The sequence below is a fragment of the Chitinophaga rhizosphaerae genome (genome assembly GCF_003958645.1).
In the GTDB taxonomy this organism is placed as follows: Bacteria; Bacteroidota; Bacteroidia; order Chitinophagales; family Chitinophagaceae; genus Chitinophaga; species Chitinophaga rhizosphaerae.
In genome coordinates, this window is the sequence record NZ_RXLO01000014.1 from 1 (window position 1) to 57,386 (window position 57,386).

58 protein-coding genes (1 of these 58 running past the window's edge) are annotated in these 57,386 nt (G+C 53.8%); 34 read left to right on the forward strand and 24 right to left on the reverse strand.

Annotation, left to right across the window (positions count from 1 at the left end; genetic code table 11):
* Positions 1-178: 178 nt before the first annotated feature.
* Complete coding sequence (locus EJ361_RS23025) at positions 179-2,872, reverse strand: putative LPS assembly protein LptD (RefSeq protein WP_126248802.1); 2,694 nt, start codon at positions 2,870-2,872, stop codon at positions 179-181.
* Between the two features lie 323 nt (positions 2,873-3,195).
* On the opposite strand from EJ361_RS23025, the gene EJ361_RS23030 reads away from it, so the two are divergent.
* The 13 genes from EJ361_RS23030 to EJ361_RS23090 all read left to right on the forward strand — a co-directional run bounded on the left by EJ361_RS23030 (position 3,196) and on the right by EJ361_RS23090 (position 17,472).
* On the forward strand, positions 3,196-4,383 hold the full coding sequence (locus EJ361_RS23030; protein ID WP_164714389.1) for an N-acetylmuramoyl-L-alanine amidase family protein: 1,188 nt from the start codon (positions 3,196-3,198) through the stop codon (positions 4,381-4,383).
* A 106-nt stretch (positions 4,384-4,489) separates the two neighbouring features.
* Positions 4,490-5,485 carry an MlaD family protein gene (locus tag EJ361_RS23035; protein ID WP_126248806.1) on the forward strand — a complete coding sequence of 332 codons (996 nt, stop codon included), beginning with the start codon at positions 4,490-4,492 and terminating at the stop codon, positions 5,483-5,485.
* On the forward strand, positions 5,482-7,128 hold the full coding sequence (locus tag EJ361_RS23040; RefSeq protein WP_126248808.1) for an OstA-like protein: 1,647 nt from the start codon (positions 5,482-5,484) through the stop codon (positions 7,126-7,128). The genes EJ361_RS23035 and EJ361_RS23040 overlap by 4 nt, the downstream gene beginning before the upstream one ends.
* 21 nt (positions 7,129-7,149) lie before the next feature.
* Positions 7,150-8,337: a Na+/H+ antiporter NhaA gene (nhaA, locus tag EJ361_RS23045; protein ID WP_126248810.1), complete on the forward strand. Its 1,188-nt coding sequence runs from the start codon at positions 7,150-7,152 to the stop codon at positions 8,335-8,337.
* Between the two features lie 87 nt (positions 8,338-8,424).
* Positions 8,425-8,895, forward strand: a complete 471-nt coding sequence (locus tag EJ361_RS23050) for a hypothetical protein (RefSeq protein WP_126248812.1) — start codon at positions 8,425-8,427, stop codon at positions 8,893-8,895.
* 37 nt (positions 8,896-8,932) lie between these two features.
* Positions 8,933-9,469: a hypothetical protein gene (locus tag EJ361_RS23055; RefSeq protein ID WP_126248814.1), complete on the forward strand. Its 537-nt coding sequence runs from the start codon at positions 8,933-8,935 to the stop codon at positions 9,467-9,469.
* A gap of 75 nt (positions 9,470-9,544) precedes the next feature.
* On the forward strand, positions 9,545-11,056 hold the full coding sequence (locus EJ361_RS23060; protein ID WP_126248816.1) for an NAD(P)H-hydrate dehydratase: 1,512 nt from the start codon (positions 9,545-9,547) through the stop codon (positions 11,054-11,056).
* Positions 11,057-11,179: 123 nt separating this feature from the next.
* Entirely contained in the window at positions 11,180-13,405 is a 2,226-nt protein-coding gene (locus EJ361_RS23065; protein WP_126248818.1) for a sodium-translocating pyrophosphatase, read from the forward strand.
* Positions 13,406-13,604: 199 nt separating this feature from the next.
* A complete protein-coding gene (locus tag EJ361_RS23070) occupies positions 13,605-14,591 on the forward strand; it encodes a hypothetical protein (protein ID WP_126248820.1) in 987 nt (328 codons plus the stop codon).
* 74 nt (positions 14,592-14,665) lie between these two features.
* On the forward strand, positions 14,666-15,880 hold the full coding sequence (locus EJ361_RS23075) for a glycosyltransferase (RefSeq protein WP_126248822.1): 1,215 nt from the start codon (positions 14,666-14,668) through the stop codon (positions 15,878-15,880).
* Positions 15,864-16,073 (forward strand): hypothetical protein, encoded by a 210-nt coding sequence (locus EJ361_RS23080; protein WP_126248824.1) that lies wholly within the window; start codon positions 15,864-15,866, stop codon positions 16,071-16,073. The genes EJ361_RS23075 and EJ361_RS23080 overlap by 17 nt, the downstream gene beginning before the upstream one ends.
* A gap of 72 nt (positions 16,074-16,145) precedes the next feature.
* Positions 16,146-16,556, forward strand: coding sequence for an Rrf2 family transcriptional regulator (locus EJ361_RS23085; protein ID WP_126248826.1), 411 nt, complete (start codon positions 16,146-16,148; stop codon positions 16,554-16,556).
* A 55-nt stretch (positions 16,557-16,611) separates the two neighbouring features.
* Complete coding sequence (locus tag EJ361_RS23090) at positions 16,612-17,472, forward strand: NmrA family NAD(P)-binding protein (protein ID WP_126248828.1); 861 nt, start codon at positions 16,612-16,614, stop codon at positions 17,470-17,472.
* A gap of 68 nt (positions 17,473-17,540) precedes the next feature.
* Here the strand turns inward: EJ361_RS23090 and EJ361_RS23095 are convergent, their stop codons facing one another.
* Positions 17,541-18,533 carry a helix-turn-helix domain-containing protein gene (locus EJ361_RS23095; protein ID WP_126248830.1) on the reverse strand — a complete coding sequence of 331 codons (993 nt, stop codon included), beginning with the start codon at positions 18,531-18,533 and terminating at the stop codon, positions 17,541-17,543.
* Between the two features lie 95 nt (positions 18,534-18,628).
* Here EJ361_RS23095 and EJ361_RS23100 point away from each other — a divergent pair, with 95 nt between their 5' ends.
* The 15 genes from EJ361_RS23100 (at position 18,629) to EJ361_RS23170 (ending at position 32,278) form a co-directional block, all read left to right on the forward strand.
* Positions 18,629-18,838 (forward strand): hypothetical protein, encoded by a 210-nt coding sequence (locus EJ361_RS23100; RefSeq protein WP_126248832.1) that lies wholly within the window; start codon positions 18,629-18,631, stop codon positions 18,836-18,838.
* Between the two features lie 309 nt (positions 18,839-19,147).
* A complete protein-coding gene (locus EJ361_RS23105; protein WP_126248834.1) occupies positions 19,148-21,520 on the forward strand; it encodes a TonB-dependent receptor in 2,373 nt (790 codons plus the stop codon).
* Positions 21,521-21,529: 9 nt separating this feature from the next.
* Positions 21,530-22,411 carry a DUF4249 domain-containing protein gene (locus EJ361_RS23110; RefSeq protein WP_126248836.1) on the forward strand — a complete coding sequence of 294 codons (882 nt, stop codon included), beginning with the start codon at positions 21,530-21,532 and terminating at the stop codon, positions 22,409-22,411.
* Positions 22,412-22,451: 40 nt separating this feature from the next.
* Positions 22,452-23,066, forward strand: coding sequence for a hypothetical protein (locus EJ361_RS23115; RefSeq protein WP_126248838.1), 615 nt, complete (start codon positions 22,452-22,454; stop codon positions 23,064-23,066).
* Positions 23,067-23,189: 123 nt separating this feature from the next.
* The gene (locus tag EJ361_RS23120; RefSeq protein WP_126248840.1) at positions 23,190-24,092 is read left to right on the forward strand and encodes a sterol desaturase family protein; all 903 of its coding nucleotides are present in this window, start codon (positions 23,190-23,192) and stop codon (positions 24,090-24,092) included.
* 37 nt (positions 24,093-24,129) lie between these two features.
* Positions 24,130-24,567, forward strand: a complete 438-nt coding sequence (locus tag EJ361_RS23125; protein WP_240646715.1) for a BlaI/MecI/CopY family transcriptional regulator — start codon at positions 24,130-24,132, stop codon at positions 24,565-24,567.
* A gap of 7 nt (positions 24,568-24,574) precedes the next feature.
* Positions 24,575-26,938 carry a M56 family metallopeptidase gene (locus EJ361_RS23130; protein ID WP_126248842.1) on the forward strand — a complete coding sequence of 788 codons (2,364 nt, stop codon included), beginning with the start codon at positions 24,575-24,577 and terminating at the stop codon, positions 26,936-26,938.
* A 132-nt stretch (positions 26,939-27,070) separates the two neighbouring features.
* Positions 27,071-27,562: a YajQ family cyclic di-GMP-binding protein gene (locus EJ361_RS23135; protein WP_126248844.1), complete on the forward strand. Its 492-nt coding sequence runs from the start codon at positions 27,071-27,073 to the stop codon at positions 27,560-27,562.
* A 64-nt stretch (positions 27,563-27,626) separates the two neighbouring features.
* Complete coding sequence (locus EJ361_RS23140) at positions 27,627-27,881, forward strand: type B 50S ribosomal protein L31 (protein ID WP_126248846.1); 255 nt, start codon at positions 27,627-27,629, stop codon at positions 27,879-27,881.
* Positions 27,882-27,949: 68 nt separating this feature from the next.
* Entirely contained in the window at positions 27,950-29,116 is a 1,167-nt protein-coding gene (locus tag EJ361_RS23145) for a putative sugar nucleotidyl transferase (protein ID WP_126248848.1), read from the forward strand.
* A gap of 42 nt (positions 29,117-29,158) precedes the next feature.
* Positions 29,159-29,917, forward strand: coding sequence for a triose-phosphate isomerase (gene tpiA, locus EJ361_RS23150; protein WP_126248850.1), 759 nt, complete (start codon positions 29,159-29,161; stop codon positions 29,915-29,917).
* A gap of 185 nt (positions 29,918-30,102) precedes the next feature.
* The gene (locus EJ361_RS23155; RefSeq protein ID WP_126248852.1) at positions 30,103-30,684 is read left to right on the forward strand and encodes a 2'-5' RNA ligase family protein; all 582 of its coding nucleotides are present in this window, start codon (positions 30,103-30,105) and stop codon (positions 30,682-30,684) included.
* Positions 30,685-31,276: 592 nt separating this feature from the next.
* Positions 31,277-31,573: a hypothetical protein gene (locus EJ361_RS23160; RefSeq protein WP_126248854.1), complete on the forward strand. Its 297-nt coding sequence runs from the start codon at positions 31,277-31,279 to the stop codon at positions 31,571-31,573.
* Between the two features lie 48 nt (positions 31,574-31,621).
* A complete protein-coding gene (locus EJ361_RS23165) occupies positions 31,622-31,891 on the forward strand; it encodes an acylphosphatase (RefSeq protein ID WP_126248856.1) in 270 nt (89 codons plus the stop codon).
* Between the two features lie 156 nt (positions 31,892-32,047).
* Entirely contained in the window at positions 32,048-32,278 is a 231-nt protein-coding gene (locus tag EJ361_RS23170) for a helix-turn-helix domain-containing protein (RefSeq protein WP_126248858.1), read from the forward strand.
* A 51-nt stretch (positions 32,279-32,329) separates the two neighbouring features.
* Here the strand turns inward: EJ361_RS23170 and EJ361_RS23175 are convergent, their stop codons facing one another.
* From EJ361_RS23175 to EJ361_RS23220, 10 genes are all read right to left on the reverse strand, one after another.
* Positions 32,330-33,478, reverse strand: coding sequence for a C1 family peptidase (locus EJ361_RS23175; protein ID WP_126248860.1), 1,149 nt, complete (start codon positions 33,476-33,478; stop codon positions 32,330-32,332).
* A gap of 40 nt (positions 33,479-33,518) precedes the next feature.
* Positions 33,519-34,241, reverse strand: coding sequence for a head GIN domain-containing protein (locus EJ361_RS23180; RefSeq protein ID WP_164714390.1), 723 nt, complete (start codon positions 34,239-34,241; stop codon positions 33,519-33,521).
* A gap of 35 nt (positions 34,242-34,276) precedes the next feature.
* The gene (locus EJ361_RS23185) at positions 34,277-35,344 is read right to left on the reverse strand and encodes a DUF4097 family beta strand repeat-containing protein (protein WP_126248864.1); all 1,068 of its coding nucleotides are present in this window, start codon (positions 35,342-35,344) and stop codon (positions 34,277-34,279) included.
* The gene (locus EJ361_RS23190; protein ID WP_126248866.1) at positions 35,334-35,876 is read right to left on the reverse strand and encodes a hypothetical protein; all 543 of its coding nucleotides are present in this window, start codon (positions 35,874-35,876) and stop codon (positions 35,334-35,336) included. Before EJ361_RS23190 ends, EJ361_RS23185 begins: the two co-directional genes overlap by 11 nt.
* Positions 35,873-36,409, reverse strand: coding sequence for an RNA polymerase sigma factor (locus EJ361_RS23195; RefSeq protein WP_164714391.1), 537 nt, complete (start codon positions 36,407-36,409; stop codon positions 35,873-35,875). Before EJ361_RS23195 ends, EJ361_RS23190 begins: the two co-directional genes overlap by 4 nt.
* 187 nt (positions 36,410-36,596) lie before the next feature.
* A complete protein-coding gene (locus EJ361_RS23200) occupies positions 36,597-39,062 on the reverse strand; it encodes a TonB-dependent receptor domain-containing protein (RefSeq protein WP_126248870.1) in 2,466 nt (821 codons plus the stop codon).
* A gap of 315 nt (positions 39,063-39,377) precedes the next feature.
* Positions 39,378-40,385 carry a DUF2167 domain-containing protein gene (locus EJ361_RS23205; RefSeq protein WP_126248872.1) on the reverse strand — a complete coding sequence of 336 codons (1,008 nt, stop codon included), beginning with the start codon at positions 40,383-40,385 and terminating at the stop codon, positions 39,378-39,380.
* Between the two features lie 32 nt (positions 40,386-40,417).
* Positions 40,418-40,858 carry a hemerythrin domain-containing protein gene (locus EJ361_RS23210; protein WP_126248874.1) on the reverse strand — a complete coding sequence of 147 codons (441 nt, stop codon included), beginning with the start codon at positions 40,856-40,858 and terminating at the stop codon, positions 40,418-40,420.
* Positions 40,858-42,144, reverse strand: a complete 1,287-nt coding sequence (locus EJ361_RS23215; RefSeq protein ID WP_126248876.1) for a prolipoprotein diacylglyceryl transferase — start codon at positions 42,142-42,144, stop codon at positions 40,858-40,860. Before EJ361_RS23215 ends, EJ361_RS23210 begins: the two co-directional genes overlap by 1 nt.
* A gap of 143 nt (positions 42,145-42,287) precedes the next feature.
* Positions 42,288-42,701 (reverse strand): BrxA/BrxB family bacilliredoxin, encoded by a 414-nt coding sequence (locus EJ361_RS23220; protein ID WP_126248878.1) that lies wholly within the window; start codon positions 42,699-42,701, stop codon positions 42,288-42,290.
* A gap of 222 nt (positions 42,702-42,923) precedes the next feature.
* Between EJ361_RS23220 and EJ361_RS23225 the strand changes: the two genes are divergently transcribed.
* Both EJ361_RS23225 and EJ361_RS23230 read left to right on the forward strand, forming a co-directional pair.
* Positions 42,924-43,364, forward strand: a complete 441-nt coding sequence (locus EJ361_RS23225; protein ID WP_126248881.1) for an Hsp20/alpha crystallin family protein — start codon at positions 42,924-42,926, stop codon at positions 43,362-43,364.
* A 188-nt stretch (positions 43,365-43,552) separates the two neighbouring features.
* Complete coding sequence (locus EJ361_RS23230; protein ID WP_126248883.1) at positions 43,553-44,386, forward strand: hypothetical protein; 834 nt, start codon at positions 43,553-43,555, stop codon at positions 44,384-44,386.
* On the opposite strand, the gene EJ361_RS23235 is transcribed toward EJ361_RS23230, so the two are convergent.
* From EJ361_RS23235 to EJ361_RS23245, 3 genes are all read right to left on the reverse strand, one after another.
* Complete coding sequence (locus tag EJ361_RS23235) at positions 44,387-44,875, reverse strand: nuclear transport factor 2 family protein (RefSeq protein WP_126248885.1); 489 nt, start codon at positions 44,873-44,875, stop codon at positions 44,387-44,389.
* A 461-nt stretch (positions 44,876-45,336) separates the two neighbouring features.
* Positions 45,337-46,737, reverse strand: coding sequence for a type III PLP-dependent enzyme domain-containing protein (locus tag EJ361_RS23240; protein ID WP_126248887.1), 1,401 nt, complete (start codon positions 46,735-46,737; stop codon positions 45,337-45,339).
* Between the two features lie 298 nt (positions 46,738-47,035).
* The gene (locus tag EJ361_RS23245) at positions 47,036-47,701 is read right to left on the reverse strand and encodes a WbqC family protein (RefSeq protein ID WP_126248889.1); all 666 of its coding nucleotides are present in this window, start codon (positions 47,699-47,701) and stop codon (positions 47,036-47,038) included.
* 294 nt (positions 47,702-47,995) lie between these two features.
* Between EJ361_RS23245 and EJ361_RS23250 the strand changes: the two genes are divergently transcribed.
* Positions 47,996-48,451: an LEA type 2 family protein gene (locus tag EJ361_RS23250; protein ID WP_126248891.1), complete on the forward strand. Its 456-nt coding sequence runs from the start codon at positions 47,996-47,998 to the stop codon at positions 48,449-48,451.
* 926 nt (positions 48,452-49,377) lie between these two features.
* Here EJ361_RS23250 and EJ361_RS23255 read toward each other — a convergent pair.
* Both EJ361_RS23255 and pyrE read right to left on the reverse strand, forming a co-directional pair.
* A complete protein-coding gene (locus tag EJ361_RS23255; protein ID WP_126248893.1) occupies positions 49,378-49,752 on the reverse strand; it encodes a heavy-metal-associated domain-containing protein in 375 nt (124 codons plus the stop codon).
* 54 nt (positions 49,753-49,806) lie between these two features.
* Positions 49,807-50,442 (reverse strand): orotate phosphoribosyltransferase, encoded by a 636-nt coding sequence (gene pyrE, locus EJ361_RS23260; RefSeq protein ID WP_126248895.1) that lies wholly within the window; start codon positions 50,440-50,442, stop codon positions 49,807-49,809.
* A gap of 47 nt (positions 50,443-50,489) precedes the next feature.
* On the opposite strand from pyrE, the gene EJ361_RS23265 reads away from it, so the two are divergent.
* Both EJ361_RS23265 and EJ361_RS23270 read left to right on the forward strand, forming a co-directional pair.
* A complete protein-coding gene (locus EJ361_RS23265) occupies positions 50,490-51,116 on the forward strand; it encodes an NUDIX hydrolase (RefSeq protein ID WP_205687093.1) in 627 nt (208 codons plus the stop codon).
* Between the two features lie 5 nt (positions 51,117-51,121).
* Positions 51,122-51,841 (forward strand): class I SAM-dependent methyltransferase, encoded by a 720-nt coding sequence (locus EJ361_RS23270; RefSeq protein ID WP_126248897.1) that lies wholly within the window; start codon positions 51,122-51,124, stop codon positions 51,839-51,841.
* Between the two features lies 1 nt (position 51,842).
* On the opposite strand, the gene EJ361_RS23275 is transcribed toward EJ361_RS23270, so the two are convergent.
* The 4 genes from EJ361_RS23275 to EJ361_RS23290 are packed head-to-tail and all read right to left on the reverse strand — an operon-like array spanning position 51,843 to position 54,240.
* Positions 51,843-52,283: a hotdog fold thioesterase gene (locus tag EJ361_RS23275; RefSeq protein ID WP_126248899.1), complete on the reverse strand. Its 441-nt coding sequence runs from the start codon at positions 52,281-52,283 to the stop codon at positions 51,843-51,845.
* 13 nt (positions 52,284-52,296) lie between these two features.
* Entirely contained in the window at positions 52,297-52,779 is a 483-nt protein-coding gene (gene coaD, locus EJ361_RS23280; protein ID WP_126248901.1) for a pantetheine-phosphate adenylyltransferase, read from the reverse strand.
* 10 nt (positions 52,780-52,789) lie between these two features.
* Positions 52,790-53,353 (reverse strand): RsmD family RNA methyltransferase, encoded by a 564-nt coding sequence (locus tag EJ361_RS23285; RefSeq protein ID WP_126248903.1) that lies wholly within the window; start codon positions 53,351-53,353, stop codon positions 52,790-52,792.
* Entirely contained in the window at positions 53,344-54,240 is an 897-nt protein-coding gene (locus EJ361_RS23290) for a DUF3822 family protein (protein ID WP_126248905.1), read from the reverse strand. The genes EJ361_RS23285 and EJ361_RS23290 overlap by 10 nt, the downstream gene beginning before the upstream one ends.
* A gap of 145 nt (positions 54,241-54,385) precedes the next feature.
* On the opposite strand from EJ361_RS23290, the gene EJ361_RS23295 reads away from it, so the two are divergent.
* A complete protein-coding gene (locus EJ361_RS23295; RefSeq protein ID WP_126248907.1) occupies positions 54,386-55,720 on the forward strand; it encodes an MATE family efflux transporter in 1,335 nt (444 codons plus the stop codon).
* A gap of 5 nt (positions 55,721-55,725) precedes the next feature.
* Here the strand turns inward: EJ361_RS23295 and EJ361_RS23300 are convergent, their stop codons facing one another.
* The 3 genes from EJ361_RS23300 to trxB form a co-directional block, all read right to left on the reverse strand.
* The gene (locus EJ361_RS23300; RefSeq protein ID WP_126248909.1) at positions 55,726-56,481 is read right to left on the reverse strand and encodes a tetratricopeptide repeat protein; all 756 of its coding nucleotides are present in this window, start codon (positions 56,479-56,481) and stop codon (positions 55,726-55,728) included.
* Between the two features lie 108 nt (positions 56,482-56,589).
* Complete coding sequence (locus tag EJ361_RS23305; RefSeq protein WP_126248911.1) at positions 56,590-56,940, reverse strand: dihydroneopterin aldolase; 351 nt, start codon at positions 56,938-56,940, stop codon at positions 56,590-56,592.
* 55 nt (positions 56,941-56,995) lie between these two features.
* Positions 56,996-57,386, reverse strand: partial view of a thioredoxin-disulfide reductase gene (trxB, locus tag EJ361_RS23310; protein ID WP_126248913.1) — the 3' portion only. Its footprint extends 557 nt past the window's final position; 391 of the gene's 948 nt are visible here — the last part of the coding sequence; the start codon falls outside the window, past its right edge; the stop codon is at positions 56,996-56,998.

Below are 57,386 nucleotides of genomic sequence, written 5' to 3' on the forward strand. Positions count from 1 at the left end.
CGTCAAGCGGCTTACTGTATGGCTACCATGGCGCATCATCTACCTAATTTAGACAGATTTTTTCGCATTACTAAAGCCCTCGCACTAAAGTGCGTAGTTTTCAACTAACGGCTGGGACCAATAAAAAGGCTGACCGCTTGGCCAGCCTTTTTACTTTCAGGGAAACACCGCTCCCCCGCTACAATTCCTGGAACTGTCGCGTTCGGTTGATGCGGAGATCCCGGAGAATACCCGCTTTCGGATTGATGGTGATGCTGAACTGCCGGTAACTGCCGAACGGCACCAGGTTGATGCTCATCTGCCAGCAATGCAGATCGCGCGAGATCATCAGGGTCGTATAAGCCACCTGTTTGTTCACGAAGTCGAAACCACTGTTGAGGGCAATCTTCCACTTGGGCGTAAGGCTGAAATCGCCGTTAAAGCTCAGGTACTGCGTGATCGCCGTGGAATCGCGATACCGGTCGGCCGACCGGATGCGGCTATAGTTAAAGCTGTAAGACAGGTCTAGCCGCCAGGGAATGTCGAAATCCACATAATCTCCCGGGTTGGCCCGCATCAATTCCATCTGCCGGCGCTGTTCTTCCAGTTGCGCTTCGGGCAATCCCCCTTCTTCCTCCATTTCATCCTTCTGCTTTTGCTTTTCTTTCGCTTTGGGGTCCTGGCTCTGGAACGATGTGCTGAACGCGATGTTGGCGTTCGTCAACCGGCCCACACTGAATTTGTCACCTTTCCAGGCATATTTATTAATCCGTCTACCAACCTCGTCAACCTGGTAAGGGCTCACCGTTGCGCTCGCCGAAACATTCAGCTTGTCAAACAGGTTTGTACGCGCGTTCAGCGCGAAGTCAGACAACTTGAAGCTGTCTGCCACGAGGTTATAGCTCGAATTGATCCCGAAACCGTCGAGCAGCTTTACTTTCCGGAAACCGGAAGTGTCCTTGTCCGACCGCACCTTCATTTCCAGGTTGTTATCGATCCCGAACGTAAGACCGGCGAAGGTTTCTCTCGGCGATCCGCCGAAAGCCGAGCCGGCGTAGTGGGAATACCAGTCTTTATTGCCTTCGCGGTCCATCTGGACTTTTTCCCATTCGTTGCGGGCCAGGCTGGGCGAATAATTGACCCCGAAGTTGGGGCGCATTACGTGGCGGATGGCCTGTACGCGCGAATTCTTGCTCTTGAAACCGTACATACCGTACAGCGCCGTGCTCAGCGACGCGCCGGTAGACATGGCACTGGTGCGGAAAAACCCGTCTTCGTAGGTGGTATCGAGCATACTCACTTTATTGGGATTGTACGTCAGCGTCTGGCGGCGAACGTACCATTTCTCCGTATAGTTCACGTTGGGCGTCATGATGATGTTCCGGGTAACGGGGATAGACAGCGTGATGGGGATCTGGTGCTGCATGCCGGCCTGCAGGTTATCGAACATCGCGGGCTTGCCGAAAGTGGAATCCGCGAACCGGACGCTGTTCCGCAGCAATGTATTATAACTGACGCCGATCTTCTCGTACCATTTCGGACTGCCGACCATTTCTTTCCGCTGGAACGGGTAAATGGTGTTGACGTTGAACGAACCGTCGGGCAGGCTGATATCATATTGCCGGGTTTCGTTATTCTGGGAGTGCCTGGCCGCCAGCGTTAAGTTATAAGGCTTGCCCACCCAACTTTTCGAATAGTTGATAGAAGAGCCGATGTTATTGTTGAGCCGCCTCCGGGCGTCGTACACGTTGTTCCTGTTGAAGCTGGCCGTCCTGAAATCCACGCTGGCGCCAAAGTTCGTTCCCGGGCGCGCCTTGCCGTCCTGACTATGGCTCCATGTCACGCTAAAGTCTTTCGACCGGGTAAAGTTCTCCTTGATCTCGGGGTCGCCGATGCGGGTGAGCGAGTAGGCGAAGTTGAACCCGCCATTATATTTGTATCGTTTGCGGTAGGTAGGACTGATGATCGTTCCCCAGCTGCCGTAAGAATAGAGGTTGGCGCGGACCGTAAGGTCGAGGTACTCCCCCAGCCCGAAATAATACCCGCCGTTTTCCAGGCCGAGCCCTTTTTGCTGGTTCACCACGTACTGAGGCGGCAACAGGCCGGTCCGCTGGCCGGAGCTGATGGGGAAAATCGCGAAGGGAATGAACAGCGGCGTCGGGATACCTTCGATCTCGAGGTTCGCCGGGCCGGATACGATCAGTTTATTGGGAATTACCTTGATTTTCTTGGCGCGGAACGCGAAGTGCGGCGTATCCAGGTTACAGGTGGTATAACCGTTGCGGTAACCGAAAATGGTATTATCGGGCTGCTTCTTCACTTTCTGGCTGGCCACGAAACCTTCGCCGTATTGCGCGCGGGTTTGATAGATCATGGCCTTGCCGGTATTGAAGTTGTACTGCACGGAATCCATCTCGGAACTGGTGGCCCCGTCGTTCAGCACGGCTTTATCCTTCGGTTTGCCCGCCGTATCGATCCCCATCCTGGAGGTGAGGATGCCGGTGGCCTGGTTGAAGTCCATCGTGCTCCCCGTCAGTTGGGTATTCTCATATTTCACATCGGCCTTATTATATAGGCGGAACTCCTTTTTCTTCACATACATGACGATGGAGTCTTCCGCTTTATAATTCACAGGTGCGGTGAGGCTGTCTTTGGAAAGCTTGATGCCCACGGTGTCTGTCTTTACCCGGGATGAGTCCAGGTTGACGGAGTCGGCGACCGCTGGCGGTACGGAATCGCGCGCGGGCACGGGTCGCGGGCGCGAGGTATCGCGGGCCAGGGAATCCCTGTTCGGGAAAGTCACCGCATGGGGCCGGGGAACGGTGTCTGTGAAAATTTTGTTAAAGTGGATCGGCTGAAACGCAGCAGCGAAGCCTGTTTCGTCTTTCAGCAAGGACCAGCCAGCGAATAAAAGTACCGTCAGCGGCAGGAACCGCCGCCTTAAAAAGTTTTTTAAATTATTTTTGCAGAAAGGGTCCATGTGTTAAGCGGGCACAAACCTACATGATTTTGCACAATTTATTAAATAGATCGTAAATAGAAAATGTAGGCAAGTGCAGCGGCAGGGAATGGACCCGTGACGAACGAATCAGACACAACCCATTAAAATACAGTATTGACATGCGCTGGAAAAGAGTTTTATTTTCAGGATTAGGCATAGGAATGCTCTATACCTTATTCATTCAAGCAAAAATTGCACCGGATTCCCGGAGTCCCGTGCAGGAAAAGCCGATCCGCACCATCGTGGTGGACGCCGGCCACGGCGGCTCGGACCATGGCGCCACCGGGTCCTACTCCAGTGAAAAGGACGTGACGCTGGCCGTTTCCCTCAAACTGGGTAGAATACTCGAAGAGATGTTCCCGGACGTAAAGATCGTGTATACGCGGAAGGTGGACCGGTTCGACGATGTGAACCGCAAGGCCGCCATCGCCAACGAAGCCAAGGGCGACCTTTTCATTTCGATCCATTGTAACGCCGCGCCAGACATCAAGCGGGTAACGGGTTACAGGACCCAGACTTACCGCGACAAAAAGAAGCGCAAGCGTACCCGCAAGGTACCTATCTATAAATCGTACCCCAATCCCGCCAAAGGAACGGAAACGTATATCTGGGCCACGAGCAAGAACAACGCGAAGTCGGAATCGCTCCGCAACAACTCCGTGATCGTGTTCGACGCCAATTCAGAGGAAACGCAGCAGTTGATGGATACCAAGGACCCGGAGACTATCATCATGCTCAATACCCTCCGCAACGCGTTTTTCGATCAGAGCCTCCGGCTGTCGAACCTCGTGGAAGACGAGTTCACCAACGCCGGGCGGATTTCCCGCGGGGCGCGCCAGCGGAACGAAAAAGGGATCCTGGTACTGCATGCCACCGCCATGCCCAGCGTGCTGGTGGAGCTGGGCTTTATCAGCAATCCAGAAGAAGAGAACTATCTGAATTCCGCCGACGGCCAGCATGAAATGGCCCACTGCATCGCCAGGGCGGTAAAGAAATACAAGGAAGAACTGGAAAGGACGCATAAAGCCAGCGGCGCCGCCCGCCCGGCCGAAACACCCGCGCCTGCCCAACAGCACCAGGAACCGCTCCCGCCTGCAAAGGTGAACCCGGCCCAGGAGCCCCCCGCAACATCTGCAGGGGCCTCCGCCGCTGCGGGCACCGATTTCCGGGTGCAACTGCTCACCACCGCAAAAGTTTACACATCCCGGTCCAGTCTCTTCAAAAACCTGAAAGGCAATATAGACCGCGAAACGCTCCGCCAGAAGGGGAAAACCATCAATAAATACATCTGGGGCAACTTCCGCACCGAAGCGGAAGCCAATGCCGCCCTCTACAAAGCCCGCCAAAACGGGTTCAAAGACGCCTTCGTGCTCACGTACAGGAACGGCGAACGAATCGACTGACCCCCTGTTTCCATACCCGGCTGGCCCGCCTTTTGCATTAATTCTGTTACCTACGACTGACGCACCATTGTTTTAACTATTTTTGCAAACGAACTAATTCTACCCGATGCTGAAAGTTAATAATGAAACGAAAGTAGGTATTCTGACCGTGATCGCCATCGTGCTGCTAGTGCTGGGGTTCAATATCCTGAAAGGCAGAAGCCTCTTCTCCACTAAAAAAACCATCTACGCCGTATATACGCAGGTGAATGGCCTGCAGCCCTCCAATGCCGTTATGGTCAACGGCCTGGGGATCGGCACCGTCCAAAGCCTCGAAGTGATGGACAAACGCGCCGGCCGCATCCTGGTTACCCTGCAGATCAGTAAAAACATCGAAATCCCCAAGAATTCCGTGGCCCGCATCAGCGCAGACCTGCTCGGCACCCGGAAAGTCGAGATCGATTTCGGGAATACCGACGATTTCCTCAAAAACAAAGACACCATTTACGCAGCTGTAGACGGCTCCATCACCGACGCACTCAAAGAACAGCTCAGCCCCCTCGTCAAGAAACTGGAAAGCACCCTCGGCGCCGTAGACACCCTGCTGCTCACCGTCAACTCCGTGTTCGACACCACCACCAAACAGAATATCCGCCAGGCCGTAGCCGGCCTGAACGGCACCCTCGCCAACCTTAACAATGCCACCCGCAACATCAACGGCATGCTGGCAGACGGTGGCAAAATCGCCGGCACGTTCGATAACTTCAACGCCGTGTCCGCCAACCTGAAAAACAATAACGACAAGATATCCAACATACTCACCAACTTCGATAAAGCCTCCGGCGCCTTCGCCAACGGCCAGATCGATTCCACCCTTCACAACCTCCAGAGCACCATCAGCAGGCTGAACGAAGTGGCCGGGAAAATCAGCAGCACCGACGGATCGCTGGGGCTGCTCATGAACGACCGGAAAGTCTATAACAACCTGCAGCACTCCCTCGGCAGCCTCAACAAACTGCTCGAAGACCTGCGGTACAACCCCTGGAGATACGTGCACCTGAGCGTTTTCGGCAGAAAGAACAAGGTAGTGACCATTCCCTCCGACACCGCAACCGTACAATGATTACCGCTACAATGTTCAAATATTCCATATACGGCCTCGTTCTGATCGGCGGAATAGGCGCTGCCGGCGCCTTGTCTGCCGGTAGCAAGACGCTGCCCGCACGGTCCCGCCACCTTTTCCAGGAAGATACCACCAAGATCATCCGCCTCCATAACGCGGAACGGATGATCATCATCCAGACGGATTCCGCCGCCGAACAACGCTTCGTAGGGAAAGTAGAGTTCCAGCAGGGCACCAGCCGGCTGTATTGCGACAGCGCCATGCTCGATAAGAACAAGAACATCGTTTTCGCCTGGGGAAATGTACACATCAACCAGGCAGACAGCGTCCACACCTATTCCGACGTGCTCACCTATTTCGGGAACGACCGCAAAGCCATCCTCTCCGGCAACGCGAAACTGACCGACAACAAGATCGTGCTCACCTCACCCACCCTTCATTACGACCTCGCCACCAAAATCGGGACGTACGACAAGGGCGGCAAACTCGTGAACGAAACCACCGAGCTCACCAGCCGCGAGGGTATCTATTACGGCAGTACGAAAGATGTGTACTTCAAGAAGGAAGTAGTGGTGATCGACCCGGAATTCACGCTGGGAACGGATACCCTCATGTATAATACCGAAACGAAGATCGCGACCATCATGGCGCCGACCACCATCAACGACGGCAAAATGACCATGTACGTGACCGACGGTTATTACAATACCGACCGCGGGTACGGCCAGTTCGGCCAGCGCCCCGTGATCGAAGACAGCACCAACACCTTCACCGCCAACGAGATACAGACCGACAAACAAACCGGCATCTCCATCGCAACGGGCAACATGATCTGGCGCGACACGGCCCAGAAAATAGCCGTGCTGGCCAATTACGGCATCATCAACCAGCAACAGAAATCTGTACTGGCCACCCAAAAGCCCGTTACGCTCATCGAAGGGAAAACGGACACCCTGTTCGTAGCCGGCGATACCCTGTTCTCCGGCGTGCTGCCGCGGCTGATAGACAGCAGCATCGTACTGCAGGATAAAAAGGCGGATGGGAAAGACAGCCTCGCGGCGAAGCAGGACACTACGGAAAAGCGTTTCATCATCGCCTACCACCACGTCCGCATCTTCTCCGACTCGTTGCAGGGCGTGGCCGACAGCCTGTATTATTCCAGCGCCGACTCCATTTTCCGCCTTTACCGCGACCCCGTGTTGTGGGCCAACAGCAACCAGCTCATCGGCGATACCATCTTCCTGTTCACCAAAAACCGGAAGGCAGACCGCCTTCTGCTCGATCAGAACGCCATGATCATCAACGAAGTAGGCCCCGATATGTTCAACCAGATCAAGGGGAATACCATCCTGGGGTATTTCGGGGAAGAGAAACTGGATTCGATGTACGTGAACGGCAACTCGGAAAACGTATACTACGTGCAGGACGACGATAGCGCATTCATATCCGTGAATAAACTCCAGACCGCCAACACCCGTGTGTATTTCGAGAAAGGCGAACTGGAAAGGATCGTGTTCGTGAAACAGCCGGAAGGTACGATGTACCCCCTCTCAAAAATCCCCGCGGAAGAGAAAAAACTCAAAGGATTCCGCTGGGAAATCGGCCGCAGGCCCAAAACCAAATACGAACTGCTCGGGCAGTAAATCTTCAACTAAATAATTAACATGCAGCTTTTCTCATTCAAAGAACGCTTACTATCTCCTATATGGCAATTTCTGCACGACAGTCGCGCCGTCGGCATCGTGCTCATCATCTGCACCGTAGTTTCCATGATCGTAGCGAACTCCGGATGGGGCCCTGCATATATCGATTTCTTCACCCACCATTTCCAGCCACAGGGCGGGCATCATATGGAATGGAACGGGCTGCACCTCCCCAATTCCTGGCTGCTCTGGATCAACGACGGGTTCATGGTGCTGTTCTTCTTTCTGGTGGGAATGGAGATCAAAAGGGAACTGACGACGGGCGAGCTCGCTTCCATCCGCAAATCGATGTTGCCGGTACTGGCCGCCGTGGGCGGGATGTTGGTGCCCGCGCTCATTTATGTCCTTTTCAACCATAACACCGATTACCATCACGGATGGGGCGTCCCCATGGCCACGGACATCGCGTTTTCGCTCGGGGTGCTTTCCCTGCTGGGGAGCCGCGTGCCACTGCCGCTGAAGATCTTCCTCACCGCCCTCGCCATCATCGACGACCTCGGCGCCATCCTGACCATCGCTATTTTCTATACGGCGGAACTGCATGCGAATTATCTGCTCGGCGGTGCAGGCATCGTCGTAATGCTGGTGATATTCAACCTGCTGAAAGTGAAGCCGGCCATATTTTACTTCATCCCCGGCATCGTGCTGTGGTATTGCGTCTTCAATTCCGGCATCCATGCTACCATTGCGGGCGTGGTGCTGGCGTTCTGCATCCCCTTAACTAAAATCCCGAAGCTGGAACACGCGCTCCACGACCCCGTGAATTTCCTTATCATGCCCCTGTTTGCGCTCGCCAATACGGCGATCGTTTTTCCCGCCGATCTGCTGGGCGCATTTTCGCACCCGGTGAGCTACGGCATTATGGCGGGGCTCGTGCTGGGCAAGCCGCTCGGCATTTTCGGGATGAGCTTCCTGGCCGTGAAGCTCCGCATCGCCAGCCTGCCCGGTCAAACCAACTGGAAGCAGCTCTGGGGCGTGGGGATGATCGCCGGGATCGGTTTCACGATGAGTATTTTCATCGCCTCGCTGGCATTCCAGGAAATCGATATCCAGGTGGTTTCTATCATGTCGGTGATCTTCGCATCGCTGCTCGCATCCCTGGCCGGGTTTATTTTTTTACGCACTTTGTGCAAGGAACAAAATAAATAGCGGCAGCAGCCGTTTATTGGCTACCTGTGTCACCCGTTTCCCGCATCTGTCCCCCCTTTGGCATTGTTATTGCAAATGATTGAACGCATGAACAAACGATTCATCTATGCCATTATATTGCTATGCCTGGCCGGCAACGCCAGCGCACAGCAGTCGCTGAAAGGTCAGAAAGAAGCCGGCGTACGGCTGGGGCTTCCGCTGGGCGTTACCGGACGGTATTTCTTCACAGACCGGTCGGCCGCCGAAGGGATCGTAGGATTGTATAACCGCACTTTCACCGTAACGGCATTATATCAGTATCATTTCGACCTGTCTGCCCTCACCATTCCCGGATTCGGGTGGTATGCAGGCGGCGGCGCGCATCTCGGCACCAGGGACATAGACGGCTCCTACCGCTTCCTGGGCGGTGTGGACGGTGTTGCGGGGCTGAATTACAATTTCAGCAATATTCCCCTCAACCTCGGCCTCGACTGGAAACCCGCCGTTCATTTCGGCAATTCGTCTGACCTGGCGGATTTCGGCGTGTCGGCACGATATATTTTCGGCAGCAAAAAGTAAATCATCCAAATACCACCGTTTAATCTAAAATGTACATATGAAAAGGATTCTGTTGCTCTTCGGAGTACTTTCACTGATGATGACGACTTTCGAGGCTAATGCACAGCGCAGAAGCAGCGGAGGTGGCAACCCGGCCGATTACAACACCGCGCTGGGCGTGCGCCTCAACCCCTGGCTCGTAGGCTTCACCGTGAAACACTTCATTCAAGGGCCGCATGCCATCGAAGGCCTTGTTACCCACTATTTCAACGGCAACGACGAGCCCACCAACGTTACTTTCACCGGTCTCTACGAGTACCACTGGAGCGTGTTCGGTAAATCCGAATGGAACATGTACGCCGGCGGCGGTGCCCACGTGGGCCTCTGGCGCGACTGGGATTGGGACAATGGCCGCAGGTACGACAAGAAAACCAAAGCTGTGGCTGGTCTCGACGGTATCATCGGTGTGGAGTACACATTCAAAAAGATCCCGCTGAACCTCAGTGCCGACCTGAAACCGTATTTCAACTTTAACGGTTACAACGACTTTATCGGCGAGCAAATCGGCGGCGTGTCTGCCCGTTACGCTTTCTAAAGCGCATATTCTCAAATCTGTTTGCGGCTGTTCCCGGCAAGGGAGCAGCCGCTTTTTTTTGTTATATTGGGGGATATGAAAATCTTGTCCGCCCGGCAAATCCGTGAAGCAGACGCTTACACGATCGCGCATGAACCTGTTGACAGCCTCCGGCTCATGGAGCGTGCGGCAGCCGCATGCGCGCAGTGGCTGATGGATACGTATCGCGGGACCGACCGCCCCTTCTACATTTTCTGCGGACCGGGGAACAATGGCGGAGACGGGCTGGTCATTGCCCGGTTACTGGCTGGCGAGGGTTTCAACGTGCAGGTCTGGCTCGTGGCGCAAGGGGACCCTTCGCCCGACAATCTCGCCAACCAGGCCCGCGTCCCTTTCCTGCAAATGATTCACGAGCCCGGGGAGTTCCCGCGGATGGAAGCGCCCGGCGTGATCGTTGACGCGCTTTTCGGGACGGGATTGAACCGCCCCCTGGATGGCTGGACCGCTACGATCATCCACCGGATCAACGACCAGCGCGGGCGGCAGGACATTGTTTCCATCGACATGCCTTCCGGGCTGATGGCGGACAAAAGCACGAAAGGACATCCGTGTATCCATGCACGTTACACACTCACCTTCGAATACTGGAAATTGGCGCTGCTGCTGCCGGAGAACGGAGCGTTCGCCGGAGAAACGGTGTTGATCCCCATCGGCCTGCATCCTGCATATACGGCGGCGGTGCAGACGGAATACCATCTTACCGATTTGGAAATGATCCGGACGGTCTACCGGCCCCGGGACCCCTTCGCGCACAAAGGCACTTACGGTCATGCGTTGCTGGTGGCGGGAAGTTACGGGAAGATGGGCGCGGCGGTGCTTTCGGCGAGTGCGGTGATGCGCGCCGGCGCAGGTTTGCTGACAGTGCACGTACCGGATTGCGGGTACGAAATCATGCAGACGGCTTTCCCCGAAGCGATGTGCGAAACCGAAGCGCAGGCAACGTTTCCCGCGCATTTCGACGAAGCTTTCCGCCTGCGGCGCGCCCCGGCGTACGACGTGATCGGGATCGGGCCGGGCATTGGCACAGAACCCGCTACCGCCAAATCCCTGGAACGCTTGCTGGGCCTATGGCAGGGGCCGATGGTGCTGGATGCCGATGCGCTCAATATCCTGTCCAAATGGCCGTCTCTCCTGCAACAGTTGCCCAAACATTGCATCCTGACACCGCATCCAAAAGAGTTCGAGCGGCTTTTCGGGGCCACGGGCAACCAGTTCGACCGGCTGGAGCTGCTGCGGGCGAAGGCGGCGGAGCTGGAACAATACATCCTGCTGAAAGGGCGGTTCACGGCCATGGCGTGCCCTGACGGGGCGGTGTTCTTCAATCCCACGGGCAACCCCGGCATGGCGACCGCCGGCAGCGGCGATGTGCTCACCGGGATATTAACGGGGCTCCTGGCGCAAGGGTACGCCCCCAAAGCTGCGCTCATCCTCGGCGTATGGCTCCATGGCAGGGCAGGCGATCTGGCCGCCGCCGTATCCCCCGAAGCCATGATCGCTTCCGATATCATCAGCCACCTCGCCAACGCATATGCGGAAATACAACAGTAGCCTCCATATTACAATTAAACTAAATATAAGAGACTACTAGTAAAATAAATTCTAATACTTTATCTTCGTCAACCTTGAAAATCATAATCTAAAGCCTTGAAATTTTAAACGGATTAAAAGAGTATGAGTATAGCTTACATTATTCCACTGTTCGGACTGATTGCACTATTATTTACCGCGGTACAGAGCGCCTGGGTGTCCAAACAGGATGCAGGGAACGAGCGGATGCAGGACATTGCCAGGCATATTGCTGAAGGCGCTATGGCCTTCCTCAAGGCAGAGTACAAGATCCTCACCTATTTTGTGATCATCGCAGCCCTCTTGCTCGGCTACATGGGCTTCTCTCACGAGAATTCCGACTGGACCATCGCGCTGGCCTTTATCATCGGCGCGATATTTTCCGCCACGGCGGGTTTCATCGGCATGCGCATTGCCACCAAAGCCAACGTCCGCACCGCACAGGCGGCGCGTACCTCGCTCTCCAAAGCCCTGAAGGTTTCCTTCACCGGCGGCTCCGTAATGGGCATGGGCGTGGCGGGCCTGGCCGTGCTTGGGCTCGGTGGCCTGTTCATCCTCCTCAAAGCCTATTTCGGCGCGGCTCCCAACACCGCCGAAATGGTTAAGACCATTGAAGTGCTCACCGGCTTCTCGCTCGGTGCGGAAAGCATCGCGCTGTTCGCACGCGTGGGAGGCGGTATTTATACCAAAGCGGCCGACGTGGGGGCCGACCTCGTGGGTAAAGTGGAAGCCGGCATCCCGGAAGACGATCCCCGCAACCCCGCCACCATCGCCGATAACGTGGGCGATAACGTGGGAGACGTGGCCGGTATGGGCGCCGACCTTTTCGGGTCCTACGTTGCCACCGTACTGGCCACCATGGTACTGGGCAGCGAAGCCCGTGCCACGGACAATTTCGGCGGCCTCTCCCCGATCCTGCTGCCCATGGTGATCGCCGCCAGCGGCATCATCTTCAGCATTCTCGCTACTTTCTTCGTGCGCATCAGCGACAGCGCGGGTCTCAGCACCAGCGCCGTGCAGAAAGCACTGAACATGGGCAACTGGGGCTCCATCGTGCTCACCGCGATCGCCTGCGTAGGGCTCGTGTACTGGATCCTCCCCGCTGAAGCCTTCTACCTGCAGCGCGACTTCATCGGTGGCGACGCACTCCGCGAAGGCGCCATCGCCATTACGCAAAATGGTGTTATCGGCGCCATCTTCGTAGGCCTTGCCGTAGGTACCCTCATGAGCATTATCACGGAATATTATACCGCCATGGGCAAACGCCCGGTGATGTCTATCATCCGCCAGTCTTCCACCGGCCACGCAACGAACGTGATCGGCGGCCTGGCCGTGGGGATGGAATCCACCCTGCTCCCGATCATCGTACTGGCAGCCGGTATCTACGGCTCTTACGCCTGCGCAGGCCTTTATGGCGTTGCCATCGCGGCAGCGGGCATGATGGCCACCACGGCCATGCAGCTGGCGATCGACGCATTCGGCCCCATTGCCGACAATGCCGGTGGTATCGCCGAAATGAGCGAACTTCCCAAAGACGTACGTGAAAAAACCGACATCCTCGACGCAGTGGGTAACACCACCGCCGCTACCGGTAAAGGTTTCGCGATCGCTTCCGCAGCATTGACCGCCCTGGCGCTCTTTGCCGCATTCGTAGGCGTAGCGGGCATTTCCGGCATCGATATTTACAAAGCCGACGTGCTGGCAGGCCTGTTCATCGGCGCCATGATCCCCTTCATCTTCTCTTCCCTCGCCATCCGCGCAGTAGGCCAGGCAGCCATGGCGATGGTGGAAGAAGTGCGCCGCCAGTTCCGCGATATTCCCGGTATCATGGAAGGCACCGGCAAACCGGAATACGACAAATGCGTGGCCATTTCCACCGATGCATCTATCCGTAAAATGATGGTGCCCGGCGCCATCGCGCTGATATCTCCCCTCATCATGGGCTTCATCTTCGGGCCTGAAGTACTGGGCGGCTTCCTCGCAGGCGCTACCGTGAGCGGCGTGCTCATGGGCATGTTCCAGAACAATGCCGGCGGTGCGTGGGACAATGCCAAGAAATCTTTCGAGAAAGGCGTTGATATCAACGGCACGATTTATTACAAGAAATCCGAGCCACACAAGGCTTCCGTTACCGGCGATACCGTTGGCGATCCTTTCAAAGACACCTCCGGCCCCTCGATGAACATCCTCATCAAACTCATGTCCATCGTATCGCTCGTTATCGCGCCCACCCTCGCTGAAATCCACATCCACAAACAGGAGCCGCCGGTTGCCAAACAACAGCCCGCGCCCGAAACTCCCGCCAAGGAAGTGGCAGCCGTGAAGTTCTAAATTCACCACTTTGCATATGGAAGCCGGTCCCGCCCTGGGACCGGCTTTTTAATTCCCGCAATCTTTATTGTTGTTTCCACCCGAAAAACCACCTTCCGAAAAGCCGTTTCCAGCCTCACGTAAAATATTGAAAAGCAAGAATTTTGAACCTCGATTAGCCAGAACCGTCATCCTTTTGTTAAACCTAAACTCCCCGCTCATGCAAACCACAAAGCAAATCCGGCTGACAGACATTGAACCGCATATGTCTGCCCTCCAGGGCTGGCTCCGCGGTAACATCGTAGGCATGTACGCCGGCCGGAAAATGAAAAACGGCAAACAGACCGATCAGTGTGCCGTTGTACTACACGTGGAATACAAAAAATCACCCGGCAGGCTGGCGATGGAAGGCGACACGCCCATTCCCCCGTTTTTCGAACTGCCCATTCCGCAACCCGGCGGCGGGCATGTAATAGTCGACATTCCAACCGATGTGCAGGAAATCGGCCCCATCGAAGTCAAATATCCTGTCCGCGAACGGAAGGTCGGCGACCCCGGTGATTTTGAGCGCCCCTGCCCCGGCGGCTACCAGATCCAGGCTGGCGGGTTCCCGGTCTACGGCACGCTCGGCGCCAACATCAAGTACAACAACAAGTACCGGATGATCTCCTGCAACCACGTCATTTCCTGCAACGGGATGTATACGGATGTGTACCAGCCTGATATGACCGAACAATACTATTACCTCACCCAGGTCACAGACTATATCAAACTCACGACTTATCCCACCAAAGACGAGCAGAATCCGTATTACAACACCACAGACTTTGCCTGGTGCAACATTGCTGCCACGTCTGGCTCCCCTGCGATCCAGGACATTGGCGTACCCATTGGTTTCGCCGCGCCGGCCGTGGGTATGGAAGTGAGATACTTCGGGGCGGTTACGAACGAGGTTACCAAAACAACCATCAAATCGACCACTTACCAGGGGATCGTTAACGTGTTCGGCAACCGGTACGCATGGTTCAAGAACAAGATACTGCTCACGGATCACTACGCCGTTCCCGGAGATTCCGGCGCGGTGCTCGTGAACAACAATATGGAAATCGTGGGCATGCTACAGTCTATGACCCTATTGCGCTCATCGGCATGCATCATACCCGAGTGTAACGACACTTTCGCAGAACAGGAAAATCAAACAGTGTAGAAACTCAGACAGCATACAGATGAATGCGGCGGCGGGGTTCTCCCTGCCGCCAGATTTTACCCACAGCACACCGTATGAAACTCTTATTGATAGGACAATTCGCTCAACAGACCGGCATGGCGCGCATCACGCAATTACTTGCGGCCGGCCTCGCCGCCCGGCACGAAATTCATGTGTTCGGGACGGATACTTTCCAGAAAGAACCGTTCACAGGCACTTTCCATTTACATTACAATCCGCAACCAGCCGATGTTTTCGGGGAAGGAACCCTTCCCGGGCTCATCGATTCCATTCAGCCGGACGTCATGCTCCTGTATTGCGAAATCTGGTTCGCAGAAAGGTATATGTCCGCCATCAGGAAGGCGGCGCATCATTGTCCGGTAGCAGGATACATCCCGGTGGACGGGCAACTCAATCACCCGGAGTTCGCCAAAGGACTGGCGCGGCTCAGTTCCGTAGTAACTTTCACGGTTTTCGGGAAACGGGTGCTGAAAGATTGCGCCACGCAATTGGGGATAGCGCGCCAGCCGCCTTTCCGCCGCATGGCCGTGATCCCCCATCCGTTAGATGGCGGCCGGTTCCACCCCTTACACGGCACCACGGCCGGCCGGCGCATCGCTGCACGGGAAGCGCTGTTTCCGGGAAGAGACGAACTGCGCCGGGGCTTCTGGGTGCTCAACGCCAACAAAAACCAGCACCGCAAACGGATCGATCTCACCTTGCGCGGTTTCGCGGAATTTGCGCGCAACAAGCCGGAAAATGTACGGCTATGCCTGCACATGGCCACCAAATGCCAGCAAACCGACGTGGAACGGGAAGCCCGTGTGCTGGGGATTTTTGACCGGCTCGTGCTGACAGATCCCGGCAACAGGCACCCCCATTGGCCAGCCGAAAAGCTCAATCTCCTCTACAACGCCTGCGATGTAGGACTCAATACCGCCATGGGCGAAGGCTGGGGCCTGGTGAGCATGGAACACGCCGCCACAGGGGCACCGCAGATATTACCTGACCATACGGCCTGCTCGGAAATCTGGAAAGGCGCCGCCGCCCTTGTACCCGCCAAACCCCAGGTGTACGGGAACGGATGGCTCACCGGAGGGCTGGTGGAGCCCGCCGCTATCGCGGAGCAACTGGAACGGTTGTACGAAGACAACGGGCATTATCATTCCCTCCTGCAGGCGGGCCTGCGCAATGCCACACAGGTAGCCTGGTCGCCCGGGGGCGTGGTGCGGATGTGGGAACAACATTTCGAACAAATCCTCTTCAACGATCATGCAAAAATTCACTGATCCACCCGGCCATCCTTTTCTGCCCGCTCCCTTCGGCTGCAACTGCCTCACCAACTCCCCGGGAAAGGGTGTTTTCGACCATCCCCTCCGGCCAGACCTTATCCTCCGCACCTGCCGGGAAACCGAAGCTGCGGCCGGCCAGCGGCTTTATGCGTTCCTCCCGCCCCCGGCGCCGGAACTGACGGTCCGGTAACTGCGCCGAAAATATTTTTGGCGGATTTGAAAAATCCCCTACATTTGTACTGTAATTATAAATATTACAGAATTGGTCCGCAGTAAATTCGCTACACATGTTCACATCCTTTCGCTCATGGGGAAATTCCCGGAAGAGTGGCTGACCTCCGATTTCATCGCGGGGTCGCTGAACAGCAATGCCGCGCTCGTCCGCAAGGAACTCAGCGAACTGCGCAATGCGGGGCTGGTGGAAAGCAAGGAAGGCAAAAACGGCGGTTGCCGGCTTGCAAGGCCGTTGAAAGACATCCGGCTGTCTGACATATTCGCCGTCGTGAAGGATCGTCATATTTTCGGATTTTCGCCGAACGATCCCAACCCACACTGCCCGGTGGGCCGCAATATCAATAAAGCCCTGGACACCATGTTCACCCGGCTCGACGAATCGGTGACCGGTGAACTTTCCAAAACCACCCTCGCCGATTTCATCGCGAAACTCTTGTAATTTTTTTTTGATCATAACTGTAACTTTTTTCATTACATTTTAAACCGTAAACTATATGACACACACTATTCTCGTACTCGGCGCAACAGGATTCGCAGGCAGGCAAGTTGTAAAAAACCTCTCCGCCAGGCCCGGCGTCCAGGTGAAAGCCGCCACCCGGTTCCCCGAAAAATACAAGGCTCCGGCGGCCAACGTATCCCCGGTGCATCTTGTCCAGGAAGACTTTTCCACCTTCGCCCCCGCCCTTTCCGGTGTAGACCTTGTATTTCTTTCCGCCGTTCCGCTGGATATGGGATCAGCGTCCAAACTGCGCCCTTTCATCGACGAAGCGAAAAAAGCGCAGGTGAAGAAGATCGTATTCCTTTCCGCCATGGGCGTTGAACATGCGGAGGCTTCTCCTATGCGCCAGATCGAACTCCACCTGATCGCTTCCGGCATCCCTTACAACATCGTACGGCCTAACTTCTTCATGGAAGTATTTTCCGAAAGCCATTTCAGCAACACCATCCGCCACCTGGATAAAATCCTCATCCCCGCGGCCGACGGCAAGTATTCCGTCATCGCCGCATCCGACATCGCCGCCGTTGCCGCCGAGCTCCTGCTCAACGAAGCGCATAACGGCAGGGAACTGACGCTCACCGGCCCCAAAGCCATCGATAATCATGAAGCCGCCGCCATCATTTCCAGCGTCAGCGGTAAAAACGTGACGTATGAAAATATCCCGGAATCGGTACTGGTTGCGGAGATGCTGGCCGCTGGCGCCAGTGAAAGCGACGCCCGGTTCATGTCGTTCCTCATGGGCGCATTAAGAGACGGGCATTTCGCCCCGGTAAGCACCGCCGTGAAAGACATCACCGGCAGGGAACCGCTTTCTTTCGAAGCCTTCGCGGAAGCGAATAAAACCCACTTTTCCTGAACGGGCATATCAACCGAAAAAGGCCGCACTGCAATCAGCGCGGCCTTTTTAATTTCTTTTTCGTTAGGTTATCTGGCTTGAAAATCCCTGGGGCTGCAACCGTACTTTTTCCGGAATGCATGACTGAAATGCTGCAGCGACGAATACCCCAGATCGTCGGCGATCTCCGTAAAACTCCGGTTCCCGGAGCGGATGAGGCGCTGTGCCTCTTCTAAACGGTGCTCGCTGAGGTAACCGAACACGGTATTGTTGAAAACCTTGCGGAACCCGCTTTTCAGCTTGAACTCGTTGAGGCCCGCCTGCCTGGAAAGATCGGCCAGCGACAAGGGTTGCTGCGCATTGGCCAGGAGCAGATCGCGCGCGTAGCGGATCTTTTCCTCGTCTGACCGCCCGAAAACCGGTTTCTGCTGGCGGCTGCCGTCGTACAGTTCGATCTGCTCGCACTGGAGCGCCAGCAACTCGATGGCTTTGGACTGGAGGAAGAGCTTTTTGAGCCCGCCGGTGAAGTGGCAGTTCTTTACTTCATCGATCACCTGCAGCATCCGATGGGTCATCCGGTAGGCGTGTTCGGGAAAAACCGGCCGGTCGAGCTCCACGCTTTCTCCGTACCGCTCCAGTACAGGGCCGTTGTGATAGGCCAGTTCGATGAAGCGTTCCTTGAGGAAAGTGAGCGCAAAGACATTGATTTCCGGTTGTTTCTCGACGCTTACCTGCTCTTCGGGCTCGGGGCTGTAGACGAGGTTATGCTCGTGCTGGCGGGTACGGAAGGTTTTCCGCACGCTTCTTATCTTCGCCGTCACTTCGCCCTTGAGCATGAAATGCATGCCTACGCGCTTGAGGGTGTCGTGACTTTCCACTTCCAGCTTTTCGCGGATGGACGCCCTTCCAAACCCCATCAATACCCCGTCGAAACAGATCTCGCTGAATTCGGCGTTCCCGGCTTTGAGGTCGAGCTTGTGATGGCGCTCCGTCAGATCGCGGCCCTGGAAATATTCCGGGCACATCACGGTGTCATCGTGAAACAAGACTTCTTTGCGTTCGTTTTTGACGGTAAATGGCATAGAAAATCCGTTTTATATAAATTTTAATCCGTTAAATGCAAGCCTGCCAACTTGAGAGATGCGAATTTTGAGGCAAATTAATTCAAAATCGGACCATGATCGGCATATTCAAAACAAATATCAATACCCAAAAGGAAAAAAAACGGGTGATCCGCGCCTTGTCCGGCGAGTTTTCTGCCACCATGTGCACCCTCGACCTGGAGGACTGCGACAAGGTGCTGCGGGTAGATTGCCCGCAAATGCAGGAGCACCAGGTGATCTCCTTCGTGCGCGACCTGGGGTACCAGTGCGCCGTTTTGGAATAATGAATCGTACGCGATGATGAAATTCCGCCCTTTCCGCCGGAAAAAACATGATTTCCATCAGATTCCGCCCTCCATAAACGGCCGTTCCCCCCGTTTCATTTATTTCCCCCTGAGAAACTTTCCTATACACTACTTATTTCCGCCGCCGGCTACTGGATCCAGTAAGGCCTGCGGCGGTTTTCTCTTGTTATGCAGAATAAATTTCCCATCCATAGGGGTATGTTCTATTTTGCACGTCATATGATCGGAAAACAACGGGAATCACCATCCGGAACTGTCTTCCGCCATCACTATAAACTGAAAACCAATATGAAAGCAACAGCCCGACTGCTGAGCACCCTCCTTCTTATCTTGTTTGCGACCACTGCAGCGTTGGCGCAACAGCAACGGTATACCATCAGCGGTTACGTTAAGGACGAAAAGTCCGGCGAATCCCTCATCGGCATTTCCATCGGAAAACCCGGCACTTCCGTAGGGACCGTTACCAACGAGTACGGTTTTTATTCCCTCACCCTGCCGGCGGGAACCCACGAAATCCAGTTCTCCTATATCGGCTATCAACCCCAGAAATTCACCCTCGACCTTACCGCCAACAAGCGGATGGACATCCGTTTGGGCCAGGCAGACCGCCAGCTGAACGAAGTGGTGATTTCCGGCAAGCAACAGGAGAAGAATATCAATACCCTCAATACCAGCCTCAACAGGCTCGATATCGCGGAAATCAAAAAACTGCCCACTTTCATGGGTGAAGTAGACGTGATCCGTACCATCCAGACGCTGCCCGGGGTAAATACCGTGGGCGAAGGTGCTGCCAGCTTCAATGTTCGCGGCGGCAACGGCGACGAAAACCTTATCATGCTCGACGAAGCCCCCGTTTACAACTCCACCCACATGCTCGGCTTCTTCTCCGTTTTCAACCCGGACGCGGTAAAGAACATCAACCTCATCAAAGGCGGGTTCCCCGCGGAATACGGCGGCAGAACGGCTTCCGTGCTCGATATCAGGATGAAGGACGGCAACAACCAGAAATTCGGCATGACGGGCGGCATCGGGAATATCTTCAGTCGCCTGGCGCTGGAAGGGCCCATCCAGAAAGACAAATCCTCTTTCATCATCGCCGGCCGCAGATCATATATGGACGTGCTAATGAAGCCCTTCCTCAAAGGCGACATGAAAGACACCAAGCTCTATTTCTACGACCTCACGGCCAAGGTGAACTTCCAGCTGGATAAGAACAACAGTCTTTTCGTGAGCGGGTATTTCGGCCGCGACGTGTTCGGCTTCGGAAAGGAAGCCAATATGAACTGGGGCAACAACACCGCATCGCTGCGCTGGAACCACATCTTCAACAACCGCCTGTTCATGAACCTCACCACGTACTATACGAAATACGACTATAGCCTGCGGTTCACCAGCGACGAGAAGTCCACCACCGACCAGGAATTCAGCTGGAAATCGAACATCATCAACTACGGCGTGAAACCGGCCTTCACCTATTACCTGAATTCCAGCAACACGCTGCATTTCGGGGTACAGGGCACCTATTACACCTTCAAGCCCGGCAGTACGCTTTCCCGCCAGGACGCGGATGAGCACCGGATCGTCCTCAAAGACAAGAACGCCCTGGAAGGCGCGCTCTATCTCGATCACGAATGGAAAGCCGGTAATAAATTCGGTGTTCAGTATGGCGTTCGGCTCTCCGGATTCCAGTACATGGGCAAAGGCACGGCGTATTATTATGCAGACACGGTAGCGGGTACACGTAAACGATTCATCGGTTCGAAGGATTATGAAAGCGGCAAGAAGATCGCGGATTACTATTTCCTCGAGCCCCGCCTTTCCGCACGCTACGCCGTTAACTCCACTTCGGCCATCAAAGCGGCTTTCAGCCGTTCCGCACAATACATGCACCAACTGAGCAATACAGCATCCCCTACCCCGGTAGACATCTGGACGCCCGTTTCCAACAACGTGAAACCACAGCTGACAGACCAGGTAACGGCAGGGTACTTCTATAATGCGCCCGGTGATAAATTCGAACTGTCGGCCGAGGTGTTCTACAAATCCATGAAAGACCAGCTGGACTTCATCGATAACGCCGACCTGAACCTCAACGAGTTCATCGAAGCCGACCTCCTCAACGCGAAAGGCCGTGCTTACGGGCTGGAGCTGTATGTAAAAAAAGATATCGGCAACACCACAGGCTGGATCAGCTATACCCTGAGCCGTTCCGAGCGCAAAACGCCGGGCCTGAGCATGAACGAATGGTTCATTAACCGGTACGACCGTACCCACAACCTGAACATCGTGGCCAGCCACGAATTCACGAAGCGCGCGAGCATGAGCGCCAACTGGATGTTCGCATCCGGTACGCCGGCTACCTTTGCGGACAGCCGCCTCGAATTCCAGGACTGGGACATTCCTTACAATACCACCGAGAAGCGCAACAACTACCGCCTCAAACCCTTCCACCGTCTCGATCTTTCGTTCACGTACAAGGGCCGCCAGCTGAAACGCTGGAAAGGCGAATGGGTGTTCAGCCTTTACAACGTGTATGCCCGGAGAAACGCCTATACCGTGTACTTCCGGCAGAACCCGGACGATCCTTCCAAGAAGGAAGCCGTTCGCCTGAGCATCATCGGGTCCATCATCCCCGGTATCACTTATAACTTCAAATTCTAATCTCCAAGCATGTATCATATGAAAAGGAACCTCACCGCCATCGCCCTTCTGTTCGCCGCCGCCGGATTCACCGCCTGCGAAGACACGATCGACCTCGACGTACCGAACGGAAAGACCTTCACCGTTGTGGACGGCTGGATCACAAACGTGCCGGGGAAACAACAGATCCGTCTGACCACCACCGTCCCCTACACCAGCCAGGGCTCCGCCCCTGCTGTGACCGACGCGAAAATCACGGTAACGGACATCACCGCTAACAAGACCTACAATTTCACATATGCCGACGGCGTGTATAGCTACGACCCCGGTGCCGGTCAGACGATCGGCGAAGTGGGCCATGTGTACAAGATGCGGCTGGAACTGAAGGAAGGCGTCTTCGAAGCGATGGACACCCTGAAACGCGTGCCCGTCATCGATTCCATCGCCGCCGACTTCAAAACGAAAGAAGAAGCGATTTCCGGGAAGGAAGGCTTTTTTGCCCGGTTCTATGCCAAAGATCTCGCAGGTGCAACCGACTGGTACTGGGTGCGTAGCTACCGCAATTCGCTCCAAAGCCGCGTGGAAGACATTTTCACCATCGATGGTTCTTACGCCGAAGATGTGGCGGACGGGCTGAACTTCATCCAGCCAATAGCGGAGGGGATCACCGACTACGACAAGCCCTTCCAGGAAGGCGAGAAAGTGATCGTCCGCATCGCTTCCGTCACCAAACGGAGCCACGCTTTCCTCGACCAGGTGCAGCAGCAGATCGACAACGGCGGGCTGTTCGCCAAAATCCTGGAAAACGTGCCTACCAACGTGCTGAATACCGACAAAGATGCCAAGGGCCGTGTGCTGGGATGGTTCGGGACTTCGGCCGTATCGTTCAAGGAAAAGACCATGCAGAAATAACGATTATCAACCTACAGTTCACCCCGTAAAAACAACAAACATGAAAAGATCAGGTAAGCGCCTGCTGCTTGCCCTGGCCGTGCTTTGCACTACGCCGGCACTCGCGCAGGAAAAAATCGAAAGTCTTTCCCGTGGCGGAAAGGTAAGAGTGGGCGGCTTCGGCGCCCCTACCATCAAATTCACGACGTTCGACGATCAGATGGGTGTGCTCCTCGGCGGTTACGCCGGCGTGATGCTCAATAGCAGGCTGATGTTGGGAGCAGGCGCCTATGGACTGGTCAACAACATCGAAGCGCCCCGCCAGGATCCCGCCGGGCCGGCATTATACTGGAACATGTGGTACACGGGTTTTGTGCCGGAATATACCATCAGGGGCAACAAACTCGTTCACCTCGCCGTGGGCGCCCTCGTGGGTGGCGGCGGCGTCATGAAGAACGAAAGGTATAAAAGCTGGGACGAATTCGAATCCATCGGCTACAGCAGCTTCTTCGTGGGCGAGCCCCACGTGAACCTGGAGCTAAATATCACTTCCTACCTGCGGCTCGGCATCGGCGGATCGTACCGGTTCGTCCGCGGCTCCGGAACGGAAGGCATAACCGACGAGAAGCTGAGCGGCCCCTCCGCCCACTTCACCATCAAGGCCGGCCGTTTCTAAGGCCCGGTCACTGGCGGATCATCTTTTACGGCGGGAACGGCCGGCACGGGAATTTTTATTAACTTTTGGCAAAAGGTATAAACCGCGCACATTTCCCTTACCGTTAAAGATGATCCGTTTTTTATGGAGTTGATACATTTCGCCATACCTGGTTTTATCCTGCTCATCACCGCGGAAGTCGTTTTTTCGGCGGTCGAAAAGCGGGACCTCTACGAAACGAAGGACGCCGCCAGCAGCATCGCCATGGGCCTGGGGAACGTCATCATCGGGCTATTCACCAAAGCCGTCATCTACCTCGTTTACAGTTTTGCCTACGAATTCCGGCTTTTTACCCTCGACGCCACGGTCTGGTGGGTTTGGATCGCCTGTTTCTTCGCGGACGATCTCACTTATTACTGGTTTCACCGCTGCAGCCACGAGATCCGGTATTTCTGGGCTTCGCATGTGGTCCATCACTCCAGCCGCCGCTACAACCTGGCCACTGCGCTCCGCCAAACGTGGACGGGCAACCTGAGCGGGGCATTCCTCTTCTGGATATGGATGCCCCTGGCCGGTTTCCACCCCGCCATGATCATGGCCATGCAATCCATCAGCCTGCTGTACCAGTTCTGGATCCATACCGAAGCCATCCGGAGGCTCCCCCGGCCGCTGGAGTTCTTTTTGAATACCCCGTCGCACCACCGCGTGCACCATTCTTCCGAGATCAAATACCTCGACCGTAACCATGGCGGTGTCCTGATCATTTGGGACCGGCTTTTCGGCACCTTCCAGCCCGAGGAAGAAAGGCCGGTATATGGGTTGACGGTCAATATCAATACCTATAATCCCCTCCGCATCGCCACGCACGAATGGGCGGCCATTGGGCGCGACCTCCGCCGGGCCCGCACCTGGAAGGAAGCGTGGATGTATGTTTTCGGGGCGCCGGGATGGGATGTTACCGGAAACGGGAAAACGGCGAAAGCCCTCCGCCGGTCACTCCACACCTCCTCCCATCCTACCCAAAACATGCCGCTCATCCAAAAATAATCATGGATATTTTGCATTTACGAAAACTATCGTACATTTGATTACGAAGAAATTCGTACAAAGGAGAGATATCATGGAAAACAAGGCAAATAACAAGAATGTACGTCCAACCGAAAGCGAGCTGGAAATCCTTACGATCCTCTGGGAGCGCGGGGCCAGCACGGTGAGGGAAGTGCACGAGATCCTGGAGAAGCAGAAGGAAGCGGGTTACACCACTACCCTGAAGCTGATGCAGATCATGCACGACAAGGGCTTGCTGCAGCGGGATGCAAGCGCGAAGACGCACATTTATGAAGCTGCCATTCCCAAGGAAGAAACACAGGCGCAGTTGCTGAAAAAGATGATCGACACGGTTTTTTCCGGTTCTGCGTCACAATTGGTTATGCAGGCTCTCGGCGGCCATCGCTCCTCGCAGGAGGAACTCGACCGCATTCGTGAATACCTGAACGAAATCGATCAAAAACAGTCGAAATAATTGTTTTATGCACTCGTTACTTCCTTTTACCGACCTTATCCAGGCCTTCGGCTGGACGATCCTGCACTCGTTCTGGCAGGGTTGCTGCGTCTTTCTCAGCCTGCGCATCGTGCTGTGGCTCTGGCCACAGGCCGGCCCGTCCATCAAATACCATCTCTCCTTTTTGTCTTTGACAGGTATCGCAGGATGGTTCGGCGCCACGTTTGCCACGCAGTTGGGATCGATCCGGGAAGCTTCCGAAACGATGGCAGCGGTGAACGGCGGGATGAGTGCCCTGCCGGCCCACGTTCCCATGGCTTTCGCCAGCGCACCGGCGCCCGCTGAAGGCCTGAAAGCCGCGCTCCCGGGAATGGAAGCGTACTTTCCCCTGCTGGTCGGCATTTACGTGGTGGGAGTAACGGTGATGACCATACGCCTCTGCATCGACCTGGCACAGCTGAAAACGCTGCGCCGGCAAGGGTTGACGCAACTCGGCGCCGTTTGGGAAGAACATCTCGCTGCCCTCGCCCGCAAGATGGGCATCGGGAAAAAGGTAGGGCTCTTCATTTCCAGGCATCTGCAGGTGCCGGTGATGATCGGGTTCATGAAACCGGTGATCCTCCTCCCCACGGCCATGGTCAACAATCTGAGCCCCGAGCAGCTGGAAGCCATCCTCCTGCATGAGCTCGCCCACATCAAACGCAACGATTATCTCCTGAATATCTTCCAATCCATTGTAGAAACGATCCTTTTCTTCAACCCGTTCGTATGGTGGATTTCCCGCAACATCCGCCTGGAACGCGAACATTGCTGCGACGACCTCGTGCTCGCCAGCACCGTTCAGCCCATGCACTACGCCAAAGCCCTGGTGGCACTGGAAGAATTCCGCCTTACCGTGAACCCGATGGCAATGGCTGCCGCGCATGACCGGCAACATTTATTTCATCGCATCAAACGCATCATGGAAATGAAAACAAAACATCTCAACTATAGCCAGCGATTCCTGGCGCTCCTGATCATCGTCACCGGCCTCGTCTCCATCGCCTGGCTGACGCCCGACAGCAAGCGCAGCAAAAAGGAAAAAAAGGCGGAAACCACCGCCCCCGCTGCACCCGCTGCCAAACCCGCGATCATGGCAGCACCCTCGCCTTCGCCCGCCCCGGCCGCCGTTAGCGACATTTGCGCCGGGGATACGATCGTGCCCGACTTCATCACGGAACCCGAACTGCCCGTTCCTCCCGTTCCCCCCGTCCCTCCTTCCGCCCCCATTCCTCCAGTTCCTGCATCCGCACCATTTTATACCGCAGCACCTCTTCCCCCGGTGCCGCCCATGCCGCCCGCACCTCCCACGCCGCCTTTGTACGCAACCAAAGGGATCGTGTACGACACGCGTGCCGGTGAAGTGACTTTCTATTCGCCCGGCGACACTACCGTGCCCGGCGGCCGTATCAAGATCATTGATAAAGCCGGGAAAGTAAAAACCTATAATTCGATAGACGATATGTCTGCCGAAGAACGGAAACAGTTCGAGGAAAGCTACATCCAGCTGCAAGACCAGCACAGGAACTTCAAATTCAATGAGGATTTCCAATTCGACAAGCATTTCGATTTCAAGTTCGATTCCAGCTTCCGCTTCAACGATGCCGATCTCAGGCGCATGCAGGCCAGCGCACTGAAGTCCCTTCAGGACCTCGATCTGTCCAAACTCCAGGGCAACCTCGACGCGTTGTCGGATATGAAATGGGAAAACTTCGACGAGAACGTGCGCAAGAAACTGAAAAAGGAAGACTGGGAAAAGGTCATCAGGGACACGCAAAAGAATTTGAAGAAGATCGACTGGAAAAAGCAGCAGCAGGAAATCAACAAGGCCGTTGAGCAGCTGAAAAAAGAAGAACTGAAATACCGCAAGGAAGCGCAAAAATACCGGAACGACCAAACCCGTTTCAAAGCCGGACAGGTGCAATATCAACGCGATATGGCCCGCCACCAGGCGGAAGCCCGGGCAGCGTCCGACCGTGCGCTCGCGGAACATCATAAGATCGTCAGAGACCAGCGTTTTGCCGCCGAAGCAGCCGTTCGCGTACAGCAACGCGCCGTCCGCGAACGCGAACGCGCCCTGTTCAGAGCTGAAGAAGCCCGTGAACTGACCGAGAAAAACAGGGCCACCACCCGCTGGTACAACGATCTGCTGAAAGCCATGGAGTCCGACAAACTCATCGACCGGGAATCCGGGTACAACATCGAGAAGAAGGGGGAAGACCTCTTCATCAATGGTAAAAAGCAGTCAGACGATATAAAAAACAAATACAAACAATATCTCAAAAACGACAACGTTACTATAAAAGGGGATAAAACGAACCTCCAGATCCATGCGCGAGACAACGAAAACTAAGCGCAGGCAGGCTCTTTACCCACTCATGTAACCATTCTCCGCCATTCTAATGCAAATTCCCGCTGCCGGTTCCGGTGGCGGTTTTTTCTTATATTTGCCCCTCGTTTATTCATTATTCAAAAACCCGCAGATATGCCGTCTTTCGATATCGTGAGCAAAGTTGACCTCCAGACCCTGGACAACGCCATCAATACCGTTAAAAAGGAAATCAACAACCGGTACGATTTTAAAGGTTCGCCGGTGGAAATCGACCTGGACAAGAAGGAAATGACCTTGAAGCTGGAAGTGGAAACCGATATGAAGCTTTCCCAGGTGGTAGACGTGCTGATCAGCCGGAGCATGCGCCAGGGCCTGGCCGCCGAGATTTACGACCTCAGCAGGGAACATTACGTGAGCGGTAAGGTGGTGAAGAAGGAAGTGCCTGTCCGCAACGGCATCAAACAGGACGACGCCAAGAAAATCGTGAAACTGATCAAGGATTCCGGGTTGAAGGTACAAGCCGCCATCATGGACGACATCGTTCGCGTAACCGGCAAGAAAATCGATGATTTACAGGACGTTATCCAGAAAATGCGCGAATCCAACCTGGGCATCCCCCTCCAGTACGTGAATATGAAAAGCTAAATTTTTCTTTGCTTATTCAAATTATTGCGCTACCTTTGCGCTCTGTATTTATTAACTTATTGATATGAAACAGGGAATTCATCCGGAAAATTATAGATTCGTAGTGTTTAAAGACATGTCCAACGGGGACAGCTTTCTGAGCAAATCCACTACTCCCACCCGCGAAACCATCACCTGGGAAGACGGGAACGAGTATCCGCTGATCAAGCTGGAAATCTCCAACACTTCTCACCCGTTCTATACCGGTAAGAACGTGCTGGTGGATACTGCAGGCCGTATCGACAAATTCAACAAACGTTACAAGAAAGACGCCAAATAAGGCTATTTCAGCATATTTTTACTGGTCCCGCCGAATGCTTTCGGCGGGATTTTTTATTTTAGCCCTATATGGACCGTCATTACATCCTGTTTGATACGCCCGAGCGTGACGAACTATACCCCTTCACTCACACCCGGCCCGTGGCGGAAATCCGCACGGGTATCCTCACCATTCGCGAAAAGTGGGAAAAATGGCTTGAGACCGGGCCGCTCAGCAGTTTTACCGCTGATTACCTCCAGGCGAAATTCCCCTTGCAGAAAGCCCCGCCGGGCACGGTTACCGTTCTTTTGAACGGGCACCTCCTCCCTTCCGCCGGCCTTGTCGGCACTATTTCGGCCATGGAGCCCGGGCAGGAATTGTACAAAAACGGCAGGTTGCTGGCCAAGGTCATCAGTGGCGACGATTTTTTCGCGCCTGCAACGCTGGTGCGGCTGGAATTCGAGGGAGACATCCGGCGGGTAGACCGGCCCTGGGACATCGTGCAGCATAACGACGCCGCCCTGCGCGAAGATTTCGCACTGCTGACGAAGGGCCGGAAATCGGCCCCCATTTCCCCGACCAACCAGGTGGTGAACGCGGAGCAGATTTTCCTGGAACCCGGCGCCAGGGTGGAATGCAGCGTCCTGAACGCGTCTACCGGGCCTATTTATATTGGCAAAAACGCCGAGATCATGGAAGGGAACCTCGTGCGGGGGCCTTTCGCCATGGGCGATGGCGCGGTGCTGAAGATGGGGAGCCGTATTTACGGCGCTACTACGCTGGGGCCGCGGTGCGTGGCCGGCGGGGAGATCAAGAATACCGTGTTTTTCGCCCATTCGAACAAGGGGCACGACGGCTACCTGGGCGATGCGGTGATCGGCGAATGGTGCAACCTGGGCGCCAATACCAGCTGCTCCAACATGAAGAACAATGCCCGCGAAGTGCGGATTTGGATGGAAGCGAAGCAGGAATACTGGTCTGCCGGCACGAAATGCGGTGTGTTGATGGGCGATTTCAGCAGATGCGGCATTAATACCATGTTCAATACCGGGACCGTCGTAGGCGTGAGCTGCAACGTGTTCGGCGGGAATTTTCCGCCTAAATACCTGCCTTCCTTCAGCTGGGGCGGCGCGGGGTTGACGGACAGGTACCGGCTGGAAGAGGCGCTCCGCGACGCGGATGCCTGGATGCGGTTGAAAGGCGCCGGGCTGCAGGAGGCCGACCGGGAAATTCTGACCCGAATATTTCGGGGATAAATGCGTATTTTTCGCGCCACTTATCAAAAGCATCGTAAAATCATGAGAAAGAAGATCGTAGCAGGCAACTGGAAGATGAACCTGACCCTCGCGGAAGGCGAGCAACTGGTGAACGACATCCTGGCGGCCGGCATCAACTTACCCGAAGACCAGGCCGTGGTGATTGCCCCGCCTTTTCCGTATGTACAGAAGGTGAAACAGCTCACCCGTAACTATCCCGGCATTTTCGTGGCCGCGCAGAATTGCGCCAGCGAAAAATCGGGCGCATATACCGGCGAGGTGTCTGCAGCCATGCTGGCTTCCGTAGGTATCGACTACGTGATCCTGGGCCACTCCGAGCGCCGGGAATATTTCAGTGAAACGAACGCGCAGCTGGCGAAAAAGATCGACCAGGTGCTGGCTAACGGCCTGAAGCCCATCTTCTGCTGCGGCGAGCCGCTGGAAGTGCGCCAGGCTGAAACACAGAACGCCTATGTGGCGAAGCAGTTGGAAGAAAGCCTCTATCACCTGGATGCGGAAGCGTTGAAGAACGTCGTGATCGCGTATGAGCCGATCTGGGCCATTGGCACGGGTTTGACGGCCAGCGCGCAGCAGGCGCAAGACATGCACGCGTTCATCCGCGCGCAGATCGCCGCGAAATACGGGCGGGAAGCGGCCTTGGGGCTGTCGATCCTGTACGGCGGCAGCGCCAAGCCTTCGAATGCGGCGGAGCTGTTTGCTTGTCCAGACGTGGATGGCGGCCTGATCGGCGGCGCATCGCTGGTGGCGGCAGACTTTACTGCGATCATCAAGAGCCTGTAATTCATCATAAGATATGGTGGCTGAGGGGTTGCGCCTTTCAGCCATTTTTTTTAGTATTTTTTGCTAACTTTATTAGTATTTGCCATTTTTCTTCCTATATTTGTATTGTGAAAGGAGGAGCTGTTATCACGCTGCTGTACATGATAACGGTTATTTCGAATTGATGATTGCAAAATCATAATGACATGGAACAGGAAGTATTACATGATTACATGCTGGTGGTGCATCCGGACGCTCAAACGGTCCAGGACGTGAGCATGTACAAGCATTTGATCGCGGAGGAATTGGGATCGGCTCCCGGTTCATTTACGCAGGCGCACATTGCGCTTTTCAGGTCGGAATTTCCGGAGCGTTACGAGCAGGTGTTCGTGACGATGCTGGAGGGGCTGGTGGCGAATCAATCGGCCTTTACGGTGTATACCTCCCGGATCGACCATGCCCGTCAATCGAACGGCCGGCATATGTTTTATGTGAACGTGGCGAACCCGAAACCGCTGGAGGATCTGCACAAAAAAGTGCTGACGGCATTCGAGCTGGAGCCGGCGTCTTACCGTCCGCATATCGCGCTGGCGCGGTCGTTGCAACCGCATCAGTTCACGCAGTTGTCGCCCTATCTTTCGGGTAAGGTGTTTGTCCGCAGTTTCCATTGCCACAGTTTCAGTTTGATGAAACGTGCGGCGGGTAGCGACCGGTACGAGCTGGTCCGTGAGTTCACGTTCGGCAAGGAGGTCCCTTCGAGCAATCCGTTGTTTCACCGCGCTGCCTGATGCCGTTCACAGGCGTTGCAATGGATATGACTGTACAGTTGCCGGCGATGCAATACATTTTCAAACGACTGTCGAACGACGGTAAATAGCTGAAAGACAACCGGTAATAACCGGATACAACTGAAATAACCAAGAAACAAAAAAGGCTCGCTGTACAGGCGGGTTCTTTAAAAATATTGCTGTAGAAGGTGTTACTGCGGAAAATATTGCTGTTAAAGATATTTTTTAGAGTCAGTATCATTTAGTTACGGGTCGGGCGTTTATCACCCGGCCCCTTCTACCCTACACATCTACTTACGACCCATCCGATTCAGGAAACGAACCCTTGCATTCGCATGCTATTGGCATGCACCGGTAATATATGGAAAGTAGGATCATCGGCTGAAATGTCCGGTGCCGGTCCATCGTCGTCAAAGCGATGGGCAGGTTGCCGGAAATATCCGCCGGGGTTCGCGGATCCCGTGTGCCTGGGCCGCCCGGCAACCCGGGCGCCCGTGCATCCGTAAACGAAACAGTATCAATCAGGAAATTTCCGGCAGTTGGGTTAAAACCACACATCTGGATCATTTGTCCCATGTAAATTTAATATCTCATGGAATGGGTACCGATCAAACCGACTTACGAACCATCAGGCCATCTGCCATCATCCGCAGAGCAAACCGTCTTTTCCTGGCTCAGCCGGGCCGGCTTTCAGTTGGAGATGCTCCGCAGAAGCGTAGATCCGCCCGTCACCGAATACTTTTACTTTCATCCATCCAAATACATACAGATCCACATGGTAGAAGATCCTGAAACCGGCCTGGCCCGTTTCTTTATCTTCTACCCCGGCGGACGGACGCTGGTCGCCTCCGGCATCCCGGAGCTGAAAGCCACCATCGCCGCCGGGTAAACCACCCCGCAAACGATATTGTTATTTTATAAAATCGATCCCGTAGTTATGTTGCACAAAGAAATCGTAGTCAAAGGAATGGTACAGGGCGTCTACTTCAGGGCCACCACCCGATCCGTTGCCGTAGGCATGGGCCTCACCGGCGCAGTCAAAAACCTGCCCGACGGCCATGTCTGGATCGTTGCGGAAGGGCCTAAAGACGCGATGGACGAATTTATCAGCTGGTGCCGCATCGGCCCTTCCGGCGCCAAAGTCACCGGCCTCGACATTATCGACGGACCTTTGCAGCACTTTAAAGATTTCAGTATCCTGCATTGATTTTTTCGTATTGCTTCCTCATTCACATTCTCTACAACTCTTCACCCGTAAGAGTTACAGCAACCTGTCGAAATGTTTTTTGCCCACGTTGGGCCACTGCCCAGCGGAAAAAAGAAATAATTCGATGATCTTGAACCTTTTGGAAGCAAACTAAAAATGTCAACCCAGGCCCCGGATATATTGCGCCTTTTCGGCACCAACCTCCGCCGAATCAGAAAGGAAAGAGGCTTTAGCCAACGCGAGCTCTCTGCACGTTGCAACGTCGACAATGCAGATATTTCCCGTATGGAAAACGGCGAGATCAACGTCACCCTTCGCACGCTGTCGCAATTGGCAGATGCGCTCGAAGTAGCGGTCCTCGAACTGCTGGCCGACCGCAAAACATAAAAAAAGCAGGACGCTCCGTCCTGCTTTTTTTATGATACATGATCCCCCCGATCAGAGTATATGTAATTTCTTCATCAGCTCCTTATCCAGCGCAGCTTTCGGCACAATCACATTGATCGTGTTCACCGCAAAGTAAGGCTCGGAAACATACAGGTAACCATCGAATTTGGACCCCGTTCCCCAGGAGTTCTTCACAATGAAAAAGCGCTTATCGCCTTTCCCCTTCCCGATCCCCGTGATGTGCATCAGGTGATCGTCTTGCGTAACCAGTTTCTCGAACAGCTCCTGGCGGTATTCCGGCGTAACGTCTACTTCCGGAATGGCCGGATTGGGCTGCTTGCGGTCCATCAGGCTATCGTACTTCGGGCTCAGGGCGTAACCGCCGTTATGCGCGAATCCGCGATTGCTCACGTCCGCATCCCACATCACCGTATATCCTTTCTGCACCGCATTCCAGGTTGCGCCGATCAGTTCGTTGAGGGCCACGTTGTAGAAACTGCCGTTCGCATGATTATCAGGCAGTTCCAACACGAAAGAAGTGTAGTAGGGATGATGCGTGAACGAGGTGAGGCTTACGTAATCGGACGGATTGAATTTCACGACTTTCGCCGCGTATTCCTGCGGCGTATATGTTTTACCGTTATACTCGAATTTCGCGGGCGGCGCCTGGCCCATGTAGTGGTCCATCAGCGCGGTGAAGCCCTGCTCCCACTTCGTATCTACCGGCCGGCGGGCCAGCAGGGTGTCCAGGAACTTTTTCAGGGTATCGGCCATCTTGCTGTGGTTCAGCTCGTTCTGACCGGGCAGTTTGCCGCTGTACACAGATTCCGGCATCAGACCGTAGTTCCCGGCGGCGATGAGCACATCGTGCCCCAGCCCACCTTCCCCGAACTGCGCCGCGCCCTGGCGCTTCACATAGTTGCGGGCCTTCATCAGGTACACGTTCCGTACCACGAACATTTCAGACAGGTCGGGCCTGGCGTCGGCGCCGGCTTTCATGCACTGGCTTTCGATGAGCGACACGGTGCTGAAACACCAGCAGGTACCCGTCATGCCCTGGCTCTTTACGGCCGTAGCGGCGTTGTTCCTGATCACGGTCAGCTCCTGTGCGGGCGGATTGGCGATACTCCGGGGCGTTTCCTGTGCGGCGGCGGCCAATCCTGCAACCAGCGCAACACCCGTCAAAATTTGTAGTCTCATAAGCAGCATGGGTATTTCTCGCTAAAATACGAAAGCCGGATCAGTTTTCATGAGAAACGCGCCCGCTGCCTGAAACCGACTGCTCTACGATCGCATTGCCCTTGTACCGCACGCTCCCGCTGCCGGAAATGGCGATCTCCAATTTTTTGCTCACGTTCACATAAGCTTTGCCCGAACCGGAAATGGCTATTTCCGCTTCCTGGGCCGCCATTCCGGGGGCATCCACGTCTGCCGAACCTGAAATCGCTACTTCTGTTTTGTCTGCCTTGCCGGCGAGCCTTACCTTACCGTTGCCGCTCATGGCTACTTCCAGCTTGTCGTAATCGAGGTCCAGGTCGGCTTCGCCGATGCCGCTCAGCGCCACTTCCAGCTTGTCGCCTTTCAGTTTGCCGTCGGATTTGAAGATTACCTTACCGCTACCGGCCAGTTCGGCGATCTCGGGATTGGTGATCCATACGTTCACCGGCTTGCTGGGCCGTACGTCGGTGTGCTGCTTGTAGCGGATCTGGAGCTCGTTCGATCTGAATACCAGCTCGATCAGCGGCAGGATATTCTCGTCTGCCTCGATTTCGATGGAAGCCTTGCTGCCCTGGCGTATCAGCACATTGAACTGGCCGGAAACGCCCAGCTCGGTGTACGATTGGGAAACGGTACGGGATTCTTTTTTCATGTTGCCATTACCGGTAACTTTGGAACGTTGCGCCGTTGCGGTAAGGGCAAAGGCCAGAAGGGCCGCTCCGAAGAGCGCGACAAATTTTTTCATTTGGGTCATTATTTTGTGTTGATGGACAAATTGGATTAATCCTCTCCAACTTTGACGTCGCAATGTTTACCGTTCACGGAAATGAGCGGAGATGCTTCGCCGGCGTTGGATGTTATGGCGGAATAGGAGAGGTTTCCTTTGTTGCGGTTTTCGCTGACGTGCCTGAACACAAAGCCGTCGGCACTGAAATCCCCGTTCCTGATCTCGGCCCGCACCCGGAACGGTGTGCCCGATTGCACGCCCAGCCGGATATCTGTGTAATTGACGTCGGCATTGAGGGATTTGAAGTTCTTGTCGATCTTCCGGATCCGGACATCGCCGTAGTTGGCGCTGATGATGGCGCTGGAACCCAGCCCATCCATCTTCACATCGGTATAATTCGCCCGGAGCACCACGCTGCCTACATTTTTGAATTTAATCTCGTCGTAATTGGCCTGCACTTTCATCTCGGCCACATTACCGAAACTGTGATTGCCATAGTTCGAAGTGATATTCACTTCGCTGGCACTTTCGCAGTTCAGCGATGAATAATTCGATTGTACGGTCAGCACGTCCGTCTTGCCGATACGGGCTTTGTTGGTATAATTGATGCTGAGAAACAGGTTTCCCGCTTCCGCCACATCGATGAAGCCGTAATTCACTTTGAGGTAGGAAGGGAAGGGCAGCTTCCGGGCGATCACGTCCCCGAAATTACTGTCGATGTTCATGGCTTTCAGTTTCGACGGCACATACACATCGATGTCGATATTGACGTAATCCTTATTGTCTTTCTTGTTGCTGAACCAGCGGGAACCCGGGTTCGAAGAGGCCGTGATGTTCACGCTGTTCCCCGACTCCATAGCCTTCACATCTATCGTTTCGGTCATTCGCCGGGCCTGCTCCTGGTCTTTCCCGAAGCCGGTAACGGTAATGGTGGCTTTGCAGACGGGCTTGTCCCAGATATATACCGTCACCTTACCATATTTGGAGTTGATGTTCACGCTGGAATTGCCGCCTACGTTGAATTCCTTGACGATGACGACTTTATGTTCCTCGTCGCCTTTCGCGGCGAATGCGAAAAAGGGACAGAGTAAAAGAAAAAGTATGGTAGATTTAGAGAACATGCTTTTGAGTTGAAGTTGAAGTAGAATCGTTTGTGTATTTGTTCTGCTCTTCGAGGATTTTGTCGAGGAGCTCGAGCTTCATCTGGTAGTACCGGACCATGGCCGCGCGAACGCGTTCGTTCCCGGGATTGGCGGCCAGTTCCTTTTCCAGCAATTTATAAGTATCGTTGCGCAGTTCGAGCTCTTTCATGGTCAGGCTGTCGAGCCCCGTTTCCGCGGCGGGGAGCTGTTTGAGCTCGTCCAGTTTCTGTTCGATGCGCGCAGAATAATACGTTTCCATTTCCCTGATCTCCGGGATCACGACCGCTACCGGTTGCCGGGTGTTCATATACTTCACCAGCAGGCCGGCGTTCGCGATCAAAGCCACGAGTATGGCGGCTTTCCACCAATGCCGGGCCATCATGGCCACTACCCTGCCCCGCTCCTTCCCCGGCTGCGGCAGCTGTTTTTCCAGCGCGGCCCAGACGCCAGGCCCCGGCCCTTCTTCCTCAAACCCGCTCCTGTTCTGCCGGATAAACTCTTCCAGGTTCATATCTGCTTCGATTTAAGTTTCACGATCTGGCGGACTTTCTCCTTCGCCCGCATATATTGGGTTTTGACGGTCGATTCCGAGATATTCAGTAATCCGGCGATTTCGCGGTGACTGTAATCCTCGAAAATATACAGGTTCAGCACCGTTCTGTATCCCGCCGGCAGCTGGCCGATGGCGTCTTTCACAGCGGCCACCGTCAGCGTATGTTCGGTTTCGTCTACCCCGTCCTCCTGCTTCCATTCCTGGTCTTCCACTTCCTCGAAATACACTTTCTTTTTCCGGAGGTAGCTGAGGCAGTGGTTGACGACGATCCGCTTGATCCATGCGGTGAGACTGGTGTCTGAAGCCAGGTTGTCCAAATTTTTAAAGACCTGTACGAATGCCTCCTGCAGCACATCTTCCGCATCGGCCTGGTGGCCTGTCATCCGGAGGCAAATATTATACATCGCCCTGGAATATGCATGATACAGGTCATGGAACGCACGGGCGTCACCCTTGCGGCATCTGGCCATGAGCTGGTCTGTTACAGGCATTTGTTCCAAGCGTTTCGAGTGTAAATTCATATAAAAGACGGTGAGTCGTCAGGAAGGTTGCACAGGACCGGGATCTTTTTTTCAATATACTGAAAACCATGGGGATATAAAAGCGAACGCGACCCAGAAGGGCCGCGTTCTTTCCATCCTTATATACCTAAAACATGATTAGGTCGGAGTTGATCGCCTATTTCACCCGGTTTAGCTCGTCTTCGAGGCCGGTTTTGCGGTTGCGGGCCTCTTTTACGTTGCTGTTGCCGAATCGATAGGAGAAGTTGAGGCGCACCTGGCGGCTGTCCCAACCGGTTTTGAGGGCGATGTCGCGGTTCGTTACATGGTAATTGCCGCGGAAACGCTGGGTCTGGAACACGTCGTTCACATTCAGCTTGATCGTCCCTTTCTTTTTGAGGATCTGCTTCTGGATGCCCAGGTTCAGCGCGTACATCGGTTCCATTTCGAAGAGCCCTTCACCGGCCACCTGGCGGGAATTGTACCAGAATGCCGCTTCGGCCGTATAGCCTTTGCCCAGGGCGAAAGTGTGCTGCGTGTTGCCGAAGAAGCCGCCGGAACTGCGGTCCAGCTCCTCACCCTTCACCTCGGTCTGGAAACGGTTGTAGAAAACCGAAACCGTCGTGAACGATTTCCACCATTTGGTGATCTGGTAAGGGGCAGACAGGTTCAGATTGACGTTGTCTTTCCTGGCTACGTTCATGTATTTATAGGTAACGATCGTAGTGTCGCCCGTGGCTTCGTCTACCGAAGGTTCCAGGATGCGCGACAGCATATCTTTCGTATGGCTGTAGCCGATAGCCGCCGTCAGGAACGATTTGAAGGTATACGTGAGGTCGAAGTTGCTGGAGAACTGCGGCCGGAGGTTCGGGTTGCCAGCACCCTTGGTGTAGCGGTCGATATAGAACTCGAAAGGGTTCAGGTCGTCGTAGCTGGGGCGCTGGAGACGGCGGCTGTAAGACACGCCCCACTGGTGGTCTTTACTCGCATTGTAGCTGAAAAACACGCTGGGGAAGAAGTTGAGATACGTGGTATCGTTCACTTTCTTGATGGTGACAGATGTGCCGGTGACGTTGGATTGTTCGGCCCGGAGCCCCGCCTGCACGCCGAGTTTCTTGAACTGGCGGCTGTAATTGATATAGGCGGCGTTTACGTTTTCCTTGTAAATGAAGTAGTTGGAACGATTGGCGTCGTATTCCCAACCGCTTTTGCGCAGGGAGTCGAAGCGGGAATTGTTATCGGAATCCACCCAGCTGAACTTCACCCCCGCCTCGAATTTGTCGTTATGGCGCAACGGATGCGTATAGTCCAGTTTGAAGGTTTTGATATTGATGACAGACGGCTGGAAGGCGCGGGTCACGTCTTCACGGAGCAGCCCTTCGTCGATCGCATTCCTGTAGGCGGAATTGAGGATATTGGTGCTGCGCTCGGTGTTGCGGGAATAGTCCAGGTCGATGTTGAGCTCTTTACCGGTGGTGTCGAGCTTGCCTTTATAGTTGAAGTTGTAAGACTGGCGTTTCCAGCGCATATCGTTATCGGAAGTCGTGTTCAGGACGGAGTCCAGTTTGGTGCCGTTACCGATGTTGGTGTTCGAAATACCATCGCCGGCCCATTTATTATCGCCCATGTCGAACATGACGCCTACGGTGTGGTTCTTGTTCAGGAAGTAATCGAGCCCTACTTTGGCGCCGTGGTAGCGGGATTTCTTGTCGATATTCGAGATCTGGTCGAAAACGGTCCGACCGGAAGCTTCGATGTTATCGCGGTAGATTTTCAGGAATTCGAAGTTGCGGTTGAAGCTATAGTTGTACGATCCGTAGATGTTGACTTTCTGGCTGCGGTAGTTGAGGTTGAGGCCCCCGTTGGCTTTGGGCAGTGTGCCCTGGGAATAACCCAGGTTCACACTGCCGTTGGTGCCGTAGCTGCTGTTTTTCTTCAGCTTGATATTAATGATCCCGGCATTGCCCGCTGCATCGTATTTGGCGGAAGGATTGGCGATCAGTTCCAACTGGTCGATGTTGGAACTGGGCATGTTTTTGAGCAACATGGCAATATCCTGGGGAGACATGTTCGATACTTTACCGTCGATCATAATGATGACGCCGTTTTTGCCGCGCATGGAGATGTTATCGTCCTTATCCACCTGGATGCCGGGCGATTGCTGGAGCACTTCGAGCGCGGTGCCACCAGCGGCCACGATGGAGTTTTCGACATTCACGACCATCTTATCGGCTTTCTGCTCGATGAAAGGTCTTTTGCCGGTTACTTCCACCGCTTTAAGGTTGCGGGTGTCTTCTCCCAGCACGATGGCGGGGAGGTTAACGGGAGAGCCGTTGAGGGTGAAAGGCTGGGAAAACCCTTTCCTCAGCCCCATGTTGGCTGCCGCCACGATGTACCGGCCGCCGGGTACGCCTTCGAAGGCATATTTTCCGGCGATGTCGGCCAGCACGCCTTTAACGAGCACGGAGTCTTTAGCGCGGAGGAGGGTTACGGTGGCGAATTCTACGGGAGCGTTCGTGGTACGGGTCACTTTACCGGCGATCTCCCCTTTCGAGGCAGCGCCGTTTTGGGATTGGGCATGGACGGAAGTGATGGTTCCTGCCACAAGGCCACTGAGGATCAACACTTTGTAAAACGATTTCATATAAGGCGGATTATAATTGGATTTAGAACTGTAGATTGATTAGAACCTTTGCTTGGGTAGTTCCTTTCTTAATCAACTACAGTGCTAAGATAGGTAGTATGTTTTGCATAGTACATAATTATACATAAGTGGTTATTAGAAAAGGATGATTGGTAAAATCGGTGGAAACAGTTTGGGAAACCTGCAAACTGGTTTGCTGTTACTATGAGGAAGACGACCCGTAAAGGGATTGGTTACAAACATTATTGAAAAAAAGCGCGGCGCCGGGGATTCCCCGGCGCCGCGCGCTTCATTATATATTACGTACTTCCCTGATCAGGATTTCCGCTCATCTTCTCCCAGCGCCTGCTCTGCCGGCTCCGGCGTTACCGGCGTCTCCTCCGCTGCAACTTCATTTTCCTTCCTGCGGCGGCCTCTGATCCAGTTCCACAAAACTCCACCCGCGGCAATCACCCCCATCACGATCAGCTTCCCGAATTTCGCCAGGACGGCGAAGAACCCAACCTTAGCCAGCACCTTTCCTGCTACCAGGCCTCCCACCGTCCAGGCGGCCACTTCATCCACCTTCGGATCGAAGTCCGCATAGGCATGGCCGCTTTCAAATGTGGCGGATTTCAAAATCCCGGGGATGTTTTTCTTGATCTCCGGCAGCTGGTCCATCGTACCGATGGCGCTCATCACCAGCACGCCCTTGCGCCCCAGGATGCGCAAATGATAGTTGAGCGTACGCTTCTCCGCATTGCTCCCCTGCAGCTCCATGGCCCAATGCAGCGTTTTCGTATTCGAATCGTAGAAAGGAGCTGCCGCCCATCCGATGGTACTGATCGTCTGCAAGCCCTGCTCCTTGCGCAGCTTGTTAGACGCTTCGTCGTCTTCCTTCATGCCTTTGAGCACATCATCATAATCCATCTTGTCGGCATCCTCGTCTTTCACATATCCCATTCCATCGAAACTGATATCGAAAGCCCAGGAGGCGTCGTCCAGCGGACCGTATTGCTCCGGGAAGATCATGCCCATGGTTTCGCCTTCGAGGTTTCCCCATAGCGCTTCGAGCACGCGGTGGCTTTGCGGCGCATCCAGGTACTTGAAGCCCTTCGGTACTTCGATGGTAACACCGTGCGACAGGGTAATTTTACCGGTTTGGTATTTGAAGGTTTTGTGGACGGAGTCCCGGTATTGCTGCACGGCGGCGGCAATTTCCGCTTCAGCGGCTTCGTCCGTTTGCTCCTGTGGTTCGCCGGCGCGGGGACCGCTCGTGTCCAGCTGTGCGAAAACAGACGTGAAAGTGGCCATACATGCGGCCACCAGGGTAACAGTTCTCATGGTATGAGGGATTTTGATTAGGTATTTGATCGTTATTCTTCTTTCCCTTCGTCTAACCGCAGGTTCGCGATGACATCGGGCAATAATTCCTGCATTTTTTCGAAAACGAGCCGTTCTTCCTTACGGATATGCGCTTCAAGCGCCCTGGCCAGCTGGTCCATCCCTTCCACCACATCGCTGCTGTCTACCAGCGCGCTGTACATCCCGGAAATGGTGCGGTGCTCTTCGGCCAGCTCATCGATCATCACGTCCAGCTCCGGCACGAATCCGCGGCATTGTTCGAACAGGTGATCTTCTTTCTGGATATGCGGCACCATCGTTTCCTGGAACACTTTAACCATGTATTTCATCTTCGACGCGGCATCGAGCGGGAACCCCTCGTACTGCGCCGCATCTTTTTTGAGATAGCGGCACACGAAAAGAAGTGTTTTATGCTCGTGCGACAGCGGTATGAGTTTCGGATGGCGTTGCATTATGCAGGTTTTTGGGCTGTGGGCGCCGTTTTACGGGCATACCAGATCAGTGCGGCGCCGCCGATCACCAGCAAACTGGAAATCAGCTCCGCCTGCGTGGGATGGAAGCCGAAAATGTCGTATTTGGTGTTGACGCGGATCTTTTCCACGAAAAACCTTTCCAGTCCGTTGAGAATGAGATAGATACCGAAGATTACGCCGGGCGTGGTCACCTTCCTGCGGATGCCCATGAGCACGAGGAAGAACGCGCCGCAGACGATGATCTCGTATAACGGTGTCGGGAACACGCCAACCGGCAGCGCGCTGCAGTACTCCCCTTCGCAACCGGGCAGGCGAACGCCGTCGTTCACTACGTTGTGGGGATAATTATACGCCACGAACCAGTCGGGCAGGAAGCCCAGCGCCGCGGGTTTCGGGTAATATTTATGGGGTACGTGCTCGATGGAGCCGAAGTGCCGGGAGAAATATTCGGTTTCGCGCGCCATCACCTGCTGGTATTGCGCAGGCGCCACCTGTTCGATCTGGCCGGCGGCATTGGTAATATAGGCGCTGTTGTTGATGCCCCAGTCACCGTCTCCGGAAAACTGGCAACCCATCCGCCCGATCGCGTAGGCGAGCATGAGGGCGGGCCCGGCACTGTCTACCAGGTGTTTCCAGTTGATCTGTTTTTTAGCGGCGTAGCGGATGATGACGTAAGCCGCCACGATGAGCCCCCCGTAGAAGGTGAGCCCGCTGGCGGAAAACAGCGATCCCCAGGGATCGGCGGCGAATTCGCTCCAGTTTTCCAGGTTGTGGAAGATCTTGGCGCCGATGAGGCCGGCCACCGCCGCCTGGATGGTGAAGTCGGGAACGCGCTGGTGCGGCCAGACTTTCACTTTTACCTGCCGCGGTGTGGGCAGGGCCTTTTTCTTCTTCGTATAATATTTATAATACGCCATCCCGGCGGCTACGAGAAGCCCCCCGACGAGACTGCCCTGGACAGACAGAAAGTATTCGCGGAAATCGCCCGTGGCATTGAATACCCCCAGCAACTTGTATCCCAGGATAAAGCCGATGACCGCGCTGACCAACAAATCACCGGCGGAAGCCGGCTTACCATCGGTGATCGTTTCATCCACCGGGTGAAGCAACCCGAGCCTTTCGCGCCTGCGAAGCTCGGTTGTCAATACATAAGCAGCGGCCAGGAAAGCCAACGCAACGAAAAATCCGAATGTCTGTACTACTTTAAGCCAGGACCATTCGATACCGAAAAGGTCCCTGAACGCGTAATATAAGTTAGGATACATAGGCGAAAAAAAATGGTGATCTGAATTTTCCTATGAACAAAGCCGAATCAGTCAGTCGGAAAATCAAACCACCAAGTTACATTGCAAATATGAATTTCCCATTAACCGGCGTAAAAAACCATGTAACGGGAAGCAACAAACGATTAGCAGTACTCGTCAAAAGCAGCCACCAGGTTGGTTGCGATCATTTGGGCGGAACGGCCCTCGATCATGTGGCGCTCAATGAAGTGTACGAGCTGGCCGTCTTTGAAAAGCGCGATGGAAGGCGAAGACGGAGGGTAAGGCAGCAGGTGCGTGCGGATCTGCTGAACCGCGGCGCTGTCGAACCCGGCGAAGGAGGTCGTCAACCTGTCCGGTTTCTTTTCGCTGGCGGCAACGGCCATCAGTACACCCGGACGGGCGGTTCCGGCGGAGCATCCGCAAACGGAATTGATCACCACCAGGGTGGTGCCTTCCTGTTTCAACGTTTCTTCTACTTTCTCGGGAGAAAGCATTTCCTGAAATCCATTATCTGTTAATTCTGCCTTCATCGGCATCACGAGTTCCGCAGGGTACATATATTTTAGTTTTGTACAAAGGTAATAATATATCGAGATACTTCAATTAGTTCATGATTTTTGTCATTTTGTCCGGAAACCATACAGTAATTTGACATTTTGTCCGTAAAATCCGCCAAAAACTGGCTTTTTAACCGATTTCCGGCATTGGTATCCGATTTGATCTGTAGGAAGCGTAACCGTAAAAACAAAAATGGTTTAACGCATAAAAAGATAATCAGTATGACACTCGTAAAATTCAATCAGCCCGCCAAATCCTTCCATGGTCTCGTAGACGAACTGTTTAATGGTAAATTCCTGAACAGGGACTTCGCTACCTCCGATTTCTACGGCGCCTCTTACGCCCCGGTGAACATCTCCGAAACGAAAGACGGCTATTCTTTGGAAATCGTAGCGCCCGGCTTCGCCAAGGAAGACTTGAAAATCAAGGTCGACGGTCCTACGCTGACGATCAGTGCCGAAAAGAAAGCCGAAACCAAAGACGAAAACGAGAAACATCTTCGCCGCGAGTTCAACTTCCGCTCCTTCTCCCGCTCTTTTACGCTGGACGAAAAAGTGGATGCTTCCAAAATCAACGCGAAATACGATAACGGCGTCCTGCACCTGACCCTGCCCAAGAAAGAGGCCGCGCAGGAAACCGTAAAAGAAATTATAGTTGCATAAGGGTTAGGAATAGTTGCGATTTGTTGTGATTTGAATTCATAATACAAATACAACAGTAAAGAGGGCCGCCTTGTCTAAGGCGGCCCTTCGTTTTTCAACGGCCGCGAATCTCCCACAAAAGTTCCATTCCACGGCACGGAAATCCTACTACCTTGTGTATGAGCTATTTATTGGAATATCCCCTTTTTATGTCAGCAAATACGAGCAGCAAACCAACTTTGTATTCTGCCATTTACAACGCTGTGTGCGGAATGGTCACGGGAAAGCTTATACGCCAATCGGCCTGCGCCCGGGAACATGCGCGCATCTCGATGGTTTTCGATTATATTTTCTTCTACACCCTGATGCTGCTGCCCATTATGGCGGCACTGGCGTTTCTGCAAGATATACCCAATCTCATCATCACTACCTCGTTCCTTCTCGCGTTCCTGTTCTGCGGAGGGCTCATGTATTCCGGGGCGCCATATACCATGGTAGGCATCATGGCAGCGTTGAGCACCCTGCTTATTCCCATGGCCTGCTCGTTCATGAACGATATGGACCTATCCCCCATTTATGCTATTCCCTGGCTCATGGCCTGCATGCTCGGATATTTCATTCTGCCCCTGCGCGCTTCGCTGTCGATCATGGCGGTACTTTTTGCATACCTGGGGGTGGTAGCCTGGATGAAGCTGGACAATTTCCGCATCAGCTTCCCGCCTACCTACTCGGCGCTGGACCGCTACATCGCCACGCCGTTCCTTATGCTGGGGTACCTGCTGATCATCCTGCGGGTATGGGGCGTGTATTTCCGGAACATTTTCCGCCTGGAGCGGGAGCAGACGCTGCAGAAGCAACAGGAGTTTTCAGCGCTGGTGAACCAGAACCTCATCAAGCAGTTCCTACTGGTGAAGGGACTGAGCCGTTCGGGAAAGATCGATTTCATGGAAGGGAACACCGATTTGGTGGACGCACGTTTCAGCGAGATCGAGAAACAGTGCGAATCCGCTATCCAGTACCTCGACCAGCAGCCGGAAGTCTGATCAGGGACAGTTTTCCTTCCGGCGGGTATCTACCAGGTAAAGGATCTTCCATCCGCCGGCGGATTTATACAACTGGAAGCTGTTCACCCCGCAATGACTGAACTTTTCGCCCAGGTAAAACCTGTAGGGCGTCCAGACGCTGGCCACCGGCCCATCCACCAATACCTGCCCGAACTCGATCCGCTCATCCCACACGTCCGTGTGAGGCTTACCTACAGCTGTTATGAAATCCTGCGCAGGCATCACATGCACCTTTACCTCCCCTGTTTTAGACGTTGCAACGGACTGCAAGACCGCCGTTTGGTGAAACACAGCCTTTACCAACGCGCTGTCGCCCAGCTTCATTCCTTCAAACAGTTGCCTGACAACGCTTTTCACAGCTTCGGCCTCTGAATCCTGCGCGGAGGCTCGAAAAGAACATATTAACAAAATTATCAAGGGGAGAATTCGCCGAATCGATATGGGGTTGTTTTTTGATAGTTGACACATGTATTTTGAGGTTTTAAGAACGGCTGTAACGAAAAAATTGTAAAAAAGTTGTTAAAAGATACAACTAAGTGGTATTTGCGGCAGAAAGAACGGTTCCTATTTTTGATAATAGTGAATCCATCATAACCTATTGCCTCTATACTGAAATGTTCCAATTCCCGCATACCTTGAAATGTCCCTTTTACCTTATGCCATGAATATTCCAATTCATCCCTAACGCTATGAATGTTGGATCAATCTATCCTATGAAATTATAGGCTCTCCTGCTGGAGAGCCTATTTTTATGGTGTTATCCGTATTAACGAAAGGCGGAAAGAGCGGCTATCGGTTATTTAAATTACGAACCGGATACGGCTTGACCGGGCCAAAAATGGACGAGCGGTCGAATTCCGGGGAGGGTATAAAAAACGAAACCCCTCGGAGAACCGAGGGGTTTTTAAGTGGATTACTAACCCATATTTTTAATAACCCAAAATTTTCAGCATGCTTTGAGCGGTTTGCTCTTTCGCGTATAGCCAATCTTTTAATTGTCCGTTTTTGTCGTACCCTACGATCACGTGCTTGGGGGACGGGATGAGGCAGTGCTTGATGCCGCCGTATCCGCTCAGCTGGTCCTGGTACGCCCCGGTATGAAAGAAACCGATGTACAGGGGTTCGGGCCCGCCGGTGAGCTTCGGGAGGAACACGGCATTGATGTGTTCTTCCGAAGTGTAAAAGTCGTACCCGTCGCAGGTCAGCCCACCGAGGTGCACTTCCTGGTACTCCTGGTCCCATTTGTTAATGGGTAGCATAAGGAACTTCTCCCCGATGCCCCAGGTGTCTGGCAGTGTCGTAATGAAAGAGCTGTCGATCATGTACCAGGCTTCACGGTCGTTCTGCATTTTCTCGCCAAGCACGGAGTAGATCACCGCGCCGCTTTCGCCTACCGTGAAGGAACCGAATTCCGTGTAGATGTCCGGTACCGGTACTTTATTCTTTTTGCAAACGCTCTTGATGTTGGCTACGATTTCGTTTACGATGTAAGCGTAATCATAGTCGAACCCGAGGGAGTGCTTGATCGGGAAGCCGCCGCCGAGGTTGATGCTTTCCAGTTCCGGACAGATCTTCTTCAGCTGGCAATAGAGGTTCAACACTTTGTTGAACTGGCTCCAATAGAATATATCGTCTTTGATGCCCTTGTTCATAAAGAAGTGGAGCATCTTCAGTTCGAACTTCGGATTTCCCTTCAGCTTGTCCACGTAATATTCGAGGATGTCGCTTTTGGCGATGCCGAGGCGGGAGGTGTAAAAATCAAAGGTGGGCTCTTCCTCGGCGGCGATGCGGATACCCAGTTTAACGGGATCCTTGGTACGCACGAATTTGGAATAATCCTCCAGTTCCTCCTTATTGTCGAGCACCGGGATCACGTTTTTGAAACCGGAGTTGATCAGCTTGGCGATGGCCCGGGTATAGGTCTTTGTTTTATACCCGTTGCAGATCACGAAGGTTTCCTTGTTGATCTTCTTACGTTCATAGAGCTTGTTAATAATATCTATGTCGTAAGCGAACGACGTTTCGATGTGGACGTTCTGCCGGAGCACCTCGTCCATGATGAACGAAAAGTGAGAACTTTTGGTACAGTAGCAATAGTAATAATTGCCATCATACTTGTTCTTCTTGATCGCATCCTGGAACATCTTCTTCGCCCTGCTTACCTGCATCCCGATCTTGGGAAGATAGGTCAGTTTGAAGGGGGTGCCATATTTATCGATCAGCGCCCGCATATCCAGCCCGTTAAAAAACAGGTTATTCTCCTTCACATCGAATCCTTCCTGCGGGAACTCGAAGGTCTGGTTAACCAGGTCCGTGTAGGTGTTGTTCATTTAAATCTGTGAATGAATTTCTAAGGTCAAAAAATTATTACACACTAAATGAGCTGGAAACTTCTGGTTTATACACCTACGTAAGTCGTTCCCCAGCAAAATCGGATGCAAATCTACTATTTTGTTCCAATGGATTCCCAAAAAAATTTCGATCTTTTTTACGAACGGGCAATAACCTTATCAATCAATTATATAACAATCACTTACACTATATTACATAAAGTATTTAATTAGGCAAATCCGACTTTTCCGGCACATGCGGCGCCGGGTTGGCATTCCTTTTACAATCCCTTCATAATCATTTCAGTAACTCCAACCCCCTTTTTCCTTCACAAAATAACAGATCGAGGATGCTAAGGTTCGGCAGGAAGCCCGTCCTTTCCCCAAAAACCTGGGTGTATTGGATGGCGTTTTCCGGAACCTGGCCGGGCACCATTTTGTCGCGCAGGTCCAGGATGGCGGTATCATTATTATAGTCCTTCTCGAAAACCTCCGTCAATTCCACGACGGGTGCAAACCCGAGGGCCCGGTTGGCGAACTCGAAGCAGGCCATGTTCCAGTCGAGCAGATATTCAAATTCCTTTTCATATAACAATTCCAGTTCCGGCTCGAAATATTCGAACCAGGGGGAACGGCGGTAAGCGGAAGTCAGGGTTTTCCAATGGAGTTGCTGCCAGGGTTCGAGGTTGGAAATGCGAACGTCTTTCATGACGGTCCGCTGATTTTTTCCTTTCACGAGCGGAACGCTCAAAAGTATCATTCCGTTGGGCCCGGCGATGTAGCAACGATTGCGAAAACTGACCTTCTGGTAGTGTTCCATGCGCTCGAAGCGCACTTTTTCGCATTCAATTAAAGTTTTATAGAAGTTTATTGGTGGAAAATATTGACTTTCAATGAGTAATATTTCTTTTTCCTGTTGTCCTGCCATACTGTCCGTTTTAGTTTTTCCGGTGATGTAATTCATGATGAAACGGGTGGTTACAATTTAATTAAAAGCGTTCGTTAATGCACTTCAACTTCTTGATTAACAGTTCATAGAATTTAAATACATATGCTATTAATATTAGCAATCGCCCATTTCACGTAAAATGTTAAAAGTCAACAAAAATACTAAAGATATTAGTCTAAAAAACCGTTGATTTTTGACCGGTTTTATTTAAAGTAAAATTTTAAGTAGACGGGCCGCTCCCAGCCCGGTTTTTAACTTAATTTTTGGAGGTATTTGTCGTACGTTTGGTGGAAATTTTCAAACGCCGTCATGAAACAGGTAACCTGGTATTTTATGATCCTTCTCGTTTGGGGTGGGGTCAGCGCATGTGGAAAAATGAAAGACCTGGAGTTTGTCAGGGTCGCCAGCTTCGATATGGAAAATCTGAGCTTTTCGAAAAGCACGGTCAAAATCGAACTGGCTTATTACAACCCGAACAATTTTTCGCTCCGGTTAAAAGATGCCGAATTCGACGTTTTTCTGGACGACACGAAAGTGGGCCATTCTTTACAAGACACCTTAATTGACATTCCGGCGCGCGATACTTTCTATTTTCCGGTGAAGCTCCAGGTCGAAATGGGGAATGTTTTTAAGAACATGCTCGGCGTTTTGGCGAACAAGGAGGTAACCATTAAAGCCGCCGGAAATTGCAAAGTCGGCAAAAAAGGGGTGTTTCTACCCTTCCCGATCCGGGCCGAAACGAAACAGAAACTCGACTTTTTCTGATGGAACAACTGACTTTTTGGGAGCAGCTTTTTTCGTTTTTTGAATCCGCCATCCAATTTTTGGCGACGTGGATTTTTGGGTTTTGATGCCGGTTTTTCAATTTCCTGCATCCCGGATCCAGTCAATTACAAACGCGATATTACATTTCCACAATTCGAATTACAATAATTAAAGCCATCCTTTCCGGGTGGCTTTTTCATTTTCGTTCGTGATTACATAACTTCTCCGCTCCATTTTCAGCACCCCGGGCGCTGGATTTTCCGACAGATTTTGACGGTTTGGATGCCTTGAAAAGCGCATCGTCCTACCCCAAAAAACAATTTTTCAACCCCAAATCGCCTCGTTTCTGGCGTCGTAAATCAGCTCGAAAACGCGGGTTCTCTTCGATTAATTACTTCGGTTTTCCGTTTTTCACTGCCACCAGGCAGCGCAAAATGGCTTCGTACATCCCGTCTTTTTGGGAGGATTACGGAACAACCGAAACGGATGAGGGAATTAAAAAGCAGGTATTTCCGACGCTAAAAGTGTTCGAAATTCGATGGATCGTGGTGCTGTTTTGCCCTAGTAGAAATTGTACTTTTTGAGGATTGGGGTAATTTGAAAGGCACTCTCCCCCTATCGTTTGGGCTTACTTTTTTTGCATGAAAACTGAAGAGCAGGGGGATTTGTGCCAAACGAAATAGACTACCTAAATTAACATTTCCCGTCATTTTGCCGGGTTAAATAGCTGGGTGGTCCCCTTCCAATATCCGCTTTCACCTGAATTTTTTGGGCACTTACAGATCCTTTGATTTCGTCTCTTCCTGCTTCAGATTAATGATAATGCTCACACTCGGCATCATCCTTCATCTTTTCCCCTGACTTTCCCGGGCACAAAAAAACCGCCCCGGCAAGCCGGAGCGGTCGAATTCGATATAACTATATTATTAGTGTTTCTTCTGAACAGGGCCTCCACCGTCTTCCGGTTTCTTGCAGCACTTGGGCAGATCGTTGTAGGAATCCACGTTGGCGGTTACATCGTCGGCATCGTACCCAACATTCGCAATAGCGGTTTTGATGTTCTCGATATTGGTACGGTCGGTATAGTATTTCACCGTCGCTTCTTTCTTCTTCACGTCCACCACCATGGATTTTACGCCCTCTTCTTTCAGGAAATACCGCTGGATCGCGTCTTTGCACATATTGCACTGAACGCTCGGTACCTTGATCTTCGCCGTTACCAGCGTTCCTTTCTTCGCCTGGGCCATCGCTGAACCCGTAACAGCCAGCATCAGCACCAGCATCATTTTAATGATACGCATAGGATGAATAGTTTTTAATCTCTCACAATATACGATTTCATCGCAATATATCGGCTATTTCCCCCACACATCGGGAGCCGTGCGCCAGGCTTGCAAAGTAGCCTGTTCGTCGGGCCCTACCTGGCCTTTTTCCACCGCCAGTTCAATCAGGGCGGCGTAGTTGCTCAGGGAACGGAAGGGAACATTCGCCGTTTCGAAAGCCTTCACGGCTATATCGAACCCGTAATTGAAGATAGACACCATCCCGATCACTTCGCCCCCCGCTGCGCGGATCGCCTGCACGGCTTCCAGGCTGCTTTTGCCGGTGGAAATGAGGTCTTCCACCACCACAACCGGCTGACCCGGCTGCAACACCCCTTCGATCTGGTTACCCATCCCATGCTCTTTCGGCTTGGAACGCACGTAGATGAACGGCAGCTTCAGCTGATCGGCCACCATGGCGCCATGCGGGATGCCCGCCGTTGCCACGCCCGCGATCACCGCGGCTTCCGGCCATGTCTCGAACACTACGTTGCACAGCTCGGACTTGATGTAATCCCGGACATACGGATAAGACAATACCTTGCGGTTGTCGCAATAAATCGGGGATTTCCAGCCCGAAGCCCAGGTGAAAGGCTGGGCAGGACTCAGTTTTACGGCTTGTATCTGTAACAGTTTCTCTGCTACCTGTTTTTCGCTGATATTGTTCATAACGGCGCAAAAGTACGATGAATAATGCAAAGGATTATTTTTGCGGCATGGAAACACCGATACATATATATATTAATGAACGCCCGCTCCTGATCGCCGGCCTCCACACACCGCTCCCCGCCCAATTCACCGGCGCCACCACCCTCTTCAACCCGCCTGCGGCCGAAGTGGCCCAAACCATCGCCCTGCTCGAAAAGAACCAGCTTCCGGCCGTCGTGTTCCGGACCGGCGAAGCCGATGCCCTCCTCGAACAGGTCAAAAGCCATTTTACGGTGCTCGTGGCAGCGGGTGGCCTGGTCACCAACGAAGCGGGAGACATCCTCCTCATGTTCCGCCGCGGCAAGTGGGACCTTCCCAAAGGCAAACAGGACGATGGTGAAAGCCTCGAAGCCTGCGCCCTTCGCGAAGTCCAGGAAGAAACAGGGCTTTCGAACGTAACCCTCGGCCGCCTCATCACCGAAACCTACCACTACTATTCCCTCAAAGGAAAAAACATACTCAAGCACAGCTACTGGTACCGCATGCACTTCTTCGGCTCGGAGCTCACCGTTCCCCAGATCGAAGAAGACATTATGGACATCCAGTGGATCAAGCCCGAGCATATCGCCCGGTATATGCCCTACTCTTACCAAAACATCGTGGACGTGCTCACCAAAGCCGGCTACGCAGCCTAACCCTCATGAGCGCCCAATCCCACTACGAAAACCACCTCGCCGCGTTCTACGCATGGATGTCGGGGAATTTCGAAACGAAGCAACAGGAGCAGCAGGACTGGTTCTCCAGCCACGGCGTGCTCCCACGGGGCAACAAGGTAGCCATCGACCTTGGCGCCGGCCACGGCCTGCAGTCGGTTTCCCTGGCGAAGCTGGGGTTCACGGTGTTTGCCGTCGACTTTAACCAGCACCTGCTGTCTGAACTGAACGCCCGGGCCAAAGGGCTTCCCATCCGCACCGTGCCGGCCGATCTGAAAAATGTGCCGCAATACGCCACGGAAGCCGAGCTCATCACCTGTATGGGCGATACCCTCACGCACCTGGACAGTTTCGGAACCGTCCGGGACCTTATCCAGCAATGGTTTGCGCTGTTACCGGCAGGCGGGCGCATCGCCCTGTCGTTCCGCGATCTCACGGAAGAACTTTTCGGCGAACAGCGGTTCATCCCCGTAAAGGCGGACGATCAGCGGATCCACACCTGTTTCCTGGAATACGAACCGGGATTTGTGCGGGTGTACGACCAATTGCTGGAAAAACACAACGGGGAATGGGTACAGAAAGTGAGCAGTTACCGGAAACTGCGTATGGGAGCGGGTTTAGTGAAGGAAATGCTCGCAGGTGCGGGGTTCCGCGTCGTGCAGCACGACGTCATCGCCAGGATGCAATACCTGCTGGCGGAAAAATAATTTACCCTTCTGTTCTTTTGGCCAGCACGGCTACGGTCAGCCGGCTTACGCAGACCAGCTTGTGATGGTCGTCGGTAATGCGGATGTCCCACACATGCGTGGCGGAGCCGATATGCAGCGGCGTGGCGATGGCGTGCACATACCCTTCGCGGACGCCGCGGACGTGGTTGGCATTGATCTCCAGGCCTACGCAGATTTGTTTTTCCGGATCGATGATCAGCGCGGAAGCCACACTGCCCACGGTTTCCGCGAGTGCAGCCGATGCGCCGCCGTGCAGCAGCCCGTAAGGTTGCACCGTGCGATGGTCTACCGGCATCATGGCGCGCAGGTAATCAGGGCCGATCTCGGTAAACTCCATCCCTACCCAGGCGCCCATGGTGTTGCGACCGTTCTCGTTCAGTTGGTCCAGGGAAATGTCCAGCGAAAACCAGATGGGTTTCATAGCCAAAGTTTTATTAAGAAAGTTTGGAATATTGGAGGGAAGACGACACCGCTTTCGGCAGGAACTGCGCCGCGTCGCCGCCGTTCCGGATCACGTCGCGCACGAGGGTGCTGGCGATGGTCGAAAATTCGGGGGAGCAGGTCAGGAAGATGGTTTCCACTTCGTGGTCCATTTTGCGGTTGATATCTGCGATCGCTTTTTCGTATTCGAAATCGGCTACATACCGGATACCGCGGAGGATGAACCGGGCCCCGATCTGTTTGCAGAAATTCACGGTCAGCCCTTCGTACGACGTCACTTCCACCGTTGGCTGGTCTTTATAAATCTCGCGCAGCCATTCCACACGCTGTTCCACCGAAAACATGGGCACTTTGCCGGAATTGACGCCGATGCCGATCACGAGTTTATCGAAAAGCGGCAGGGCACGGTCGATGATATCGGTATGGCCGAGCGTTACGGGATCGAAGGTACCGGGGAAAAGACAGATTCTTTGCATATGGTTTGCGTTATTCGCCGGAAGGGGTTTTCAGTTCCTCCCGGTTGATGAAAATAGTAAAGATCGTGGTGCCGTAGTGCCGTTCCGCCCGGAAGTAGGGATAATGACGAAAATCGTTCCTGCGGGTATGTTCCAGCACGAACCATCCCTCTTCCTTCAGCATGCCTTTTTCGAAAACGAGTTTCGGCAGCGCTTCCATGTTGCCCAGTTCGTAGGGCGGGTCGGCGAAAATGAAATCGAACGGGGCGCCGCCTTGCTGGAGGAATTTGAAAGCGTCCATCTTCACGATGTGCGTGCTTACGTCCAGCTGTCCGGCTGTTTTGGCGATAAAACCCGCCATGGTATTGTCTTTCTCCACCACTGTCAGGTTCGTGGCCCCGCGGGAGGCCAGTTCGAACGTAATGCTGCCCGTGCCGCCGAAGAGTTCGAGGCAGCGCAGTTCGGGGATGTCGAGATTGTTTTCGATGATATTGAAAAGGCCGCCCTTCGCGATGTCGGTAGTGGGCCGTGTATGCGGCATGTTGGCAGGCGGATGGATGCGGCGCCCGCCCAGTGCGCCACCGATTATACGCATAACGCCAGGGCGTAAAGATTAAAGAATTGATGAGACGGCATGTCTACCATCTTCGGAATGTAAAGGAACCCATCGGGCCGGTACACCCACTCGATGCGCGGCAGGAACCGGCTGAGCTCGGCAAAGACCTGGGAATCTTTCGTGAGCGACCCGCCGATCTTGATGCGCGACTTCAGCTCGCTGAGCCCCAGCTGCCGGAGGCTGTTCACGGTGTAATACACGATATCGAGGCCGCCGCGGTGGGCGTACTGGTGCTGCATGAGCAACTGTCCACCGGCGAAAACGGTCAAGGTAAACTGCTGCGCCTGTACTTCGGCGTAGGCGATGCCTTCCGGTGCGGAGTGGTCCGCATCCTGGCGGTATGCTTTCAGCAGGGCGGTGTTGGCATGCGCCACATCGTCTGTCGAAAACTCCTTGCGCAGGAACCCCAGCATATCCTTGTCCACCGAAAACACGTTCACCAGTCCCATATCCGCCAGTTCATCGGCCAGTACCGCGTCCTGCATTTTGTGCGGCAGCGCGGCCTGGAGGTAATCTTTCCGCAGCTGCTGCTGGTAAAACTCCCGAGGCACGAGTGTATTCTCGGCCGAGGAGAAAGCGAGCAGCACTTTCTTGAAAGCGGTGAAAAGCAGCCTGTCGGCGTCGAAGATCTGTTCGATCATTTCGAGATCGGCCATGGCAACGGTCCTGGGCTGGTAGCTGTAGCTCTTCAGGGCCAGGAACTTGCGCTGCAGGGGCGCGAGCACGGCATAGCTGAATGTGCCGGAACCGATCATCACCAGCAGGGTGCAGGTGGTAAGGTCTGTTTCCAGCAACGTCGCGTCGTCTATCGCGTAGGTGGGTTGTATGGTATATGCCACGGGCATGATCTGTCTGTTATTCCGCACAATAATAGTTAAAAATGTTGAGAACCACGGCCGCCGGGGCCTGCAAGATGACCAGCGAAGGCCCCGGAGGAATCGTTTTCGTCATTAATTCCTTGCCGCCGCATCCCAAACCGTTATTTTTGCCGGGTTTTTACGGTTTACCTTTATGCAAGTCGAAGTAACGAACAGGCAGATCATCAAGATCGCCGGCCCCATCTGTCTTTCCCTGATCCTCCCGCAGATCAATCACCTCACCAATGCCGCCTTCCTGGGTCACCTGGGCGAATTCCCCATCGCGGTAAACGGCATCGCGGGGATTTATACGCTGGTCATCTACATGATCTCCTACGGGATCACCAACGGGATGCAGGTGATGTTTGCCCGGCGGACGGGCGAACAGAACATCGCGGGCATGGGGCCCATTTTCAGCAACGGACTGGTCCTGTCCATGGGCATGTCGCTCCTCGGCATCCTCATCACGGAAACCCTCGCCCCTGCGTTCTTCCGTGCTTCCCTGCACGACCCGCACATTATCGAAGCGGCGTCGGAGTTCACGCGCATCCGGATCTGGGGGCTCCCCTTCCTCATGCTCATGCGGCTTTGCACCTCCTTATATATCGGTACCGGCAACACGAAGCTGCTGGTGATCATTTCCCTTTTCCAGGAAATCACCAACATCGTGTTCGACTACGGGCTTATTTTCGGTAAGCTGGGGCTCCCCGCGCTGGGGCTTAACGGGGCGGCCTACGCGTCCATCCTGGCGGAGATCGCTGGTTTCGCCGCGGCATGGGTGCTGCTGCTGCTCGGTAAATTCAATGTCAAATACGAGCTGTTCACCCGCCTGCGGCCCACCTGGAGCGGTTGCCGGAGCATCCTGGTGATTTCCGCGCCGCTGGTCGTGCAGTACCTTTTCAGCATCGGCAGCTGGCTGATCTTCTTCATATTCATCGAGCACCTCGGGCAGCGGCCCCTGGCCATTTCCAATATGATGCGGAGTATTTTCGGGTTGTTCGGGATTTTCACCTGGGCGTTCGGCTCCACCTGCAACACCATGGTTTCCAACCTGATCGGTCAGGGCCGGGAAAACGAGGTCATGACCATGGTCAAAAAGATCACGAAGCTGTCTGTCATCTGCTCCGTCGCCATCTGCCTCATCATCAGCATTTTCCCCACGCTTTGGCTGCGGATCTATACGACAGACGTGACACTTATGACCGAGGCCCTTCCGTCCATGTACGTATGTATGGTGGTGATGATCCTCGCGTCCGTGACCGCCGTGGTATTCAACGGTGTAACGGGAACGGGCGACACGCGGATCAACCTCGGCATCGAAATCATCGCCGTGATCGCATACCTTACCTATTGCATCGTGGTGATAGAAAAGATGCACAGCCAGCTGCACTGGGCCTGGTTTGCGGAGTTCGTATACTGGACGTCGATGGGCTCGCTGGCCTGGCTGTACCTGAAAAGCGGCCGGTGGAAAGGTAAAAAGCTGGCGTAAGGCCGTTATTGCATACTGTCGAGGAGCTTTTTGCACTCGGCTTTGTAACCGGGATCGTCCTGGTAAATAGGCCGGAGGCGCATGGCTTTGTTGAGGATTTCCATGGCCTGGGTTTCCTGGTTGTTCTGCCGGAAAGCGATGGCGAGGTCGAGGTAGTTGAGGATGAACGACGGCGTGAGCTGGCGGCATTTCTCGTAATTGGCGATCGCGTCTTCCAGCGTAGCGGCCGGCATTCCGCCGAAAAGCACCTTGGCGGCGGCTTTTTCGATGGAACTGAGGTTATAGATATCGAAGTTCCATTTACCGAGCAGGTGGAAGGCTTCGCCGTAATCGGGTTTGAACTTGATGGCGAGGTCTACGTACTTCTTCACTTCTTTCGCGGCGGCCACTTTCTCCTTGGCGCCGGAAACCTGCGCGATGCGGGCCCAGGCGAGGGCCATGGCGTAGTTGGATTCGGGGTTTTCGACATCCACCTTCATGGCTTCATAAGCGAATATCTTCGCGTTGTTGAACCATTCCATTTTGGCGGATTTATCTTTCTGGCGGGCGCCTTCGCGGCTGCAGATGAGGCTGCTCTGGTTGAGGGCGGTCACGTTGCCGGGGTCTGCCTGGAGGATGTCTTTATATTGTTGCAGCGCCTCGGTCTCCTTCATTTGCAGGGTGAGCTGTTTAGCCTGCGCGAGGGATTCCTCGACCGTTTGGCTGAACGAAGCGAGCGCCAGCATGGAGGCGCAACACAGTAAAAAGGTTTTCTTAAGCATAGGAACGAATTGAATTTAACAGGTTCCCAAAAATAAGGATTTTCCCAGCCCGGCTACATGCTGGACATGGTTTCTACACAGGCGGCCGGACATATAACGTTGCCGGCCTCAGTATTGTTTCTCCAAAGCCACGCAGGAGTAAGCCAGGTCTCCTCCGAACGGGGGCGCCTGCTTCCGCAGCGTCACCTTCGAATAGCGGATGACCGGAAAACGCGCTTTCATTTTCACCGAAATATCATGCACCACCTGTTCCAGCAATTGCTGCGGCACCTCCATCACTTCTTTGGAAATGGCAAACAATGCTTCATAGTTCACCGATTCTCCCAGCTGCGAAGGGTGTTCCGGTTCGGGGAGCCGCACGAGCACGTCCAGTACGAAATGATTGCCGATGATGCGTTCCTGTTCGTAAAACCCGTGATGGGCGAAGAAACGGACGCTCTCCAACGCAATGGTCAGCATATGAAAAGATTAAAAGGAAAGGGCCGACGTTCCATCGGCCCTTTCGTATGTAAATTTAGTGTCCTTTTGCGGAAAGGTAACGCTCGGCGTCGAGCGCTGCCATGCAACCGCTGCCGGCGGCCGTTACGGCCTGGCGGTAGTTTTTGTCCTGCACGTCTCCGCAAGCGAAAACGCCTTCCACGCTGGTTTTGGTAGTACCGGGGATGGTTTTGATGTATCCCTGCTCGTCCATCTCCAGCTGGCCGTTGAAGATACCGGAGTTAGGCTGGTGGCCGATCGCTACGAAGAACGCGCTCACGGGGATCGTTTTTTCTTCTTTGGTCTGGGTATTGAGGATGCGAACGCCTTCCACTTTATTTTCCCCTACTACTTCCAGGGTTTCGGAGTTCCAGTAAACCATGATATTGGAGGTTTTGAGGACGCGGTCCTGCATTACCTTCGACGCT

Bases quoted from the DNA above. Each gene is read 5' to 3' on its own strand.
- EJ361_RS23215 (WP_126248876.1), bottom strand. From the start codon at position 42,144: ATGTATCCTAACTTATATTACGCGTTCAGGGACCTTTTCGGTATCGAA.
- nhaA (WP_126248810.1), top strand. From the start codon at position 7,150: ATGCAGCTTTTCTCATTCAAAGAACGCTTACTATCTCCTATATGGCAA.
- coaD (WP_126248901.1), bottom strand. From the start codon at position 52,779: ATGCAAAGAATCTGTCTTTTCCCCGGTACCTTCGATCCCGTAACGCTC.
- EJ361_RS23135 (WP_126248844.1), top strand. From the start codon at position 27,071: ATGCCGTCTTTCGATATCGTGAGCAAAGTTGACCTCCAGACCCTGGAC.
- EJ361_RS23035 (WP_126248806.1), top strand. From the start codon at position 4,490: ATGCTGAAAGTTAATAATGAAACGAAAGTAGGTATTCTGACCGTGATC.
- EJ361_RS23130 (WP_126248842.1), top strand. From the start codon at position 24,575: ATGCACTCGTTACTTCCTTTTACCGACCTTATCCAGGCCTTCGGCTGG.
- EJ361_RS23195 (WP_164714391.1), bottom strand. From the start codon at position 36,409: ATGCCTGTAACAGACCAGCTCATGGCCAGATGCCGCAAGGGTGACGCC.
- EJ361_RS23060 (WP_126248816.1), top strand. From the start codon at position 9,545: ATGAAAATCTTGTCCGCCCGGCAAATCCGTGAAGCAGACGCTTACACG.
- EJ361_RS23265 (WP_205687093.1), top strand. From the start codon at position 50,490: ATGGAAACACCGATACATATATATATTAATGAACGCCCGCTCCTGATC.
- EJ361_RS23255 (WP_126248893.1), bottom strand. From the start codon at position 49,752: ATGCGTATCATTAAAATGATGCTGGTGCTGATGCTGGCTGTTACGGGT.
- EJ361_RS23220 (WP_126248878.1), bottom strand. From the start codon at position 42,701: ATGTACCCTGCGGAACTCGTGATGCCGATGAAGGCAGAATTAACAGAT.
- EJ361_RS23095 (WP_126248830.1), bottom strand. From the start codon at position 18,533: ATGCCATTTACCGTCAAAAACGAACGCAAAGAAGTCTTGTTTCACGAT.
- EJ361_RS23185 (WP_126248864.1), bottom strand. From the start codon at position 35,344: ATGTTCTCTAAATCTACCATACTTTTTCTTTTACTCTGTCCCTTTTTC.
- EJ361_RS23295 (WP_126248907.1), top strand. From the start codon at position 54,386: ATGCAAGTCGAAGTAACGAACAGGCAGATCATCAAGATCGCCGGCCCC.
- EJ361_RS23160 (WP_126248854.1), top strand. From the start codon at position 31,277: ATGGAATGGGTACCGATCAAACCGACTTACGAACCATCAGGCCATCTG.
- EJ361_RS23075 (WP_126248822.1), top strand. From the start codon at position 14,666: ATGAAACTCTTATTGATAGGACAATTCGCTCAACAGACCGGCATGGCG.
- EJ361_RS23230 (WP_126248883.1), top strand. From the start codon at position 43,553: ATGTCAGCAAATACGAGCAGCAAACCAACTTTGTATTCTGCCATTTAC.
- EJ361_RS23305 (WP_126248911.1), bottom strand. From the start codon at position 56,940: ATGCTGACCATTGCGTTGGAGAGCGTCCGTTTCTTCGCCCATCACGGG.
- EJ361_RS23240 (WP_126248887.1), bottom strand. From the start codon at position 46,737: ATGAACAACACCTACACGGACCTGGTTAACCAGACCTTCGAGTTCCCG.
- EJ361_RS23210 (WP_126248874.1), bottom strand. From the start codon at position 40,858: ATGCAACGCCATCCGAAACTCATACCGCTGTCGCACGAGCATAAAACA.
- EJ361_RS23165 (WP_126248856.1), top strand. From the start codon at position 31,622: ATGTTGCACAAAGAAATCGTAGTCAAAGGAATGGTACAGGGCGTCTAC.
- tpiA (WP_126248850.1), top strand. From the start codon at position 29,159: ATGAGAAAGAAGATCGTAGCAGGCAACTGGAAGATGAACCTGACCCTC.
- EJ361_RS23175 (WP_126248860.1), bottom strand. From the start codon at position 33,478: ATGAGACTACAAATTTTGACGGGTGTTGCGCTGGTTGCAGGATTGGCC.
- EJ361_RS23155 (WP_126248852.1), top strand. From the start codon at position 30,103: ATGGAACAGGAAGTATTACATGATTACATGCTGGTGGTGCATCCGGAC.
- EJ361_RS23170 (WP_126248858.1), top strand. From the start codon at position 32,048: ATGTCAACCCAGGCCCCGGATATATTGCGCCTTTTCGGCACCAACCTC.
- EJ361_RS23080 (WP_126248824.1), top strand. From the start codon at position 15,864: ATGCAAAAATTCACTGATCCACCCGGCCATCCTTTTCTGCCCGCTCCC.
- EJ361_RS23145 (WP_126248848.1), top strand. From the start codon at position 27,950: ATGGACCGTCATTACATCCTGTTTGATACGCCCGAGCGTGACGAACTA.
- EJ361_RS23200 (WP_126248870.1), bottom strand. From the start codon at position 39,062: ATGAAATCGTTTTACAAAGTGTTGATCCTCAGTGGCCTTGTGGCAGGA.
- EJ361_RS23235 (WP_126248885.1), bottom strand. From the start codon at position 44,875: ATGTGTCAACTATCAAAAAACAACCCCATATCGATTCGGCGAATTCTC.
- EJ361_RS23205 (WP_126248872.1), bottom strand. From the start codon at position 40,385: ATGAGAACTGTTACCCTGGTGGCCGCATGTATGGCCACTTTCACGTCT.
- EJ361_RS23300 (WP_126248909.1), bottom strand. From the start codon at position 56,481: ATGCTTAAGAAAACCTTTTTACTGTGTTGCGCCTCCATGCTGGCGCTC.
- EJ361_RS23115 (WP_126248838.1), top strand. From the start codon at position 22,452: ATGAAAAGATCAGGTAAGCGCCTGCTGCTTGCCCTGGCCGTGCTTTGC.
- EJ361_RS23225 (WP_126248881.1), top strand. From the start codon at position 42,924: ATGACACTCGTAAAATTCAATCAGCCCGCCAAATCCTTCCATGGTCTC.
- EJ361_RS23105 (WP_126248834.1), top strand. From the start codon at position 19,148: ATGAAAGCAACAGCCCGACTGCTGAGCACCCTCCTTCTTATCTTGTTT.
- EJ361_RS23100 (WP_126248832.1), top strand. From the start codon at position 18,629: ATGATCGGCATATTCAAAACAAATATCAATACCCAAAAGGAAAAAAAA.
- EJ361_RS23050 (WP_126248812.1), top strand. From the start codon at position 8,425: ATGAACAAACGATTCATCTATGCCATTATATTGCTATGCCTGGCCGGC.
- EJ361_RS23040 (WP_126248808.1), top strand. From the start codon at position 5,482: ATGATTACCGCTACAATGTTCAAATATTCCATATACGGCCTCGTTCTG.
- EJ361_RS23090 (WP_126248828.1), top strand. From the start codon at position 16,612: ATGACACACACTATTCTCGTACTCGGCGCAACAGGATTCGCAGGCAGG.
- EJ361_RS23055 (WP_126248814.1), top strand. From the start codon at position 8,933: ATGAAAAGGATTCTGTTGCTCTTCGGAGTACTTTCACTGATGATGACG.
- EJ361_RS23285 (WP_126248903.1), bottom strand. From the start codon at position 53,353: ATGCGTATAATCGGTGGCGCACTGGGCGGGCGCCGCATCCATCCGCCT.
- EJ361_RS23140 (WP_126248846.1), top strand. From the start codon at position 27,627: ATGAAACAGGGAATTCATCCGGAAAATTATAGATTCGTAGTGTTTAAA.
- EJ361_RS23110 (WP_126248836.1), top strand. From the start codon at position 21,530: ATGTATCATATGAAAAGGAACCTCACCGCCATCGCCCTTCTGTTCGCC.
- EJ361_RS23120 (WP_126248840.1), top strand. From the start codon at position 23,190: ATGGAGTTGATACATTTCGCCATACCTGGTTTTATCCTGCTCATCACC.
- EJ361_RS23250 (WP_126248891.1), top strand. From the start codon at position 47,996: ATGAAACAGGTAACCTGGTATTTTATGATCCTTCTCGTTTGGGGTGGG.
- EJ361_RS23190 (WP_126248866.1), bottom strand. From the start codon at position 35,876: ATGAACCTGGAAGAGTTTATCCGGCAGAACAGGAGCGGGTTTGAGGAA.
- EJ361_RS23245 (WP_126248889.1), bottom strand. From the start codon at position 47,701: ATGAATTACATCACCGGAAAAACTAAAACGGACAGTATGGCAGGACAA.
- EJ361_RS23180 (WP_164714390.1), bottom strand. From the start codon at position 34,241: ATGAAAAAATTTGTCGCGCTCTTCGGAGCGGCCCTTCTGGCCTTTGCC.
- pyrE (WP_126248895.1), bottom strand. From the start codon at position 50,442: ATGAACAATATCAGCGAAAAACAGGTAGCAGAGAAACTGTTACAGATA.
- EJ361_RS23065 (WP_126248818.1), top strand. From the start codon at position 11,180: ATGAGTATAGCTTACATTATTCCACTGTTCGGACTGATTGCACTATTA.
- EJ361_RS23270 (WP_126248897.1), top strand. From the start codon at position 51,122: ATGAGCGCCCAATCCCACTACGAAAACCACCTCGCCGCGTTCTACGCA.
- EJ361_RS23275 (WP_126248899.1), bottom strand. From the start codon at position 52,283: ATGAAACCCATCTGGTTTTCGCTGGACATTTCCCTGGACCAACTGAAC.
- EJ361_RS23070 (WP_126248820.1), top strand. From the start codon at position 13,605: ATGCAAACCACAAAGCAAATCCGGCTGACAGACATTGAACCGCATATG.